This is a genomic window from Paractinoplanes deccanensis, assembly GCF_016862115.1.
Classification (GTDB): Bacteria; Actinomycetota; Actinomycetes; order Mycobacteriales; family Micromonosporaceae; genus Actinoplanes; species Actinoplanes deccanensis.
Window position 1 is genome coordinate 1 of sequence record NZ_BOMI01000059.1, and the last position, 54,648, is coordinate 54,648.

Annotated in this window: 52 protein-coding genes and 4 pseudogenes (1 of these 56 only partly in view); 22 read left to right on the plus strand and 34 right to left on the minus strand. The window is 72.7% G+C overall.

The annotated features are described in order from the left end of the window. Both Ade02nite_RS15205 and Ade02nite_RS15210 read right to left on the minus strand, forming a co-directional pair. The coding region (locus tag Ade02nite_RS15205; protein WP_203762629.1) for a GAF domain-containing protein at positions 1 to 1,241 on the minus strand (1,241 nt) is incomplete at its 3' end. A gap of 2 nt (positions 1,242 to 1,243) precedes the next feature. Beyond that, positions 1,244 to 2,011, minus strand: coding sequence for a 3-hydroxybutyrate dehydrogenase (locus Ade02nite_RS15210; protein ID WP_203762632.1), 768 nt, complete (start codon positions 2,009 to 2,011; stop codon positions 1,244 to 1,246). Between the two features lie 169 nt (positions 2,012 to 2,180). Here Ade02nite_RS15210 and Ade02nite_RS15215 point away from each other — a divergent pair, with 169 nt between their 5' ends. After that, on the plus strand, positions 2,181 to 2,597 hold the full coding sequence (locus Ade02nite_RS15215) for a PRC-barrel domain-containing protein (protein WP_203762635.1): 417 nt from the start codon (positions 2,181 to 2,183) through the stop codon (positions 2,595 to 2,597). 36 nt (positions 2,598 to 2,633) lie between these two features. Here Ade02nite_RS15215 and Ade02nite_RS15220 read toward each other — a convergent pair whose 3' ends face one another. Genes Ade02nite_RS15220 through Ade02nite_RS15255 form a run of 8 tightly spaced genes read right to left on the minus strand, consistent with a single transcriptional unit; the run spans position 2,634 to position 9,318 of the window. Next, positions 2,634 to 4,784, minus strand: a complete 2,151-nt coding sequence (locus Ade02nite_RS15220) for a chemotaxis protein CheA (RefSeq protein WP_203762638.1) — start codon at positions 4,782 to 4,784, stop codon at positions 2,634 to 2,636. Next, positions 4,784 to 5,044 (minus strand): STAS domain-containing protein, encoded by a 261-nt coding sequence (locus Ade02nite_RS15225; protein ID WP_203762641.1) that lies wholly within the window; start codon positions 5,042 to 5,044, stop codon positions 4,784 to 4,786. The genes Ade02nite_RS15220 and Ade02nite_RS15225 overlap by 1 nt, the downstream gene beginning before the upstream one ends. Continuing rightward, positions 5,041 to 5,409: a response regulator gene (locus Ade02nite_RS15230; protein ID WP_203762644.1), complete on the minus strand. Its 369-nt coding sequence runs from the start codon at positions 5,407 to 5,409 to the stop codon at positions 5,041 to 5,043. Before Ade02nite_RS15230 ends, Ade02nite_RS15225 begins: the two co-directional genes overlap by 4 nt. A 9-nt stretch (positions 5,410 to 5,418) precedes the next feature. Next, positions 5,419 to 6,432, minus strand: a complete 1,014-nt coding sequence (locus Ade02nite_RS15235) for a methyl-accepting chemotaxis protein (protein ID WP_203762647.1) — start codon at positions 6,430 to 6,432, stop codon at positions 5,419 to 5,421. Continuing rightward, positions 6,425 to 7,471 (minus strand): protein-glutamate methylesterase/protein-glutamine glutaminase, encoded by a 1,047-nt coding sequence (locus Ade02nite_RS15240; RefSeq protein WP_203762650.1) that lies wholly within the window; start codon positions 7,469 to 7,471, stop codon positions 6,425 to 6,427. Before Ade02nite_RS15240 ends, Ade02nite_RS15235 begins: the two co-directional genes overlap by 8 nt. Continuing rightward, the gene (locus Ade02nite_RS15245; protein ID WP_203762653.1) at positions 7,468 to 7,950 is read right to left on the minus strand and encodes a chemotaxis protein CheD; all 483 of its coding nucleotides are present in this window, start codon (positions 7,948 to 7,950) and stop codon (positions 7,468 to 7,470) included. Before Ade02nite_RS15245 ends, Ade02nite_RS15240 begins: the two co-directional genes overlap by 4 nt. Next, the gene (locus Ade02nite_RS15250) at positions 7,943 to 8,776 is read right to left on the minus strand and encodes a CheR family methyltransferase (protein WP_203762655.1); all 834 of its coding nucleotides are present in this window, start codon (positions 8,774 to 8,776) and stop codon (positions 7,943 to 7,945) included. The genes Ade02nite_RS15245 and Ade02nite_RS15250 overlap by 8 nt, the downstream gene beginning before the upstream one ends. Further along, positions 8,773 to 9,318: a chemotaxis protein CheW gene (locus Ade02nite_RS15255; protein WP_203762658.1), complete on the minus strand. Its 546-nt coding sequence runs from the start codon at positions 9,316 to 9,318 to the stop codon at positions 8,773 to 8,775. The genes Ade02nite_RS15250 and Ade02nite_RS15255 overlap by 4 nt, the downstream gene beginning before the upstream one ends. A 144-nt stretch (positions 9,319 to 9,462) precedes the next feature. On the opposite strand from Ade02nite_RS15255, the gene Ade02nite_RS15260 reads away from it, so the two are divergent. Next, positions 9,463 to 11,136 carry a methyl-accepting chemotaxis protein gene (locus Ade02nite_RS15260; RefSeq protein WP_203762661.1) on the plus strand — a complete coding sequence of 558 codons (1,674 nt, stop codon included), beginning with the start codon at positions 9,463 to 9,465 and terminating at the stop codon, positions 11,134 to 11,136. Here the strand turns inward: Ade02nite_RS15260 and Ade02nite_RS15265 are convergent. Beyond that, positions 11,133 to 12,629, minus strand: coding sequence for a beta-N-acetylhexosaminidase (locus Ade02nite_RS15265; RefSeq protein ID WP_203762664.1), 1,497 nt, complete (start codon positions 12,627 to 12,629; stop codon positions 11,133 to 11,135). The genes Ade02nite_RS15260 and Ade02nite_RS15265 overlap by 4 nt on opposite strands. A gap of 92 nt (positions 12,630 to 12,721) precedes the next feature. Between Ade02nite_RS15265 and Ade02nite_RS15270 the strand changes: the two genes are divergently transcribed. After that, positions 12,722 to 14,164, plus strand: a complete 1,443-nt coding sequence (locus Ade02nite_RS15270; protein ID WP_203762667.1) for an MFS transporter — start codon at positions 12,722 to 12,724, stop codon at positions 14,162 to 14,164. A 199-nt stretch (positions 14,165 to 14,363) separates the two neighbouring features. After that, positions 14,364 to 15,023, plus strand: coding sequence for a Pr6Pr family membrane protein (locus Ade02nite_RS15275; protein ID WP_239168770.1), 660 nt, complete (start codon positions 14,364 to 14,366; stop codon positions 15,021 to 15,023). 26 nt (positions 15,024 to 15,049) lie between these two features. Here Ade02nite_RS15275 and Ade02nite_RS15280 read toward each other — a convergent pair whose 3' ends face one another. Genes Ade02nite_RS15280 through Ade02nite_RS15295 form a run of 4 tightly spaced genes read right to left on the minus strand, consistent with a single transcriptional unit; the run spans position 15,050 to position 19,571 of the window. Then, positions 15,050 to 15,841: an SAM-dependent methyltransferase gene (locus Ade02nite_RS15280; RefSeq protein WP_239168771.1), complete on the minus strand. Its 792-nt coding sequence runs from the start codon at positions 15,839 to 15,841 to the stop codon at positions 15,050 to 15,052. A 45-nt stretch (positions 15,842 to 15,886) separates the two neighbouring features. Next, positions 15,887 to 17,722 (minus strand): maleylacetate reductase and hydroxyquinol 1,2-dioxygenase domain-containing protein, encoded by a 1,836-nt coding sequence (locus Ade02nite_RS15285; protein ID WP_203762673.1) that lies wholly within the window; start codon positions 17,720 to 17,722, stop codon positions 15,887 to 15,889. Positions 17,723 to 17,750: 28 nt separating this feature from the next. After that, positions 17,751 to 18,704 (minus strand): D-2-hydroxyacid dehydrogenase family protein, encoded by a 954-nt coding sequence (locus Ade02nite_RS15290; RefSeq protein WP_203762676.1) that lies wholly within the window; start codon positions 18,702 to 18,704, stop codon positions 17,751 to 17,753. An 18-nt stretch (positions 18,705 to 18,722) separates the two neighbouring features. Next, on the minus strand, positions 18,723 to 19,571 hold the full coding sequence (locus tag Ade02nite_RS15295) for a LysR family transcriptional regulator (protein WP_203762679.1): 849 nt from the start codon (positions 19,569 to 19,571) through the stop codon (positions 18,723 to 18,725). Between the two features lie 69 nt (positions 19,572 to 19,640). Here Ade02nite_RS15295 and Ade02nite_RS15300 point away from each other — a divergent pair, with 69 nt between their 5' ends. Further along, positions 19,641 to 20,468 (plus strand): EamA family transporter, encoded by an 828-nt coding sequence (locus Ade02nite_RS15300; RefSeq protein WP_203762682.1) that lies wholly within the window; start codon positions 19,641 to 19,643, stop codon positions 20,466 to 20,468. Positions 20,469 to 20,559: 91 nt separating this feature from the next. Then, the gene (locus Ade02nite_RS15305) at positions 20,560 to 21,561 is read left to right on the plus strand and encodes a redoxin domain-containing protein (RefSeq protein WP_203762685.1); all 1,002 of its coding nucleotides are present in this window, start codon (positions 20,560 to 20,562) and stop codon (positions 21,559 to 21,561) included. A 146-nt stretch (positions 21,562 to 21,707) separates the two neighbouring features. Here Ade02nite_RS15305 and Ade02nite_RS15310 read toward each other — a convergent pair. After that, a pseudogene (locus Ade02nite_RS15310) lies at positions 21,708 to 21,919 on the minus strand (IS5/IS1182 family transposase); the annotation flags it as partial. A gap of 185 nt (positions 21,920 to 22,104) precedes the next feature. Between Ade02nite_RS15310 and Ade02nite_RS15315 the strand changes: the two are divergent. Beyond that, on the plus strand, positions 22,105 to 23,058 hold the full coding sequence (locus tag Ade02nite_RS15315; RefSeq protein ID WP_203762688.1) for a hypothetical protein: 954 nt from the start codon (positions 22,105 to 22,107) through the stop codon (positions 23,056 to 23,058). 136 nt (positions 23,059 to 23,194) lie between these two features. On the opposite strand, the gene Ade02nite_RS15320 is transcribed toward Ade02nite_RS15315, so the two are convergent. The 4 genes from Ade02nite_RS15320 to Ade02nite_RS15335 all read right to left on the minus strand — a co-directional run bounded on the left by Ade02nite_RS15320 (position 23,195) and on the right by Ade02nite_RS15335 (position 26,873). After that, on the minus strand, positions 23,195 to 23,989 hold the full coding sequence (locus Ade02nite_RS15320; RefSeq protein ID WP_203762691.1) for a GNAT family N-acetyltransferase: 795 nt from the start codon (positions 23,987 to 23,989) through the stop codon (positions 23,195 to 23,197). Positions 23,990 to 24,107: 118 nt separating this feature from the next. Then, positions 24,108 to 24,983, minus strand: coding sequence for an SDR family oxidoreductase (locus tag Ade02nite_RS15325; RefSeq protein WP_203762694.1), 876 nt, complete (start codon positions 24,981 to 24,983; stop codon positions 24,108 to 24,110). A gap of 76 nt (positions 24,984 to 25,059) precedes the next feature. Then, positions 25,060 to 26,040, minus strand: coding sequence for a VanZ family protein (locus Ade02nite_RS15330; RefSeq protein ID WP_203762697.1), 981 nt, complete (start codon positions 26,038 to 26,040; stop codon positions 25,060 to 25,062). Between the two features lie 17 nt (positions 26,041 to 26,057). After that, complete coding sequence (locus Ade02nite_RS15335; RefSeq protein ID WP_203762700.1) at positions 26,058 to 26,873, minus strand: hypothetical protein; 816 nt, start codon at positions 26,871 to 26,873, stop codon at positions 26,058 to 26,060. Positions 26,874 to 26,985: 112 nt separating this feature from the next. Here Ade02nite_RS15335 and Ade02nite_RS15340 point away from each other — a divergent pair, with 112 nt between their 5' ends. Next, positions 26,986 to 27,840 carry a GNAT family N-acetyltransferase gene (locus Ade02nite_RS15340; protein WP_203762703.1) on the plus strand — a complete coding sequence of 285 codons (855 nt, stop codon included), beginning with the start codon at positions 26,986 to 26,988 and terminating at the stop codon, positions 27,838 to 27,840. Here the strand turns inward: Ade02nite_RS15340 and Ade02nite_RS15345 are convergent. After that, complete coding sequence (locus Ade02nite_RS15345; RefSeq protein ID WP_203762706.1) at positions 27,777 to 28,214, minus strand: sigma factor-like helix-turn-helix DNA-binding protein; 438 nt, start codon at positions 28,212 to 28,214, stop codon at positions 27,777 to 27,779. The genes Ade02nite_RS15340 and Ade02nite_RS15345 overlap by 64 nt on opposite strands. A gap of 144 nt (positions 28,215 to 28,358) precedes the next feature. Here Ade02nite_RS15345 and Ade02nite_RS15350 point away from each other — a divergent pair, with 144 nt between their 5' ends. Further along, the gene (locus Ade02nite_RS15350) at positions 28,359 to 29,126 is read left to right on the plus strand and encodes an alpha/beta fold hydrolase (protein ID WP_203762709.1); all 768 of its coding nucleotides are present in this window, start codon (positions 28,359 to 28,361) and stop codon (positions 29,124 to 29,126) included. A gap of 21 nt (positions 29,127 to 29,147) precedes the next feature. Here Ade02nite_RS15350 and Ade02nite_RS15355 read toward each other — a convergent pair. The 3 genes and pseudogenes from Ade02nite_RS15355 to Ade02nite_RS15365 all read right to left on the minus strand — a co-directional run. Beyond that, a pseudogene (locus Ade02nite_RS15355) lies at positions 29,148 to 29,339 on the minus strand (peptide deformylase); the annotation flags it as partial. A 31-nt stretch (positions 29,340 to 29,370) separates the two neighbouring features. Then, positions 29,371 to 29,907, minus strand: coding sequence for a peptide deformylase (gene def / locus Ade02nite_RS15360; protein ID WP_203762712.1), 537 nt, complete (start codon positions 29,905 to 29,907; stop codon positions 29,371 to 29,373). A 40-nt stretch (positions 29,908 to 29,947) separates the two neighbouring features. Further along, a complete protein-coding gene (locus tag Ade02nite_RS15365; protein WP_239168772.1) occupies positions 29,948 to 32,632 on the minus strand; it encodes a helix-turn-helix transcriptional regulator in 2,685 nt (894 codons plus the stop codon). A 150-nt stretch (positions 32,633 to 32,782) separates the two neighbouring features. On the opposite strand from Ade02nite_RS15365, the gene Ade02nite_RS15370 reads away from it, so the two are divergent. Further along, a complete protein-coding gene (locus Ade02nite_RS15370) occupies positions 32,783 to 35,275 on the plus strand; it encodes an ATP-binding protein (RefSeq protein WP_239168773.1) in 2,493 nt (830 codons plus the stop codon). On the opposite strand, the gene Ade02nite_RS15375 is transcribed toward Ade02nite_RS15370, so the two are convergent. After that, complete coding sequence (locus tag Ade02nite_RS15375; protein ID WP_239168782.1) at positions 35,249 to 35,683, minus strand: helix-turn-helix domain-containing protein; 435 nt, start codon at positions 35,681 to 35,683, stop codon at positions 35,249 to 35,251. The two genes, Ade02nite_RS15370 and Ade02nite_RS15375, sit on opposite strands and share 27 nt — an antisense overlap. A 76-nt stretch (positions 35,684 to 35,759) precedes the next feature. Then, positions 35,760 to 36,641: pseudogene (locus Ade02nite_RS50720) on the minus strand (RsbRD N-terminal domain-containing protein); the annotation flags it as partial. 111 nt (positions 36,642 to 36,752) lie between these two features. Here Ade02nite_RS50720 and Ade02nite_RS15385 point away from each other — a divergent pair. Genes Ade02nite_RS15385 through Ade02nite_RS15400 form a run of 4 tightly spaced genes read left to right on the plus strand, consistent with a single transcriptional unit; the run spans position 36,753 to position 39,908 of the window. Next, positions 36,753 to 37,292 carry a sigma-70 family RNA polymerase sigma factor gene (locus tag Ade02nite_RS15385; RefSeq protein ID WP_239168775.1) on the plus strand — a complete coding sequence of 180 codons (540 nt, stop codon included), beginning with the start codon at positions 36,753 to 36,755 and terminating at the stop codon, positions 37,290 to 37,292. Between the two features lie 31 nt (positions 37,293 to 37,323). Then, a complete protein-coding gene (locus Ade02nite_RS15390) occupies positions 37,324 to 37,635 on the plus strand; it encodes a DUF3311 domain-containing protein (RefSeq protein WP_239168776.1) in 312 nt (103 codons plus the stop codon). A gap of 7 nt (positions 37,636 to 37,642) precedes the next feature. Next, complete coding sequence (gene mctP, locus Ade02nite_RS15395) at positions 37,643 to 39,274, plus strand: monocarboxylate uptake permease MctP (RefSeq protein WP_203762721.1); 1,632 nt, start codon at positions 37,643 to 37,645, stop codon at positions 39,272 to 39,274. A gap of 1 nt (position 39,275) precedes the next feature. Continuing rightward, the gene (locus Ade02nite_RS15400; protein WP_203762724.1) at positions 39,276 to 39,908 is read left to right on the plus strand and encodes a LysE family translocator; all 633 of its coding nucleotides are present in this window, start codon (positions 39,276 to 39,278) and stop codon (positions 39,906 to 39,908) included. Positions 39,909 to 39,916: 8 nt separating this feature from the next. Here Ade02nite_RS15400 and Ade02nite_RS15405 read toward each other — a convergent pair whose 3' ends face one another. After that, the gene (locus Ade02nite_RS15405) at positions 39,917 to 41,047 is read right to left on the minus strand and encodes an LCP family protein (protein ID WP_203762727.1); all 1,131 of its coding nucleotides are present in this window, start codon (positions 41,045 to 41,047) and stop codon (positions 39,917 to 39,919) included. 174 nt (positions 41,048 to 41,221) lie between these two features. On the opposite strand from Ade02nite_RS15405, the gene Ade02nite_RS15410 reads away from it, so the two are divergent. Further along, on the plus strand, positions 41,222 to 42,601 hold the full coding sequence (locus Ade02nite_RS15410) for an FAD-binding oxidoreductase (RefSeq protein WP_203762730.1): 1,380 nt from the start codon (positions 41,222 to 41,224) through the stop codon (positions 42,599 to 42,601). Here the strand turns inward: Ade02nite_RS15410 and Ade02nite_RS15415 are convergent. Beyond that, a complete protein-coding gene (locus Ade02nite_RS15415; protein WP_203762733.1) occupies positions 42,546 to 43,715 on the minus strand; it encodes an APC family permease in 1,170 nt (389 codons plus the stop codon). The genes Ade02nite_RS15410 and Ade02nite_RS15415 overlap by 56 nt on opposite strands. A 284-nt stretch (positions 43,716 to 43,999) precedes the next feature. On the opposite strand from Ade02nite_RS15415, the gene Ade02nite_RS15420 reads away from it, so the two are divergent. The 6 genes and pseudogenes from Ade02nite_RS15420 to Ade02nite_RS15445 all read left to right on the plus strand — a co-directional run bounded on the left by Ade02nite_RS15420 (position 44,000) and on the right by Ade02nite_RS15445 (position 48,020). Continuing rightward, positions 44,000 to 44,140, plus strand: coding sequence for a hypothetical protein (locus Ade02nite_RS15420; RefSeq protein WP_203762736.1), 141 nt, complete (start codon positions 44,000 to 44,002; stop codon positions 44,138 to 44,140). 172 nt (positions 44,141 to 44,312) lie between these two features. After that, on the plus strand, positions 44,313 to 44,690 hold the full coding sequence (locus tag Ade02nite_RS15425) for a nuclear transport factor 2 family protein (RefSeq protein ID WP_203762739.1): 378 nt from the start codon (positions 44,313 to 44,315) through the stop codon (positions 44,688 to 44,690). Then, positions 44,687 to 44,926: a hypothetical protein gene (locus Ade02nite_RS15430; RefSeq protein ID WP_203762742.1), complete on the plus strand. Its 240-nt coding sequence runs from the start codon at positions 44,687 to 44,689 to the stop codon at positions 44,924 to 44,926. Before Ade02nite_RS15425 ends, Ade02nite_RS15430 begins: the two co-directional genes overlap by 4 nt. Before the next feature lie 13 nt (positions 44,927 to 44,939). Beyond that, a pseudogene (locus Ade02nite_RS15435) lies at positions 44,940 to 45,206 on the plus strand (SDR family oxidoreductase); the annotation flags it as partial. Between the two features lie 157 nt (positions 45,207 to 45,363). After that, on the plus strand, positions 45,364 to 46,590 hold the full coding sequence (locus Ade02nite_RS15440; protein WP_203762745.1) for an epoxide hydrolase family protein: 1,227 nt from the start codon (positions 45,364 to 45,366) through the stop codon (positions 46,588 to 46,590). After that, complete coding sequence (locus tag Ade02nite_RS15445) at positions 46,587 to 48,020, plus strand: MFS transporter (RefSeq protein WP_203762748.1); 1,434 nt, start codon at positions 46,587 to 46,589, stop codon at positions 48,018 to 48,020. The genes Ade02nite_RS15440 and Ade02nite_RS15445 overlap by 4 nt, the downstream gene beginning before the upstream one ends. A gap of 302 nt (positions 48,021 to 48,322) precedes the next feature. Here Ade02nite_RS15445 and Ade02nite_RS15450 read toward each other — a convergent pair whose 3' ends face one another. Genes Ade02nite_RS15450 through Ade02nite_RS15470 form a run of 5 tightly spaced genes read right to left on the minus strand, consistent with a single transcriptional unit; the run spans position 48,323 to position 52,780 of the window. Then, a complete protein-coding gene (locus Ade02nite_RS15450) occupies positions 48,323 to 48,976 on the minus strand; it encodes a response regulator (protein WP_203762751.1) in 654 nt (217 codons plus the stop codon). Beyond that, positions 48,973 to 50,139, minus strand: a complete 1,167-nt coding sequence (locus Ade02nite_RS15455) for a sensor histidine kinase (protein WP_203762754.1) — start codon at positions 50,137 to 50,139, stop codon at positions 48,973 to 48,975. Before Ade02nite_RS15455 ends, Ade02nite_RS15450 begins: the two co-directional genes overlap by 4 nt. Positions 50,140 to 50,149: 10 nt before the next feature. Continuing rightward, positions 50,150 to 51,076, minus strand: coding sequence for a D-alanine--D-alanine ligase family protein (locus Ade02nite_RS15460; RefSeq protein ID WP_203762757.1), 927 nt, complete (start codon positions 51,074 to 51,076; stop codon positions 50,150 to 50,152). Position 51,077: 1 nt separating this feature from the next. Beyond that, positions 51,078 to 52,163, minus strand: coding sequence for an alanine racemase (gene alr / locus Ade02nite_RS15465; protein WP_203762760.1), 1,086 nt, complete (start codon positions 52,161 to 52,163; stop codon positions 51,078 to 51,080). After that, a complete protein-coding gene (locus Ade02nite_RS15470) occupies positions 52,160 to 52,780 on the minus strand; it encodes a M15 family metallopeptidase (protein WP_239168777.1) in 621 nt (206 codons plus the stop codon). The genes alr and Ade02nite_RS15470 overlap by 4 nt, the downstream gene beginning before the upstream one ends. 231 nt (positions 52,781 to 53,011) lie before the next feature. Between Ade02nite_RS15470 and Ade02nite_RS15475 the strand changes: the two genes are divergently transcribed. Next, on the plus strand, positions 53,012 to 53,761 hold the full coding sequence (locus tag Ade02nite_RS15475) for a GNAT family N-acetyltransferase (RefSeq protein ID WP_203762764.1): 750 nt from the start codon (positions 53,012 to 53,014) through the stop codon (positions 53,759 to 53,761). Here Ade02nite_RS15475 and Ade02nite_RS15480 read toward each other — a convergent pair. Further along, on the minus strand, positions 53,758 to 54,648 hold the 3' portion of the coding sequence (locus Ade02nite_RS15480; RefSeq protein ID WP_203762768.1) for a 2-dehydropantoate 2-reductase. Its footprint extends 18 nt past the window's final position; the window shows 891 of its 909 coding nt (coding positions 19-909); its start codon lies off the right edge, out of view — the gene reads right to left on this strand; its stop codon occupies positions 53,758 to 53,760. The two genes, Ade02nite_RS15475 and Ade02nite_RS15480, sit on opposite strands and share 4 nt — an antisense overlap.

Below are 54,648 nucleotides of genomic sequence, written 5' to 3' on the forward strand. Positions count from 1 at the left end.
GCTGCTGGATCGGGCGACGCCGGCACTGCGGGATTACGCGATGCCAGAGCGGCCGGATCAGGCAACGGCGGCCCAGGAGACGGCGAGCCAAGGGGAGGGGAAGACGACGACAGCCGCGACGGTGGCGCGAGGGAGGACGAGGGCGGCGGCGGAGAGGAAGTCAGCGGCCCAACGGCGGAGGGCGGTGCAAGGGAAGAGGGCGGCTGCGCGAATGAAGACGGCGGCAGCGTAGGGACGGACGGCGATGAGGGAGGCGCGGGAGGTGGTGTGGAAGGAGACGCCGAGGCCTGAGGTGGCTTGATGGGCTGTGATGGGAGGGAGCCGGCGGCGGCCAGGCGGCGGCCCTGGGCGTCGAAGACCAGGAGGGCGCCGTCGAGGACTTCGGCCAGGTCGCGGGCCACGTCTTCTACGCCGCCGCCTCGGAGGACCACGGTGGTCAGGCGGTCGTGGGCTGCGGCGGCTCGTTCCACGGCCTCGTTGGCGGTGGAGAGCTCGGCCAGGGCTGCCCGGGTTTCCGTCAGGAGGCGGGCCGCGTCGATGGCCACGGCGGCGTGGGCGGCCAGGGAGACGAGCAGGGCCACTTCCTCGCGGGCGAAAGGGCGCTCCGTGCGGTTGGCGGCGAAGAGGACGCCGATGACTTCGGCGCCGAGCTTCAGGGGTACGCCGAGGATGGCCACCAGGCCCTCGTCGGCCACGCCCCTGTCGATGTCGGTCCTGTGCTCGAAGCGGGGGTCGCCGGCGTAGTTGGCCGTCGCGTAGGGGGTGCCGGTCAGGGCTACCAGGCCGCCCAGGCCCGCGCCCGGTGCTAGGCGGAGGCCCTGGAAGCTGGCCGCTACCGAGCCGTCGGTGATGCGCATGTACGTGTCGCCGCGGATGGCGTCGTTCAGCGTCATGTAGGACACGTCGGCGTTGAGCAGCGTGCGGGCGCGGTGCACGATCGCGCGCAGCACGGCGTCGAGGTCGCGGAGGCCGGCCAGGTCGCCGGCCGTGTCGTACAGGGCGGACAGTTCCTCCTCGCGCCGGCGGCGGCGTTCGAGCATCGCGCGGACCTGGAGGGCGCGCAGCTTCACCCGCTCCAGCTCGGCGACCTCCGCAGCGGACGCGCCCGCCGCCCGCGCCGCGGCGACGGGCTGCTCGAAGTCGGCGGGCGGTGCCTCGCGCGCGAGGAGGTCGAAGAACGCGAGAAGGTCGAAGGACGCGATGAGGTCGGTGGGCGCCGAAGGGCGGGAAGGAGGTGGCATGTTCAATGCGCGGTCCAGCCGCCGTCCAGGGGGATCGACGCGCCGGTGATCATGCTGGCCGCGGGGGTGCACAGGAAGGCCACCGTCTCGGCCACCTCCTCGGGTTCGATGAGGCGCTTGATCGCCGCGCGGGAGAGCATCACCTTTTCGATCACCTCGTTCTCCGAGATGCCGTGGTGGCGGGCCTGGTCCTCGATCTGCTTGTCGACCAGGGGCGTGCGGACGAAGGCCGGGTTCACGCAGTTCGACGTGACCCCGTGCTCGGCGCCCTCCAGGGCCACCGTCTTCGACAGGCCTTCCAGGGCGTGCTTCGCCGTCACGTACGCGGCCTTGAACGGCGACGCGATCAGCCCGTGCACCGACGAGATGTTGACGACGCGGCCCCAACTTCGCCCGTACATGTGCGGCAGGACCCGGCGGACCAGCCGGAACGGCGCCTCCACCATGACCGTCTGCAGATAGGCGAACCGCTCCGGCGGGAACTCGGGCAGCGGGGCCACGTGCTGGAGCCCGGCGTTGTTGACCAGCACGTCCACCTCCGCCGGGAGCCCGTCGACCGCGCCGTCCTCGGCGAGATCGGCGACCGCGGCCGTGCCGTTGATCTCGCTCGCCACCTTTTCCGCGGCCGTCGCGTCCACGTCGACGACCACGACGTGCGCGCCGGCGGCCGCGAGTCGCACCGCGCAGGCACGGCCGATGCCGCTTCCGCCGCCGGTCACCATCGCGGTACGCCCCTGAAGGTCGAGCCCGACCACCTCTGCCGTCGTCATGATGACGAACTTACGACGTGCGCACACCACACCACATGTTCGACGCCGACATAACCGAGCCCGCCACTATGGCTCGACCACACAAGGATGGAGTGGAGGGGAGACAGAAAGGGAACGCACGTGTAGCGCCCCGAAGGGAGTGGGTAACCCGCTCCCAGGGAGGTGTGTCATGGAAGAACCAGCCGGCACACTGACGCCGCTCAGCGAGAGTGGTCAGACCATCGCCGACCCCGCGCAGGACGTCCGGGGCCGGGACGTCGTCGACAGCGACGGGGAGAGTGTGGGCACCGTCGCCGATCTGCTGGTGGATCCCGATCAGGGCACGGTGCGCTTCCTGCGGGTGGAGCACGGCGGCCTGCTCGGTTTCGGGGCCTCCTCGTCCTTCGTGCCGGTCGAGGCCGTCACCCGGGTGACCGATGAGCAGGTGGTCGTCGGGTCGGGGCGGGACCGGATCGCGGGCGCGCCCCGATACGATCCGGACCTCGCCGACCAGCACGACTACTACGAGCAGGTGTACGGGCACTACGGCTACCCGCCGTTCTGGGCGCCCGGCTACATCTACCCTGGATTCCCGATCGGGCGATAGATCGGTCGGCGACGGGTCGGCCGGTGGACCGCTCGGTCAGGCCGCCGGCGCGGCGTGGCGGGTGTGCTCGCGGTCCGAATGGTCGGCGATCAGCGGCCCCACGTCCAGGATCAGGGCGATCTCCCCGTTGCCCAGGATGGTCGAGCCGCTGATGCAGCGGACCCGGCTGAACAGGACGCCCAGCGGCTTGATCACCGTTTGGAGCTCGCCCAGCAGGCTGTCCACCACCAGGCCCGTGCGCTGGCCGGACTGCTCGACGATCACCACGTTCTGGCGGCGGGCCGGTGGGCCGGGCAGCTGGAAGAGCTGCTTGAGCCGGATGAACGGCAGCACCTCGCCGCGCAGGTTCATGCAGTCGCGGCTCAGCGGGCCCGGCGGCAGCTCCACGCACTCGGTGACCCGGTCGAGCGGGACGATGAACGACGACGAGCCCACGCCGACCAGGAAGCCGTCGATGATCGCCAGGGTCAGCGGCAGGCGGATGCGGATGGTCGTGCCGATGCCGCGCGTCGAATCCATCTCGATGGTGCCGCGCAGCGCCGTCACGTTGCGTTTCACCACGTCCATGCCGACGCCCCGGCCGGACAGGTTCGAGACCGTCTCCGCCGTCGAGAAGCCGGGCTCGAAGATGAGGTTGAAGACCTCCGAGTCGGTCAGCGGCGTCCCGGGCGCCACCAGCCCTCGTTCGATCGCCTTGGCCAGGATGCGGTCGCGGTCGAGGCCCCGGCCGTCGTCCACCACCTCGATCACGATGTTGCCCGCGTCGTGGTAGGCGTTCAGCCGCAGCGTGCCCTGCTGGGCCTTGCCGTGCTTGCGGCGTTCCGCGGCCTGCTCGATGCCGTGGTCCAGGGAGTTGCGCACCAGGTGCAGCAGCGGGTCGCTGATCCGCTCGACCAGCGCCTTGTCCATCTCGGTGTCCGCGCCCGTGATGACCAGCGACACCTCCTTGCCGAGCTCCATGCACACGTCGCGCACCACGCGCTCGAAGCGCCGCAGGGTCGTGCCGATCGGCACCATGCGCAGCGAGAGCGCGCTGTGCCGCACCTCGTCGACCAGCCGCATCACCTCGGCCTGGGCCTCGGACGGCGGGGCCGCGCCGGTGATCCCGATGCTCGACTGGGCGATCACCAGCTCGCCGACCAGGTCGATCAGCTTGTCGAGGCGGCCCGCGTCCACCCGGATCGTGCGGGTGTCGTGCGAGCGGGTCTCGGACGTGCGCCGCTGGCGGGCCAGGGCCGCGTCGACGATGTCGCGCTGCACGATGCCCATCTCGACGAGGATCTCGCCGATCGGCCCGGGCTGCGCGTTGTGGCGTACCGCCCGTTCCTGCTGGATCCGCAGCGCCTCGGCCATCTCCAGCTCGGTGACCGCGCCGCTGGTCACCAGCACGTCGCCGATGCGGTCGTTCTCCGGCATGGCGCGGATGGCGCGCAGATAGACGTCGAGCTCGCTGTCGTCCGGCACGATGCGGATGTCGCTGTCCTCGCGCACGAAGTCGAAGACCGTCTCGATCTCGCTCTTCGGCGCCGCGGTCACCAGCGTGACGTCGAAGCTCAGGTAGCACGACTCCGGGTCCATCTCGGCGGCCGCCGGCAGCCGGTCGGTGCCGGTCACCACGTCGGTCACCTCGCCCAGCGTGGCGAGGTAGCGCAGGAACGACAGCGGATCCATGCCGTTGCGCAGGCAGTCCGGCCCGAAGTTCAGCGCGAGCTGCCACGTCCTCTCCCGCTGCGCGGGCTCGGCCACCTCGGCGGTCCGGTCACCCACCGCCGGGGCCGTTCCCTCCTGCAGGTACGGGGTGAGCGCCTCCAGCAGCCGCATGCCCTCGGCCGCCTCGGCCGCGTCCGGCTCCAGTTGCCCCGCCGACAGGTTCTCGATCTGCGCGGAGATGTGGTCGGCGCACGGCAGCAGCGCGCTGACCAGCCCCGGCGACACGTCCAGCGTGCCGTCGCGCACCGATCCGAGCACGGTCTCGACGACGTGGGTGAACTCGACGAGGTGCCGCAGCCCGAACAGGCCGGACGAGCCCTTGAGGGTGTGCGCCGCCCGGAAGATCGCGTTGACCGTCTCGCCGCCGCCGGGCTGGTCCTCCAGCTCCAGCAGGCCCTCCTCGAGTCCCTGCACGAGGTCGCGCGCCTCGGTCACGAACATGTCGAGGGCTTCGCGCATGTCGTCGTCGAGCGCCATCACAGCTCCAGGCGGGTCAGCGCCAGCACGTCGGTGACGGCCGGGCTCGGGTCGGCGAACTCGACCGGCACGTGCAGCCGTTCGCCCTCGTTGCGGGCCAGCAGCAGCACCTGGAGGCCGGCGGTGTCGATCTCGCCGACCGCGGACAGGTCGACGCGGACGCCGTCGCCCTCGGCCAGCGCGGCGAGGAGGCGCTCGCGGTGCTCGGCCGCGGTCACGATGGTCAGCTCGTCGTCGGCGACGATGCGGCGTACGGTCACGGCTGCACCAGCTTGGCCACCGCGCTGAGCATCTGCTCCGGCTGGAAGGGCTTGGTCACCCACGCCTTCGCGCCGGCCGCCTGCGCCTGCTTCTTCTTGTCCTCCTGCGACTCCGTGGTCAGCATGATGATCGGCGTGAACTTGCAGGCGGGCAGCTTCTTCGCCTCGGCCACAAAGGTGATGCCGTCCATGTTCGGCATGTTCACATCCGAGATGATCAGGTGTACGCGCTGACCGTTCAGCTTGCTCAGCGCGTCCTTGCCGTCGTTCGCGGTGATCACCTCGTACCCCGCGCCCTTGAGGGCGATGCTGACGACCTGCCGCACCGACGCGGAATCGTCCACGATGAGAATGGTCTTGGCCATGGCCGTCTCCTAGAAGAACGTGATTTCGGATTCGCTTACCTTGGCGGCCTTCTGCGAGCTGTGCGCCTGGTGCTCCTCGGCCATCGTGTACTTGGACGACAGGTCGTCGAGCAGCACGCGGGAGTCGAGCGACGCCGCCACCTCGGGGAGGCGGCTGATGTTGTCGCGCAGGTGCTCCAGCATCTGGTTGACCCGGTCCTGGAACTGGAGGCTGACCAGCGAGTCGCTGATCTCGCCGCGGATGCCGATGGCCGCCTGCTCCAGCTCCTGCGACGACTCCTGCATCTGGGTCATCGCGCTGCGCAGGTCGTCGAGGACTCCCTGCACCTCCCCGTTCGCGTGGGCCACCGCGGTCCCCTCGCGCTCGGCGCTCGTCTCGGCCGCGGCCAGCACCGAGTTGATGGCCTCGGCGACCCGGTCGACGTTCTCGACCATGCGGGCACTGGTGTTCTGCGACCGGTCGGCGAGCTGGCGCACCTCCATGGCGACCACGCCGAACGAGGCGCCGACCGCGCCGGCCCGCTGCGCCTCGATGGCCGCGTTGAGGGCGAGCAGGTTGGTCTGCGCGGCGATCCGCGTCACCTCGCCGGACATGCTGCGCAGCTCCTCGTTGAGCCCGAGCAGCGAGTGCAGCTCGTTGAGCGACTCGCGACTGGCGGTCAGCGCCTGGTCGAGCGTGCCGACCACGTCGCCGAGCCGCTCGCGGCTGCGGTCGAACGCGCCGTGCTGGCTCTGGTCCAGCGCGCCGGACGACGAGGCGATCACCGAGTCGAGGTGCTCGACGATGCCGGCGAACGTCTCGGTGAGCTGGCTGATGGCCGTCTCCATCTGGGTGCGCGACGAGTCGATCTGCGCGGACCAGACGGGCGCGACGGTGCCGGCGAACTCGGTGACCTTCTCGGCGTACGCGTCCGGCGGCGCGGGCGCGGCACCCGGTCGTGCGGCCGCCCGGCGGTCCCGGACGAGATATCCGGCCCCGAATCCGGCGGCCAGGGCGATGGCCCCGATGAGTATCTCAGCCATATTGGTGGATCACCTCCGCGATCTGGAGAAGCGGCGACTCGCGGTCCACGGCCCCGAGTTCCACCGCCTCCCGCGGCATTCCGTACACCACGCAGGTCGCCTCGTCCTGCGCCACCGTGAACGCGCCGGCCCGCTTCATCTCCAGCAGCCCGCGCGCGCCGTCGTCGCCCATGCCCGTCATGATCACGCCGAGCGCGTCCGGGCCGGCCGCCTTCGCCACCGAGCGGAAGAGCACGTCCACCGACGGCCGGTGCCGGTTGACCGGCGGCCCGTCGAAGACCCGCACGCGAAACCGGGTGTCCGCGCGCAGCACCTCCAGGTGCCGTCCGCCCGGCGCGACGAGCACGTGCCCGGGCAGCACGGGCTCGCCGTCGGTGGCCTCGCGCACGTGCACACGGCAGGTGGCGTCGAGCCGGGCGGCGAACGCGGCGGTGAACTTCTCGGGCATGTGCTGCACGACCACGACGCCGGGACCGGCGGGGGAGAGCGCGGGCAGCACCTTCTCGAGGGCCTGGGTGCCGCCGGTCGACGTGCCGATCGCCACGATCCGCTCCTCGACGGCCGCCCGTGGGCGCATCCGGGACGGCGGGGCGCCGCCGACCGTGGCGGGGGCCCGCGCGGGAACGGCCCGGGCTCGCCGTACGCCCGCCGCTGCCGCCGCCCGGACCGCCGCGACGATGTCGTCCGCCTCGTCCTCGAGGAACTTCTTGAGCCCCGACTGCGGCTTGGCGATCACCGAGACCGCGCCCGCGGCGAGCGCCTCCATCGAGACCTGGGTGCCGTGCCGGGTCAGCGTCGAGCAGATGACGACCGGCGTCGGCCGTACGTCCATGATCTTGCGAAGGAACGTGAGCCCGTCCATCCGGGGCGTCTCGAGGTCGAGCACCACGACGTCCGGCCAGGACTTGTTCATGTGCTCCATGGCGAAGATCGGGTCGGGCACGGCGCCGGTGACCTCGATGCCGGCGTTCTCCCGCAGGCGCGCGGAGAGCATCTGGCGGACCACCGCCGAGTCGTCGACGATCAGCACCCGGATCATGCCCGCGTCCCGTTCCGGGCGATCGGCTCGAGCGCGCGCATCCAGACGGCGCCGGTCGCGATGTCGAAGATCAGCCGGCGGGCGCCCGTACCGCCGAGGTCGCGGACGCTGAGCCGGAAGCCGTACTTCTCCAGCAGCGAGATGCCGGCCTGGATGTTGTTGCCGGCGACGTCGAGCGGGGCGGGCACGCGCAGGTGCGGGAACTGCTCGCCGCCACCGAACATCTTCACCTCGTACTGCTGCGGGGTGGTGTGGTGGTGACGCACGTCGTGCAGGAACCGGCAGATGGCGCCGTCGGCGTAGCGGGCGTCGGGCGGGCCGGCCTCGCGCCGGATCGGCAGCATGTAGTGGCACATGCCGCCGACGCGCAGCTCCGGATGCCACAGCGTGATCGACACGCACGAGCCGAGCACGGTGTGCACGCGGGTGTCGGGCCCACCGAAGTGGTAGTCGCCGGGGTGCAGGAAGACCTCAGGCACGGCCGTCGTCCAGCCGGTAGATCGACGGCTCGACCATGCGCAGCCGCGACGGGATCGCGCTGAGCGACTCGGAGCTGCCGATGATGAGATGGCCGCCCGGGACGAGCTGCTCCTGCAGGCGCGGCACCAGGGTGCGTTTGGTGTCGAGGTCGAAGTAGATCATCACGTTGCGCAGAAAGATGACGTCGAACTTGCCCAGCTCGCGGAAGTCGTGGTTGAGGTTGCGGCAGTGGAACCGCACCTTGGCGCGCAGCTCGCGGGTGACCGTCATCAGGCCCTGGTACTCGTCGCGGCCCTTGAGGCAGTACTGGCGCAGCAGCGGCCGGGGGATCTTCTCGGCCGCGGCGATCGGGTAGAGCGCGGCGCGGGCGGTCTCGACGATCCGGCTGGAGATGTCGGTGCCCACGATCTCCCACGAGTGCGCGGGCAGCGCGTCGGCGAGGACCATCGCCGCGGTGTACGCCTCCTCGCCGGACGAGCTGGCGGCGCTCCACAGCCGGAACGTGCGCCCGGTCTGCCGGTGCGGCAGCACGTGTTTGCGCAGGTACTCGAAGTGCTGCGCCTCGCGGAAGAAGAACGTCTCGTTCGTGGTGAGCAGGTCGATCAGGTGGCGCAGCTCGCCCGGGTCGAGGCGCTGGCGCAGCAGGCGTACGTAGTCGGAGTAGCCGGACAGCCCCAGCGCGCGGATGCGCTTGTCCAGCCGGCTCGAGACCAGCGCCTCCTTGCCCGGGGCGAGCCGGATGCCGCTGTGGTCGTAGAGCAGGCCGGTGATGTACTCGAAGTCGGCCCGGCCGATGGTGCGCGCGTACGCGAGCGGCGCCGTCACGACTCTTCCGCCGGGTGCTGCTGGGCCATCTCGCTCAGCCGGACCATGTCGCTGATCGACAACACGTGGCTGATGTCCAGCAGGATGAGGAAGTCGTCGTCGCGGCGGGCCATCGCGCTGATGTAGTCGGCCCGGATCCCGGCACCGAACGACGGCGCCGGCTCCAGGTCGCCGGCGGAGAGCGTCACGACCTTGCTCGCCGAGTCGACCAGCACGCCGATGTCCTGCCCGCCGGTGACGCCCTTGTCGTCGGGGTCGAGCTCCGCCATCTCGGCGAGCGCCGGATCGTCGACGTGCACGATGATGATGCTGGTGCGGCGCCCGATCTCGGTGCGGCCGCGGCCGAAGCGGATCGCCAGGTCGATGACCGGGACGGCCCGCCCGCGCAGGTTGATGACGCCGCGGATGAACTCCGGCATCATCGGCACCACGGTGAGGGTGCGGTATTCGAGAATCTCCGTCACGTGGAAGATGTCGAGCGCGTACGCCTCGCCGTTGAGCGTGAACGTCAGGTACCGCCCGGCGTCGGTAACCGTGTTCATGCCGCAATTCGATCAGATTGTTTCGGCGCCGCGCGGACGATTGACGACTTAGCACCGAATGCGGCTCGGCGTCCGGTATCCACCCTCGATAGCGGTTCCCTTTTCACCTGATATGGGGACTGTTCCGTCGTTACGATCGCTCCCATGGCCGAGATGTCCCACCGTTCCCGGGGAGGCTTTCGCGACCTCCCGATCGCCTGGAAGCTGCGCGGCCTGGCCGGCGTGGTGTGCGTCCTGCTGGTCGTCATCGGCGCGGTGGGCCTCTATCAGCTGAGCCGCACCCAGGACCGGCTCGCCGATCTCTACAACAGCAACCTGCACGACGTGCGGCTGCTCGGCGAGATCGCCACCGACTACACGGACGTGCGCCTGAAGCTGCGCAACCTGGCCATGGCGAGCGGCGACGCGGCCACCGAGACCGCCCTCGGCAACCTGGACACGTCGATCAACAACCTGGACACGGTGTGGGCGGAGTTCGCCACGTCCGCGCAGGGCGACCCCGACGCGGAGACCTTCGCCACCAACTGGGCCGCGTGGAAGAAGATCGCCGAGGAGCGGCTCCGGCCGCTCGCCACCGCGAGCCGCATCGCCGAGTTCAACTCGGTGATCAGCTCGCAGGTCACGCCGATCTCCACCGCCATCGAGACGGCCGTGAACAACCTCGTCACCAAGGACGACACCGCCGCGAAGCGGTCGCTGGACGACTCGGCCGACGCCTACTCCACCGCGCGCCTCGTGCTGATCATCCTCAGCGTCCTCGCGCTCATCCTCACCTTCACCGTGGTGCAGCTCATCACCAGGGCCGTCGCTCACCCGCTGAAGGAGACCGTCGACGTGCTGACCGCGCTCGCGCAGGGCCGGCTCGACCAGCGCGTCGCGGTCGCCGGGCGGGACGAGGTCGGCCGGATGGGCACGGCGCTCAACAGCGCGCTCGGGCGCCTCGGCGACACCGTCAGCACGGTGGTCGAGTCGGCGAACCAGCTCAACAGCGCGTCGCTCCAGATCAGCGGCGCGTCGCAGAGCCTGTCGCAGGCGGCCACGCAGCAGGCCGCCAGCGTCGAGCAGACCACGGCGAGCATCGAGCAGATGACCGCGGGCATCGCCCAGAACAGCGAGAACGCGGCGGCCACCGAGGGCATCGCCACGACGACGGCGGCCGAGGCTCAGGAGGGCGGCGAGGCGGTGCAGCGCACGGTCGCGGCCATGAAGGAGATCACCAGCAAGATCGGCATCATCGACGACATCGCGTTCCAGACCAACATGCTGGCCCTGAACGCCACGATCGAGGCGGCCCGCGCGGGCGAGCACGGCAAGGGCTTCGCGGTGGTGGCCAGCGAGGTCGGCAAGCTGGCGGAGCGCAGTCAGGTGGCGGCCCAGGAGATCAGCGAGCTCGCCGCGGGCAGCGTGCAGACCGCCGAGCGCGCCGGCGACCTGCTCTCCACGATGATCCCGAACATCATCCGCACGTCCGACCTGGTGCAGGAGATCGCGGCGGCGAGCGGCGAGCAGTCCACCGGCGTACGCCAGATCAACATCGCGATGGGCCAGATCGGCAAGGTCACCGAGCAGACCGCCTCGTCCAGCGAGGAGCTGGCGGCCACCGCCGAGGAGATGTCGGCGCAGACCGCCCAGCTCACCGCCCTGATGGACTTCTTCCACACCGGCGCGGCCCACCATCGGCCCGGCCCCGTTGCCGGCTTCGCCGGTCACGCCGAGCCGCGCGCCTACCAGTCCGGCGGCTGGGAGGCCCCGGCCCCCGCCCTGAGCGGCGCGGCGACCGCCCCGGCCGACCTGGAGTCCAAGTTCGACCGCTTCTAGCCGATCTGCGGCGAGCGGTAGAAGTCGACGCCGCGCGTCTCCCAGCGCGGGTAGTAGGCCCGGATCCGCTCGCGGAACGACTCCCAGTCACGGTGCGGCGACCAGCCCAGCTCGGCGATCGCGGCCAGCCGCGGGAAGGCCATGAACTCGATGTCGTCCAGGTCGCGCAGCGTCTCGGACCACAGCGGCGCCTCGACCCCGAGGATGGCCCGCTCGGCGACGTACGAGGTGGGGTCCCAGTCGTACGCGGTGCGCACCTCGATGTAGCCCGCCCAGCTCAGCCCGAGCGGCGTCGACGGGGTGTACTTCATGTCGAGGTACGCGCGGTTCGCCGGCGAGAGGACCACCTTGGACGCGTGCCGCAGCGTGACCGTCGGCTCGAGGTTCCAGTATTGGAGCACCGCGTCCGCGGCGGCCGGCGCCTGGTCGATCTCGTTCCAGCCGTACGCGGTCTTGCCGTACTTGGCCACCAGCGGCAGCACCCGCTGCTGGAACGCCACGTAGTCGGCCTCGCTGGTCGCGTGCGCCTCGTCGCCGCCGATGTGCAGGTACGGGCCCGGCGTCAGCGCGGCCAGCTCGCGGATCACGTCCTCGGCGAAACGGTACGTGACCTCCTTGCCGATGCAGAGCGAGCTGTACCCCACGGCCGTGTCGGTGCGCGGCGGCGGCGCGACCCCGTCGCAGGTCAGCTCCGGGTACGCGACCTGTGCCGCGTTGACGTGCCCGGGCATGTCGATCTCGGGCACGATCGTCACGTACCGCTCGGCGGCGTAGCGGACCAGGTCGCGGTAGCCGGCCTTGGTCAGGTAGCCGCCGCCCACCCCGTCGACGCCGGTGCCCGGCGCGCCGCCGACCGCCGTCAGCCGCGGCCACGAGTCGATCTGGATGCGCCAGCCCTGGTCGTCCGAGAGGTGCAGGTGCAGGTGGTTGACCTTGAACCGGCTGATCTCGTCGATGTACCGCTTCACCTCGGCCGGCGTGTGGAAGTGCCGCGCCAGGTCGAGCATCGCCCCGCGATAGGCGAACCGCGGCCGGTCGACGATCTCGCCGCCGGCGACGAGCCACCGCGCCCGCTGCGGGGTCGCCGCGTCGATCGCGGGCGGCAGCAGCTGCCGCAGCGTCTGCACCCCGGCGAAGAGCCCGGCGTTGTCGCCGGCGCTGATGGCGATCTCGTCCCGGCCGACCGTGAGGCGGTACCCGTCCCGGTGGCCGGTGCGCAGCGAGATCTTCCGCGACGAGGAGCGCTCCACGATGGGCAGCCGATAGCCCGTCGCGGGCCGCAGCGCCTCGGCGAGCCGCTCGGCGACGTTGCGCGATCCGCGCGGCGCCTCGATGACCGTGCGATCGGTGAGCCGGAACGCCGTCCCGCCCGGCCGCACCTCCGACGGCGCCGGGATGACACTGCCCAGCGCGACCGCCGCCTTCTCGGCGGGCGCCTGGGCGGTGGTCAGCGGCAGGGCGAGCGCGAGCAGGGCGGTGGCAACGATGCGCATTCCTCGACCATAGATGGACTGACGTCGATCTGTGAAGACAGTTTGCTGTTGCCGATGTCTAAACCGGTTCACCCCGGGGTACGGCTGCGATCATGTCCTCCGGAACCATTCGCACCGATGTCCCGGCCCGGCTCGACCGGCTGCCGTGGGCGCGCTGGCACTGGATGATCGTCATCGGTCTCGGCACGGTCTGGGTGCTCGACGGCCTCGAGGTGACGATCGTCGGCAACCTCTCCGGGCGCCTGTCCGAGCCGGGCAGCGGCCTCGACATCACGCAGAGCCAGGTCACCGGCCTCGGCGCGGCGATCTACGTGCTCGGCGCCTGTTGCGGGGCGCTGTTCTTCGGGTGGCTGACCGACCGGTTCGGCCGCAAGAAGCTCTTCATGGTCACCCTGGCCGTCTACCTCTTCGGCACGGCGATGACCGCGCTCTCGTTCGACCCGTGGTGGTTCTTCCTGTTCCGCTTCGTCACCGGCGCCGGCATCGGCGGCGAGTACGCGGCGATCAACTCGGCGATCGACGAGCTGATCCCGGCGAAGTACCGCGGCCGCATCGACCTGGTCATCAACGGCACCTACTGGGCCGGCGCGGCGTTCGGCGCGCTGCTCACCGTGCCGATCCTCACCCAGCTGCCGGTGAGCTGGGGCTGGCGGGTGGCGTTCGGGCTGGGCGTCGTGCTCGGCCTGGTCATCCTCCTCGTCCGCCGGCACGTGCCGGAGAGCCCGCGCTGGCTGTTCATCCACGGCCGCGGCGAGGAGGCCGAGGCGCTGGTCGCCGACGTCGAGAGGACGGTCGAGCGCGAGGACCACGTCGAGCTGCCCCCGGTGGACCGCTCCATCGAGATCCACACGCGGCGGACGATCGGCTTCGGCACCATCGCGAAGACCCTGATCACCCAGTACCCGAAGCGCGCCGGCCTGGGCCTCGCCCTCTTCGTCGGCCAGGCGTTCCTCTACAACGCCATCACCTTCGGCTACGCGCAGATCCTCCAGACGTTCTTCGACGTGCCCTCGGGCAGCACGGGCTACTACTTCGCCGTGATCGCCGTCGGCAACCTGCTCGGCCCGCTGCTGCTCGCGCCGCTCTTCGACTCGGTCGGCCGCAAAATCATGATCACCGGTACGTACGTCCTCTCCGGAGTCCTGCTGCTCGGCACGGCCTGGCTCTTCAGCACCGGCGCCCTCAACGCCGTCACGATGACCGCCTGCTGGTGCGTGGTGCTGTTCTTCGCCTCGGCCGGCGCGTCCTCGGCCTACCTGACGGTCAGCGAGATCTTCCCGATGGAGACCCGCGCCATGGCGATCGCCTTCTTCTACGCGATCGGCACCGCCGTCGGCGGCATCACCGGCCCCCTGCTCTTCGCCGACCTGGTCGGCACCGGCAAGGTCGGCGACACCGTCCTGGCCTTCGCCATCGGCGCCGCCGTGATGATCGCCGGCGGCCTGGTCGAGGCCGTCCTCGGCGTCAAGGCCGAGCGCCGCAGCCTGGAGGACATCGCCACCCCGCTCACCGCGGCGCCCAGCACCTCGTCATGACCGGGGTGGCGCCGTACGGCACGGTCGGCATGCGGCTGATGGGCGCCTGCTGGTCCGTGCCGCGCGGCGTGGGCGACCCACGATCTTCACGTAGCGCAGAATCAGGGCTATGATGCCGTCGCCCGTTTCCGGTGCAGCCGTATCGAGACCTTCCGGCCTCACCGCGGCTCGCTGCTGCTACGCCACCATCGCAGTGGTCGTGCTCGCCGCCTTCGTCATCCAGCAAGCTCTCCTGTTCACCGGCGGCGCCGACGCCAATTCGGGAGACACCCAAGCGTCGCTGTCCCTCGGGACACGGCTGGTGCGCATGTTCAGCTACTTCACCATCGACAGCAACCTCATCGTGCTGGTCGTCAGCATTGCGCTGCTGATCGATCCCCGGCGAGACTCGGTCCGCTGGCGGGTTGCCCATCTCGACGCGTTGCTCAGCATCGTCATCACCGGCCTCGTGTTCGCCGTCGTCCTGGCACCGCATGTGCATCTCACCGGTCCCGCCCTCGCCGCCACCATCGGCTTCCACTACATCAGCCCATGGGCGACGCTGCTCACCTGGCTCGTCTTCGGGCCCCGCCCGGCGTTCACCTGGTCCACCGTCGGATGGGCATTCGTCTGGCCCGTCGTCTGGATCGCCTACACCTTCGCCCACGGCGCCGCCACCGGCTGGTACCCGTACCCGTTTCTCGACGCCGCGGCCAAGGGCTACCCCCGAGCACTCACCGGCACCGCCGTCGTGCTCGCCGTCGCCGTAGCCCTCGCCGCGGCCTTCAAGCTGCTCAACCGGCTGCCGGCGCGCTTGCAGCCCGCGACCGGTGACGCACGTGATTCCCGAGATCCGATCGCCGTCACCGGCCACGGCTGAAGCCCGCGAAACCGGTCGCCAGACGATTACCGAGCGGGCTTGCGGCCCACGCCGCCGAACGCGTCGATGTCCAGCGGCGTGTCGACCCGGTCGTCCGGGTGCCAGCGCGGGCACGGCACCACGCCCGGCTCGACCAGCTCGAGGCCGTCGAAGAAGGACGCTATCTCCGCGGGGCTGCGCAGCTTGTACGGCATCGCGCCGGTTTCGTTGTACTCGTCCTGGGCCTCGCGGATCTCGGCGCTGACGACGCTGGTGCCGTCGTTCAGGGACAGGTAGCTGCCGGGCGGCAGCGGGTCGAGCAGCTCGCGCAGGATGGCCCGGGCCTGGGCGGTGTCCTCGATGTGCCCGAGCACGCCGCTCAGGATCAGGGCGATCGGCCGGCCGAAGTCGAGGATCGTCCGGGCGGCCGCGAAGATGGCCGCCGGCTCCCGCAGGTCGGCGTCGAGGTACTGGGTGACGCCCTCCGGCGTGCCGGTGAGCAGGGCTCGCGCGTGCACCAGCACCATCGGATCGTTGTCGACGTAGACGACGCGCGCGTCGGGGGCGATGCGCTGCGCCACCTGGTGGGTGTTGTCGGCGGTGGGCAGCCCGGTGCCGACGTCGAGGAACTGGCGGATGCCGGCCTCGCCCGCGAGGTATTCGATGGTGCGGGTGAGGAACTGCCGCGATGCCCGCGCCACGTCGACGACACCGGGGAAGGCCTGGCGGTACTGGTCGCCCGCGGCCCGGTCGACGGCGAAGTTGTCCTTGCCGCCGAGCCAGTAGTTCCAGATCCGGGCCGAATGCGGCACCGATGTGTCGATGTTCGTCTCGTCCACGACGACACAGTCTTTTCGCATCGGGTGCCCGGCGCAAGGGCCCGGTCAGTGATCGGGTTCGATGCGGAAGGTGAACGCGACGCTGCGGGAGCCGTCCTCGTGGGCGGGGAAGTCGACGATGAGCTCGTCCTTGACGCCGAACACCGCGTCGGAGCCGAGGTAGGGGCCGCCGGCGACGAAGAGCTGGGTGATCAGCCGGCGGTGGCCCGGAGCGCTGATCATGAAGTGCAGGTGGGGTGCGCGGTACGGGTGCCGTCCGGTCGCGCGCAGCATCCGGCCGACCGGGCCGTCGGCGGGGATCGGGTATTCCGACGGCAGGATCGAGCGGAACCACAGCCGCCCGTGCTCGTCGCTGCGCAGCCGGGCCCGCAGCACCGGGCCCTCCAGGTCGGGCAGCTGCACGTCGTAGAAGCCGTCCTGGTTGGACTGCCAGACGTCGACCACCGCGTCCGGCACCGGCCGCCCGTCCGGGTCGGTGACGGTCACCTCGGCCCGCAGCGGCACCCCGGGCAGGCCCTCGGCAAGATCGGCCCCATGCGGTACGTCGGGAGGGCCGTCCACGTAGAAGGGCCCGAGCACCGCCGACGGGGTCGTGCCGGGCGAGCGCGAGTGGGTGAGCAGGTCCACCGCGCTGGAGACGCCGAGCGTGTCGCTGAGCAGCACGAACTCCTGCCGGGTCGGCGAGCAGAGCTGCCCCGTCTCGGTGAGGAAGCCGATGGCGGCCTGCCACTCGGCCTCGGTGACGTCGTTGTCGGCGACGAAGCCGTGCAGCCGCCGGGCGAGATCGCCGAGCAGGGCGGCGAGGCGCTTGTCGGGGGCGCCGGCGAAGCTCGCCACCACCTCGCCGGTGAGCCGGGTCAGGTCGGGCCGCCCGCCGGTCACCGCGGGCCGGTTGCCGAGCCACGCCTCCCGCAGCAGGGGGCCGGCGCCGGGCTGGGCGCCGGCGACTTCCGCCAGGCCCTGCTCCGTCAGGCCGAGCTCGGCCAGCGAGCGCGGCGCCGCCAGCCGCGCCGCCAGGTCGAAGACGCCGGTCGGCGCGTCGCTCACGCCGAGCGCGGCGGCGATCCTGCGCATCGCGCCGGGTGCGGCCGCGGCGTGCTGCGCCATCGTGTGCGGCAGCAGCACCGCGTGCGTCTCGGCGTGCGGCAGCCCGTACGAGCCGCCCAGCACGTGGCAGAGCTTGTGGTGCGGGCCCGTGCCCACCGCGCCCAGGCACATCCCGGCCAGCCACGCTCCGGTGAGCGCGTCCGCGCGGGCGTCGAGGTCTTCCGGCCGTTCCACGACGCGGGGCAGCGCCCGCCCGAGCCGGGTGATCGCGTCCACGGCGAAGCCGTCCACGACCGGGTTGGCCCGCGGCGAGCGGAGCGCCTCGACGGCGTGCGCCATCGCGTTCAGGCCGCTGGTCACCGAGACGCCGGCGGGCAGGCTCGTGGTCAGCGCCACGTCGTAGATCACGGTCCGGGGCACGAGGGCCGGGTCGCTGCGCGTGGTCTTCGCCCCGTTCTCGGTCTCGCCGAGCACGGGCGTCATCTCCGATCCGGCGTACGTGGTGGGCACCGCGATCAGGGGCAGGCCCGTGCGCGCCACGAGCGCCTTGCCCAGGCCCGTGCTCGACCCGCCGCCGAGCGACACGAGACAGTCCACGCCGTTCGAGCGGGCGACCTCGAGCGCCCGGGCGGTCACCTCCACCGGCGTGTGCGCCGCCACCCCGTCGAAGCGGGCGGCGGCCCGCACCCCGGCCGCGACGGCCCGCCGCGACGGCGTGGTGAGCAGCAGCGGCCGGGCGGCGCCGAGCCGCGCGACCTCGTCGGGCAGCCGGCTCAGCGTCCCCGCCCCGAAGATCACCCGAGCGGCGTGCGCCGTGTACTCGAAGGACTCCACGCAACGCAGTCTGGCAGCTTCCGCCGGGTCAGGTCAGCAGCCGTACGGGCCGGCCGTCGCGCCACGCCGCGATGTCCTCGACGGCCTGCTCGTACATGCTCCGCAGGCCCGCCTCGGTCACGTAGCCGAGATGCGGCAACAGCACCGTGTTGGGCGCGCCCCGCAGCGGATGGCCCATCGGCAGCGGCTCCTCGTCGTACACGTCGAGTCCCGCCCCCGCGATCGTCCGGGCCGTGAGCGCCGCCACCAGCGCCCCCTGGTCGACGATCGGCCCGCGTGACGTGTTGACGAGCACCGACGTGGGTTTCATCGCGGCGAGCTCGGCCGGGCCGACCAGCCCCGCCGTCCGGTCGCTGAGCCTGAGGTGGATCGTCACCACGTCGCTGATCGCGAAGAGCTCCTCCTTGCTCACGGACGCGACGCCGGCCGCGGCCGCGCGTTCCGCCGTCAGGTTGCGGCTCCACGCGACCACTCGCATGTCGAACGCCTGCCCGATCCGCGCGACCTGCGTGCCCAGCCGCCCGAGCCCCAGCACACCGAGCGTGCTCCCAGCCAGGTCGGTGCCCACTGTCGTCTGCCACCGCCCGTCGCGCAGCGCCCGGTCCTCGGCCACCACATGCCGCCGCACCGCCAGGATCAGCGCCCACGTCAGCTCCGCCGTGTTCGAGCTCTTGGCCGACCCGGACGCCTGGGTCCCGCAGACCGCGACCCCGTGAGCGGCGGCGGCCGCGAGGTCGATGGCGGCGTTGGCCATGCCCGTGGTGACCAGCAACCGCAGGTCCGGCAGCTTGCCGAACAGCTCGGCCGGGAACGCCGTCCGCTCCCGCATGGCCACCACGACGGCCGCCCCGCGCAGCGCCCCGGCCAGCTCGTCCTGATCGCCGACGTGCTCGTGCAGCACGACGACCTCGGCCCCCAGCGTCTCGAACGGCCCGTACTGCCGGGCCACCCGCTGATAGTCGTCCAGCACGACAATCCTCATGGTGATCACCGTACGTCGCTAAGTGCCCTGGTAGGCGGCGCGGGCCAGCGCGACCAGCTCGGTCAGCCCGAACGGCGGGTCGTCGCGCCACCAGGCGAGCCGCACCGGGATGCGCGGGGCGTCGCGCACCGCGCGGTAGGCGACGCCCGGCCGCGGGTTCTGGTTGGCGGTCGCCTCCGACGTGACGCCGACCGCCTGGCCCGCCGCGATCAGCGTGAGCCACTCGTCGACACCGTGCGTCTCGCGCGTCGAGGCCGGCGCCGACCCGGCCGGCCACAGCGACCGCGTGGTGGTGCCGGTGCGGCTGTCCAGCGCCACGGTGTAGCGCGCCAGGTCGGCCATCCGGACGGCGCGGCGGCGGGCCAGGGCGTTGTCGGTGGCCACGGCCGCGTAGCGCGACTCCGTACCGATGAGGGCCGTCTCGAAACGGCTGTCGTCCAGCGGGCGGCGCAGCACGGACACGTCGGCGAGTCCCTCGCCCAGGCCCGCGGTCGCCGTGCCGGACTGCACGAACATCAGCGGGACGTCGGGGTGTGCGGCGGCCCACGCCTTCTGCAGGCGCCGGGTGTGCTTGCCGAGCGCCGCCCAGGCGTACCCGATCCGCAGCTCCGGCAGGGACACGACCGCCTGCCGCAGCACCGTGGCCTCGGCGAGCACCCGCCGGGCGATCGGCAGCACCCGGGCGCCCGTCGCGGTCAGCGACACCTGCCGGGTGGTCCGCAGCAGCAGCCGCGCCCCGAGCGAGGACTCCAGCGCGGCGATCGCGCGCGACACCGAGGCCTGCGACATGCCGAGCGCGAGCGCCGCGTCGGTGAACGTGCCCGCGTCCACCACCGCTACCAGCGCTTCCAGCTGCCGCAGATTCATACGCTCAGCGTAGAGAAGGGCGCTCGGACGCATTTCTCCACGCGCTTCGCGGCGCCGACGCTGGCAGGTATGAACGCCAGAGGCACCGCGGGCATCGCCACCATGCTCACCAGCGCCGCCAGCAATCAGGCCGGCGCCGCCCTCGGGGCGCACGCCTTCGCGACGATCGGGCCGGCCGGTGTCGTGGCGGTGCGCCAGGTCGTGGCCGCGGCCGTGCTGCTGCCCGTGGCCCGGCCCGACGTGCGCCGCTTCCGCTGGGCGCAGTGGTGGCCCGTGCTGCTGCTGGGCCTGGTCTTCGCCACCATGAACCTCAGCCTCTACACCGCCGTCGACCGCATCGGCCTCGGGCTCGCGGTGACGCTGGAGTTTCTCGGCCCGCTCGCGGTCGCGCTCGCCGGCTCGCGCACCCGCCGCGACCTGTTCTGCGCGGCGGTCGCCTGCCTCGGCGTCTACGTCCTGGTGCTGCCGGGCCGGTCCAGTGACTTCGCCGGCGTCGGGCTGGGGCTGCTGGCGGCCGCGTGCTGGGCCGCGTACATCCTGCTCAACCGGCTCGCCGGGAGTCGCCTGACGGGCCTTGCGGCCCCCGCGGTCGCGTCGGCGGTCGCGGCGGTCGCCTACCTTCCGGTCCTGCTCACGATCAAGATCCAGGGCCTCGGGTACGCCGTCACGGCCGGCCTGCTGAGCTCGGCCGTCCCGTACGCGGCCGACCTGATCGTGCTCCGCTACGTGCCCGCCCGCCTGTTCGGCGTGGTCATGAGCGTCCACCCGGTGATGGCCGCGCTCGCCGGGCTGGTGCTGCTCGGCCAGGCCCTCGACGGACACCAGGGGGCGGGCATCGCGCTGGTCGTGGCCGCGAACGCCGTGGCGCTGTGGCGGCCGGTCCCGCGGCGCTTGTGACGACCCGTACACCGGCCAGGGCAACTCCCTGGTGTGCGACGGGGTAGGAGAGCGCCATCGTGGGAGGACCACGAGACAGGGGGAAACAGCCATGACGCCACACTGGCCCGCGGGCCTGCACTCGGCGACCCATCATCTGCCGGTCGAGGGGCGGCTGCCGCTGCTGGACGGCGCGACCGGCTGGCTCGGCACCGAGCCGCTCACCCCGGAGGGCCTGCGCGGCCGGGTGGTGCTGGTCAACTTCTGGACCTTCACCTGCGTCAACTGGCTGCGCCAGCTTCCCTACGTCCGTGCCTGGCATCACAAGTACGCCTCGCAGGGCCTGGTCGTGCTCGGCGTGCACACGCCGGAGTTCCGCTTCGAGCACAACCTCGACGACGTACGCCGGCAGGCGCGCGCCGACCGCATCGACTACCCGGTGGCGCTCGACAACGAGTACGGCGTCTGGCGCGCCTTCGGCAACCACTACTGGCCCGCGCTCTACCTGGCCGACGCCGACGGCAACATCCGCTACCACCACTTCGGCGAGGGCGAGTACGAACGCACGGAGATGGCGATCCAGCGCCTGCTCACCGAGAACGGCGCGAGCCCCGGCCGCGACCTGGTCGTCGTCGAGCCCCGCCCGGTCGAGGAGGCGGCCGACTGGTCGACGCTGCTCTCGCCGGAGAACTACACCGGCTACGACCGCACCGAGCACTTCGCCTCGCCCGACGGCCTGATCCTCGGCAAGCCGCACCGCTACGAGATCCCGGACACGCTCGGCCTCAACGAATGGTCGCTCGGCGGCGACTGGACGATGAACGAGCAGGCCACGACCGCCGACGCCGCGGGCGCCCGCATCCTCTACCGCTTCCACGCCCGCGACCTGAACATGGTGATGGGCGCGCCCACCCCCGTACGCTTCCAGATCCTCATCGACGGCGAGCCCCCCGCGGCAGCCGCCGGCGAGGACATCGACGCCGACGGCTACGGCGAGATCAGCGACCGCCGCCTCTACCAGCTGCTGCGCCAGCCCGACCCGATCACCGACCACACCGCCGAGATCACCTTCCTCGACCCCGGCGCCGAGACGTACAGCTTCACCTTCGGCTAGGAGGGCTGTGTCATGGTCCCCGTCCCGCGCGGTGAAGGCGTTGCGGGAAGTGGGTTCGGCAGGTGGGGCAGGCGTCGGAGTGCGGCGTGGAGAGTCACGCGGTAGTCGTGTTCGATGCGCCAGCGCAGCTTGGCCAGCCGGATCAGGGTGCGTTCGGGGATGGTGTGGCAGGTACCCCCGACGGCGTGGTTCGCGGCGGGTCGGATAGTGGGCGTAGGCCTTGTCCTCGATCAGCATGTTCGGCTTCTAACGCGGCCGTCCCGGCCCGCCGTCATGCACCCGGATCGCGTCCAGCAACGCGAACAAACTACGGGTTGTCGCCCGCCTGCCCGGCGGTGAGCAACACCGACAACGGCCGTGGGTTCCGGCAGATCACGGCCGCCGATCCATTGTGGTGCCGAACGCGATGAACCGGTCATCGCGCAGTGGCGGCGGTATCAGTGGCCCCCGCTGAAAGAGTCGCCGCCCGCAGGGGTGCGTGGAGGTTAGTGCGGTGCTCCGGGCGGGTGCGTGTTCGGGTGAGTCGCACTATGCTGCGGGCCCATGTTCGGGTCGCAGGCGCTGGAGACGGCGGTCGGGTTGGCGCTCGTGTTCTTCGTGCTGGCGTCGCTGGCGTCGGCGATCGTGGAGGGGATCTCGCGGCTGCTGCGCAAGCGGGCCAAGGATCTCGAGGAGACCATCGGCCAGATGCTCAGTGGCAGCTCCACTTTCGACGCTTCCGCGCAGCGGGCCCTCGACCTCTTTCGCGGCACCGCCGTCTATCAGGCGGCGAACGTCGCCGCGGGGCGTGGCCGGCACTGGTTCCGCACGGAGCTGGGGCCGGCCTACCTGTCGGCCCGGTCGTTCGCCAACGCGGTGGACGAGCTCACCGGCAACGAGCCGCTCAACTCCTGGCTGGCGGGGCTCAAGGCCGAGGGCCGTGAGCTCACCCTCGATGCCAAGGCGGCCGTCGAGGGCTGGTACGACGAGACGATGGGCCGGCTCAGCGGCGCCTACAAGCGGTGGGCGACCGCCGTGCTCTTCGTCGCCGGCCTCGTCATCGCCGTCGCCGGTAACGTCTCCGCCTTCCACACCGCGCAGGCGCTGTGGCAGCAGCCGGCGGTGCGCGAGGCCGCCCTGAGCGCCGCCGAGCAGGCCGCCGCCAAGGCGCCCTCCGGCGACGGGCTGGTCGGCGCCAACGTGCGGACGGTGCAGGATCTCGCCGGGGTCGGCCTGCCGTTCGGCTGGGAGCACGCCGCCCACTGGAGCAGTGTGGGCTGGACCGCCTCGCACGTCGCCGGCTGGCTGGTGACCGCGCTGCTGCTGATGCTCGGCGCCCCGTTCTGGTTCGACCTGCTCTCCCGCCTGGTCTCGCTGCGGTCGACGGGGGCGAAGCCGCCGCCCGCGAGCCAGGACCCGGCCGCCGCCACGTCTCTGCGCACCGCCGTCGCCGGCGCGCCGACCGCGGTTCTCGCTCCTCCGGCGGCGGATCCCGCTTCGAAGGGCGCCGGCGGTTGAGCCGGGTGCCTACCGGTCGTAGGAGCCGCCGTCGATCGGGGCGAAGAAGCCCCGCCGCGTGGACTTCCCGCAGCGCGCCCGGACCGGCGATCCCCGCAAGTGGGGCAACGGCACCAGGCCCGCCGCGGCCGGGGTCTCAGGCGGCCGCGAGCTGGACGAAGTGGATCGGCGTGTTGGCCCGGCAGCCGAGACGCTCGTAGACCGGGCGGCCCGCCGGGGTCGCGTGCAGCACCACGTGGCCGGTGCCGGTCGCCGCGATGCCCTCGTGGATCGCCTTGCGGGTGACCGCCTCGCCGTAGCCGCGGCGCTCCTCGCCGGGCAGCGTGGCGACCAGCGCCAGGAAGAGCGCGCCCGGGCCGGCGACCGTCGCGGCGGCGGTCACCGGGACGCCGTCGCGGTAGCCGAGGTACGCGTACGCCTCGCCGGCCCAGAGCTTCGAGCCGGTCAGCGCGTCGCGGGCCGCGTCGTCGCCCATGCCGTACGCGCGGGCGTTCACCGTCCCGTAGTCCAGCAACTCCTGCTCGGTGCGCACCCGCCGGAACTCCAGCTCGGCGTGGCGCGGCTCGGGAACGGTCAGGTCGCCCGCCATGCCGTGGCCGGTGAACGCCACCTCGAGGCCCGCCGCGGCGAGCCGGCCGGCGAGCCCGTCGCGCGCCGGCGGGTCGATCAGGTCCTCGAAGAGCCACAGGAATCCGGGCTGCGCCTGAGCGCGCATGAAGGCGGCGGCCCGGGCCAGCTGGTCGCCGAGCTCGCCCGCCGTGATGCGCTCGCCCGTGAGGGTGACGGTGTTCCAGAACCCGAACGTGCTGTCGGCCCAGAGGCGGCAGACGTCGTCCTGAGTGGACACTCGCCCGCCGCGGTCCTCGACGAGCCGGGTCCACACCTCGATCAGCTGGTTCTTCGATTCGACTGCTTCCGCGTGCGCCGTCATCAGAATGATTCCCCTCTCGATTGCCTGTCGCCCGGAAAACGATAGAGCGAAAGGGGTGGCGCATGCCTCGAAAGAGTGGATCCCCACAATTGCCGGCGTCGATGAACCGCAATTCCGATCAGGCTTCGACGGCCCACTCCGCGGCGGTGTCGTGCACGTAATCGGCGTAGGGGCGGGGCGGGTGTCCCAGCAGCCGAGTGATCATTTCGACGTCCCGGGGCTTGGTGGGCACCGGGACGCGCGACAGCAGCCGGTAGGTCTTGCGGAAATCCTGGAGCTTCTGGCCGGAGAGGCCGCGGGCCAGCGCCGCGAACCAGGTGCTCTCCGCGTCCTGGTACTCGACCGGGCGACCCAGCTCCGCCGCCCACGTCTCCGCGGCCTCGCGCCCGCTGATCGAGGCCGGGCCGGCCAGGGTGCCGGTCACCGCCGGGAACGTGGGGTCGGTGAGCGCGCGGGCCAGCACCTCGCCGACGTCGCGCAGGTCGACGCGGTTGACGCCGCGGGGGTGCGCCGGCAGCGGGTAGCGGCCGCCGAGGATGTCGGACTTGACGATCTCGTCGTTCTGGTAGAAGTTCGTCGGCGCGAGCACCACGTCGCAGACCGGCGAGCGGCGCATGCGCGCGCCGATGCGGACCTTGCCCCGGTAGTGCGGCAGGAACATCTCGTAGATCACCCGGAGCAGGCCGCCCGCGTACACCCCGCAGAAGACCAGGCGCACGCCGAGCCGCTCGCAGGCGCTCGCGAAGATCTCGGCGAGGCGTTCCTCGTCCGGGTCGTGCGGTGTGGTGTAGAGCGCCGCCGTCACGCCGGTCAGCGCGGCCGTCACCGCCGCCTCGTCGCGCAGGTCGCCCAGCACGGGGGTCACCCCGTCGGGCAGCGCCGCCGCACGGTCCGCGCCGCGGACCAGGGCCCGTACGTCGGCGCCGCGGGCCAGCAGGGCCGAGGTCGTGTGGGCGCCCACGCTTCCCGTGGCGCCGACCACCAGAACAGTCATGCCGAAGATCATGGCAGCGCGGCGGGGTGCGTATGCACCGGGGTGAATGTCCTTGTCCGGGCAACCATCGAGGCGCTCACCGCACGAGCGCGGCCCTTCTGGTGATCGTGGTGGTGCCGCTGACCAGCTCCAGCACGCTGCGCCGATCGGCGCGCAGGCGAGCGAGGACACCGATCACCAGCGCCGCCCAGAAGATCACGTACAGGAGCTCGGCCCCCTGGAGCAGGCCGGCGGGGAGCCACCAGAGCAGGAACCGCGGCCACACCGCGGCTCGCGAGCCGGGCGCCAGGAAGAACGTGGCCTGTCCGAGCGTCGCGTGGTCACGCCGGCGCAGCGGCACCACGAGGGTGCTGATGACGTACGTGGTGAGGTAGCAACCCGCGAGGACGGGCCGGCCGGCGTCCGGCACGCCGGCCACGGTCAGGGCGAGCACCACGGCCTCCGTCGCGAACAGGCCGATGAGCAGGTCGGCCGCGACGGACAGGCCCCGGCGGACCAGCCCCGGCCGCTCGAGATCGGGTGACGGCACCGGCTCCGCGGGCGGCAGGAGCCGCCCGATCGCCCCGGCCAGCCACCAGCCGGCGAGCGTGCCGGCGGTGTTCGTGATCAGGTCACCGGTGTCGGCGACGCGGTAGGGGCAGGCCACGAGGCCGAACACCGCCGTGCCCTGGGTGACCTCGACCAGCAGCGAGACGGCGAACCCGATCGCGGTGGCGGCCACCGCCCGGCGCCCGAACCGGTAGCGCAGCAGGAAGCCCAACGGGACGAACAGCGCCACGTTGAGCAGGATCTGAGCGACCGCGGCGGGCGTCGCGGCGACGTCGTCGAGCGGGTTGACGTTGAGAAAGTCGGCAGTGGTCCGCGCGGCGCAGAACGCGGCCGTCTCATTCGGCAGCGGAAAGAGCGTGAACGCCACGAGGCCGCAGAGATAAAGCACCTCGCTCGCGGCCACAACGGCCGTCCACCCGCGCAGCCGCCCGTACCGCGAATATTGCAGGTGAATCCACGGCAGCGTGACGAGCGGGGCGAGCAGAGCGAAGAGAACAATCGCGACCAACGGATTGACGATACCGATCACGAATCGATCGTCCCCGCCGCCCGGCGCCGACGGACAAATCGCGTCCCCGGTTCACCGGGCGCCGGTGAGCGCCGCCACGACACCGGGAACGGCGGCCGCGGCGGCCAGCACGAGCAGCGGGTTGACCGCGAAGCCACGGCCGGGCGGCCGGCGGTGCGGCGGCTGATCCACGCGGTGAGGAGCCAGCCCGCCGCGGCGCCGAGTAAGGCTCCGGCCACGGTCACCGGCCACAGCCATCGCGGGGCGGCCCGGGCGATGGTGAAGCGGGCGGCCGGGGCGGCGCCGAAGAACTCCAGTACGACATCGCCGCGGCTCGCCAGGAACGTGGCTTCCCGCACGCCGGTGACCTCTCCGGTCGTCTCCGGTGTGCCGGTGCCGTCGAGCACGCTGGTGTCCCCGTTGTCGACACCGGCGTGCTCGCGGATCGCGGTGTCGAGGTGCCAGCCGGCGGCCGCCAGCCGGTCACGCACGCCGGCCGTGAACGCCCGGTAGTCGCGCGTGGCGGGAGTCGGAGCCGCCGTGTACTCGCGGATGCCGTACCGCACGCCCTCGCCGTCCGGGTTGGGAATGAAGGCCGGCATGCCGGCGCAGGGCAGCCCCAGCGTCGCTTCCCAGCCGGCACAGTCGCCGACGGTCAGGCCGGGAAAGACCGTCCGGTCGAGGCCCTGCGCCGCGACGACGCCGTCCAGCGACGGGGCGAACCGCCATCCCAGCAGCGAGGCCGCAGCGGCGCCGAACGACCCGGCCGCCACTGCCACCAGCACGGCGAGCACCACGGCACCGCGCGAAGCGGGCCGGACCAGGCGAAACATGATCGGCAAGCTACCGATCGCACGATGGCCCGGCAACGCCCCCGAAAGGTGACGCGGTGACTGTCGCGCCACGTCCGCTGAACGCCGGGGGATCCGGCACGTCGGAGCGGGCATGAGATCCCTCTCCGCTGCTCGTGCCGAGGCCGTCGAGGCCGAGTTCATGCTCCGGTCGCTGACCGGCTCGCCGGCCGCCGACCGGGAGCTTCTCGGGCTGGCGGCGCGCCGGATCGGCGGTGGCGTCGTGCTGTCCGCGAGCCGCGACCCGATCGGCTTCCTGAGCCGGGCGCTGGCCTTCACCGAGCCGGTCACCGGCGAGCTCGTCGACCAGGTCCTGGCGTTCTTCCGTACGGAGGACACGCGCGCCGCCACGTTGCAGATCGCGCCCGGCTCGCTGCCCGCCGACTGGGCGGAGATCTGCCGGGCGCGTGGCATCGAGAGCCATGGCCGGGGGCTGATCAAACTCGGCGCGCCGATCGAGCGGGTCGCCGCATCCGCGCGGTCCGGCCCGCGGGTCACGCCCGTGTCCGAAGCGGACGCCGCGCGGTGGGCGGCCGTTCTCGTCGAGGCCTTCGAGTTTCCGCGCGAGGGCTATCCCGGCCTGATGGCGGCGCCGGTCGGCCTTGCCGGCTTCCATCCGTACGCGCTGTGGGACGGCGACACCATCGTCGGCGGCGCGAACCTCTTCGTGGACGGCGACGTCGCCTCGTTCAACACCGGAGCCGTCCTGCCCGCCTACCGCAACCGGGGTGGCCAGACGGCGTTGCTGGCCGCACGGGCCGCGAAGGCACGCGAGCTCGGCTGCCGGTGGGTGGTCGCCGAGACCGGTGTGCCCGTCGAGGGCACGTCGAACCCGTCGCTCAACAACATGCTCCGCGCGGGCCTCGAGACGTGGTACGTGCGCCCTCAGTTCCGGTGGGCCGAGACGCGGGGCTCGAAACCGAGCGTGCGCAACGCCTTCGACGCCTGATCGCGCACCTTGGCGACGGGCCACCCCATCCAGTCGGCGATGTGGTCGTCGTCGAGGTCCTCCCAGTAGCGCAGCACGAGCACGGCCCGCTGCCGGCGCCCGAGCGCGGCCAGCCGGTCCCCGAGGCTTCCGGCGGCGTCTCCCCGTATCCGGCGGGCCGCGCGGCGGCGGCGCCAGGAAAGGTACTCGCCGAGGATCGCGCGGCGCACGTACGTCTCGGGGTCGTTCGAGCGGACCACGCGCCGCCAGCGGGCCTGCGCGCGGCCCAGGACGTCCTGCACGATCTCCTGCGCGAGCTCGCGGTCGCCGGTGAGCACGACGGCGTACCGCAGGAGACTCGGCAGCCGAGCCGCCATGAACAACTCGAAGGTCACACCCGCTACTACGGGCCGGCGTGGCGGGCGTTCACCGTGCCGGATCGGTGATCCCGGGCACGCGCCGGTCGGTGAACCGGGCCCGGGCGCCGGCGTCGTGCTGGTGAAGGCCCCGCATCGACGGCGGGGCCGGGAGGGAACACCATGAGCGACAAGCTTTCCTACGAGGTCCGGGGCGGCTCGGGACCCGGCCTCGTCCTGGTGCACGGCACGAGCAGCACCGGCCTCGGCACGTGGGGCACCGTGGTCGACGGGCTCGCCGCCGGCCATCGCGTCGTCCTGCCCGACCTGCCGGGCTCCGGCTCGAGTCCGCTGCCGGCCGGGCCGCTCGACCTGGACGCCGTCGCCGACCAGGTGGTCGCGGCCGCGGACGACGCGGGCCTGGGCACGTTCCGGGTCGCCGGCGCGTCGCTGGGCGCCCCGGTGGCCGTCCGGATCGCCGCGCGCCACCCCGAGCGGGTGGAGAAGCTGGTCTCGGTCGTCGGCTTCGCGCACGCGCGCCCGACGTTGCGGCTCAACCTGGAGCTGTGGGCGGCCATGTACGCCCGGCGCGAGCCGGAGCTCGGCAAGCTCGTCGTCATGCTGTCGTTCGCCGAGGAGTTCCTCGCCGCGCTCTCCGAGGAGCAGATCGCGCAGTACACCGCGATGATGTCGGCGCACCCCGCACCCGGCACGAGCGCTCAGATCGAGCTGGGGCTGCGCCTCGACGTCCGCGGCGACCTCGCCGAGGTGCGGACGCCCGCGCTGGTCGTGGCCGCGGCCGGCGACCGGTTCGTGCCGCCGGCCCATTCCCGCGAGCTGGCCGCCGGCATCCCCGGCGCGCGCCTCGCCGAGGTGCCGGGCGGTCACGCCGCCCTCTTCGAGGACCCGCGGCCCACGCTCGCCGCGCTGCTCGACTTCCTCGGGGACTGAGTTCCTCGGGGACCGGGCCGTTCAGCCCTCGAACCAGGCGGTGTCGCGCAGGGTGGCCATCAGGCGTTCGTGCTCTGCATCGTCCTGCCGGTCGATGCAGAGGATGCCGTCGAGGTGGTCGGCCTCGTGCTGAAGGCAGCGGGCGAGCAAGCCGGTGCCGGTCACCCGTACCGGCTCGCCGTGCTGTGTGTATCCCGTGACGGTGACCTTCCCGCGGCGCCGACGGTGCGGACGGGCGCGATCGTCACGAGTGCGGGCTGACCTTCACCTGGGCGTCGAACCACGCGGCCTGGCGCAGCGTGGCCATCAGCCGCTCCCGGCCGGCCTCGTCCTGCCGGTCGATGAACAGGACGCCGTCGAGGTGGTCGGTCTCGTGCTGGATGCAGCGCGCCAGCAGCCCCGCGCCGACCACCTGCACCGGGTCGCCGTGTTTGGTGTAGCCCTTGGCCGCGACGTTCAGGCGGCGCTTGGTGTCGAGGAAGATGCCCGGGATCGACAGGCAGCCCTCGGGGCCGTCCTGCTCTTGTTCGTCGGGGAACTCCAGGACCGGGTTGACCAGGTGGTCGAGCTTCGTCTCGTTGCCGGGCAGGTCCGGGTTGATCGCGAAGACGCGCAGCCCCACGCCGATCTGCGGGGCCGCCAGGCCGGCGCCCCGGGACTTCGCCAGGGTCTGCTTGAGGTCGCGCACGAGCTTGCCGAGCTCGGCGTCGAAGGTGGTCACGGGGTCGGCGACGCGGCGCAGCACCGGGTCGCCGACGGTACGGATCGACAGAACAGTCATGTCTGCTTCGACGGCGGCGGGCCCGCCGGGTTCAACGGGGTCACCGCGCCAGGGCGGAGACCAGCTCCCGGCGCGAGGTGATGCCGAGCTTCAAAAAGATCTTGTGGAGATGCCACTCGACGGTGCGCGGGCTGAGGAACATCAGCTCGGCGATCTCCGCGTTGGTGTGTCCCGCGACGGCCAGCCGGGCGATGTGGGCCTCCTGCCCGGTCAGCGCCCGCTCCGGCGACACGGACTGCTGGGCGGGCCGGGCGCCGGTCGCGGCGAGCTCACGGCCCGCGCGGGCCGCGAAGGCGTCCGCGCCGATCGCCACGAACGCGTCGTAGGCGAGCTGGAGCTGTTCGCGCGCGTCCAGGCGCCGCCGCTCCCGGCGCAGCCACTCGCCGTACAGCAGCCGGACGCGGGCCACCAGGAGGCCGAGACCGTCGGCGGAGAGCCGGGCGACCGCCTCCAGGTAGCGGTCCTCCGCCGCGGCCGGCGGCCCGGCGAGCGCCTCGGCCAGCGCGTGGGCGCCGTGAGCCCACTCCGTCCCGGCGGCCGCGGCCCGTTCGGCCAGCCGGTCCCTCGCCTCCTGGGCCGCCTCCGCGTCACCGGCGCGGGCGGCCGCCTCGGCGAGCTCGGTCAGCGTCCAGCCGAACAGGGCCATGTCGCGGTACTCGGTGGCGGCGCGGGCCGCCTCCAGGGCGATGGTGTGCTCGCCGAAGCCGTTGTAGAGGACCGCCCTGGCGTAGTGGGTGAGCCCGATCAACCGGCCCTCGCCGCGCTGCCGGGCCCGCTCCGCCATGACCTCGATCAGCTCCAGCGCCCGGTCCTTGCGGCCCTGGAAGGCGATCAGGGCGAGCGAGGCGAACTGCGGGAACGGCATCCCGGTGGCCTCGGCCATGGCCGCGCCCTCGTCGAGCAGATCGGTCGCGTCCGCGAACCGGCCCATGAACAGCAGGGTCCCGGCCCGGTACGACAGCGCCGTCGGCAGCAGCGACTGCGCCCCGGTGGCGCGGGCGTAGCGCACGGCGAGACCGGTGAGCCGGTAGGCGGTGCTCACCTGGAACAGCTCGTGCGCGGCGGGCGCGACGACCGACATGAGCGCGAGGTCCTCGTCGGAGGTCAGCGCCGCGAGCGCCCGGTCCAGCGCCGGCTGGGCGGTGGCGTAGTCGTCGAGGACCCACGAGGTCAGGCCGCGCAGCAGCAGGCCGGAGAAGTCGTCGCCGGCCGGCGCCCGCCGGGCGGCCGTCGCGGCCTGCCGCAGGTCGTCGTCGCCGAGCCGGCCCGCGTGCAGGGCGGCGCCGACGGCGAGCAGGTAGGCGCGGCGGGCGGCCGGCGGGTCGAGGGACTCCAGCCGCTGGGCGGAGACCAGCATCGGCTCGGTGGCCGCCCGGCCCGGGTTGAGGACGAAGGCCAGCTGGGTCCGGGTGCGCTCGATCCGGGCCTGGAACAGCGGGTCGTCGGACGTCGCACGGGCCACCCGCAGCAGCTCCGGGACCCGGCCGGGCGCGCCCGCGTCCAGCCAGGCCTGCGCGGCCGTCAGCAGCCGCGCCGCCCGCCGGCCCGGATCGCGGGTGAGCTCGGCGGCACGCTCCAGGAAGGACGCGGCGGCGGCCCGGCCGCCCCGCGCCAGCGCGCGGTCCGCCGACTCCGCCAGCTCGGTCGCGATCTCCTCGTCCGGGCCGAGCGCGGCGTGGGCCCGATGCCAGGCACGCCGGTCCGGGTTGAGCTCCGGGTCGGTGACGGCGGCCAGCGCCCGGTGGACCACGCGCAGCTGCGCCGGGTCGGCCGCCTGCCACACCGCCGAGCGCACCAGCGGGTGCCGGAACCGGACCCCCGTGCCGAGCACGAGCAGGCCGGCCGACTCCGCCTCCATCGCGGCCTCGGCACTGACGCCGAGCAGCTTCAGCGCCCGCCACAGCAGCGGGACGTCGCCGACCGGCTCGACAGCGGCGACGAGCAGCACCTGCCGCGCCGGCTCCGACAGGGCGGCCATGCGCCGCTGGAAGCCCTGCTCGACGCGGCCGGCGACCGGGGTGCGGCTCTGCCCGCCGAAGCCGAACGCCAGCTCCGCGGGGGACAGCCCACGAGGCAGCTCCAGCAGCGCCAGCGGGTTGCCGCCGGTCTCGGCGATGATCCGGTCGCGCACGCGCGGGTCGATCGGCCCGGGCAGGGCGGATGTCAGCAGGTCGCGCGCCTCGGCCTCGGGCAGGCCGGGGACGACCAGCTCGGGCAGGCCCTCGAGGAGCCCGCGGCCGGCGAAGACCATGGCCACCGGCTCGGCGTCCAGCCGCCGGGCCACGAAGGTGAGGATCGTCTCGGACATCTTGTCGAGCCACTGCACGTCGTCGACGAGGCAGACGACGGGCCGTTCGGCGGCCGCCTCGGCGAGCAGCGCCAGCACCGACAGGCCGAGGATCAGGACCCCCGGCGGCTGTCCCGCGCTGAGGCCGAACGCCGTCGCCAGGGCGTCGCGCTGTGGTGCGGGCAGGCGGTCGAGGTGACCCATCACCGGGGAGCAGAGCTGCTGGAGCGCGGCGTAGGCGATGCCGGTCTCGGGCTCGATGCCGGCGGTGCGCAGCACGCGGCAGCCCTCGGCGCTCGCCGCGAGGTGGTCGAGCAGGGCGGTCTTGCCGATGCCGGCGTCGCCGCGCAGCACGAGCACCCGGCTGCGGCCGGACCTGACGTCGCGCAGCACACGGTTGAGCGCGTCACGCTCGTGGAGCCGTCCCCGCAACTCCACGCCTGAGCTCTGCCCCGCCACATTCCACCTCCCCCGAACGGGAACGCTACACGGCCCGTCCCGTGGGCCCACCAGGGTTCTCCACGGGTGCGCCGCACCGCTGCCGGCCGGAACGCTGTGCCGGAGGGGGACGAGCGAAAGGGGAAGCGCGTGCCGCAGCCGCGACTGCTGGGCCGGCGCAGGGAACGGGAGGCGCTCGACCGGCTCGTGGGCGGGCTCCGGGCCGGCCGCGGCGGTGTGCTGGTGCTGCGCGGCGAGGCGGGGGTGGGCAAGACGGCACTGCTCGACCACGTCGCCGCGCGCGGCGGGGCCTGCCAGGTCGTCCGGACCGCCGGGGTCGAGCCCGAGACCGAGATGACGTACGCCGGGTTGCAGCAGCTGTGCGAGCCGCTGATGGGCCACGTCGCCCGGCTGCCCGGCCCGCAGCGGGCGGCCCTGCTCACCTGCTTCGGCCTGAGCAAGGGCACGCCGCCGAACGCCCTGCTCGCCGGGCTCGCGACCCTCGGTCTGCTCACCCACGCGGCCGCCGGGAGACCGCTGGTCTGCCTGATCGACGACGTCCAGTGGCTGGACCGGATGTCCCTGGTCATCCTCACCTTCGTGGCGCGGCGGCTGACCGGGGAGCCGGTGGCCCTGGTCTTCGCCGGCCGTGACCCCGGAGTCCTCGACGGCCTGCCCGAGCTGCGGGTCGGCGGCCTGCCGGACGCGGCGGCGCGGGCCCTGCTCGACTCCGTCCTCACCGGTCCGATCGACCCCCAGGTGCGCGACCGCATCGTCCTCGAGACGCACGGCAACCCGCTGGCGCTGCTCGAGTTGTCGCGCGACCGCACGCCGGCCGAGCTGGCCTTCGGCTTCGGCGGACAGGGCACGGCCTCGCTCACGGGGCTTGTGGAGGACGGTTTCCGGCGGCGCGTGGCGGCGCTGCCGGAGCGGACCCGGCTGCTGTTGCTGACCGCCGCCGTCGAGCCGATCGGCGACGTACCCCTGCTTCGGCGGGCGCTGGACCGGCTCGGCGTCGGCGCGGAGGCGGCGATGGAGGCCGAGTCGGGGGGCCTGCTCCGGCTCGGCGCCCGGGCGCGGTTCCGCCATCCGCTGGTGCGCTCGGCGGTGTGGCGTTCGGCGGACGCGGAGACCCTGCGTGCCGTGCACCGGGCACTGGCCGACGCGACCGATCCGCACCAGGACCCGGACCGGAGAGCCTGGCACCGGGGCTACGCGACCCTCGCCCCGGACGAGGAGGTCGCCGCCCAGCTCGAGGAGTCGGCCGAGCGGGCCGTGCGGCGCGGCGGCTGGTCCGCGGCGGCCACCTTCCTGGAGCGGGCCGCCGAGTTGACGCCGGCGCCGGACCCCCGCGCCGCGCGGATCCTGGCGGCCGCGAGAGCACACACCGAGGCGGGCGCACCGGCCCGGGTTCCCGGGTTGCTCGCCGCGCTGAAGGCCGAGTCGCTCACCCCGCGGCACCGGGCCGAGGCCGAGCGCCTCAGCGCGTGGGCCGCCTTCGCGCTCGACTCCGGCCGGGCCGCAGGTGCGCCGCTGCTCGCCGCCGCGCGCCGCCTCGAGGAGCTCGATCTCATGGCGGCGCGCGAGACGTACCTGACCGCCCTCGGCGCGACCGTGCACGCCGGGCGGCTCGGCGGCGACGACCGCTCGCGGGTGGCGCTGGCCGCCCGGGCGGTGCCGGCAGGGGAGGAGGCCGCGGGACTGCTGCTGACCGCCCTGTCCACGTGGTGCCTGGACGGATACGCGGTCGCCGTGCCGCACCTGCGCAGGGCGCTCGAGGCCGCCGGCGACGAGGCTCTGGGCCTGCTCTGGCTCACCGTGCCGGTGGCGCACGAGATATTCGACGACCAGGCCTGGTACGGGCTGAGCGAGCGCGCGGTGGCCGTCGCCCGCTCGACGGGAGCCCTGTCGGCGCTGCCGACCGCCCTGTCCTTCCAGGCCGGCACCCTGCTGCACGCCGGCCGGTTCGCCGAGGCCACCGGGCTGATCGAGGAGATGGAGGCGCTCGCGGAGGCGACCGGCCTGCGGCCCGACCCGTCCGGGCCGCTGAACCTGCACGCCCTGCACGGCCGGGAACCGGAGACGCTGGCGCTGGCCGCGACCATGACCGCCGACGCGGCGGAACGCGGGGAGGCGCGGACGGCCGCCATGGTCGACCACGTCCGGGCGGTGCTGTTCAACGGGCTGGGCCGGCACGCCGAGGCGCTCGCGTGCGCTCGCCGCGCGGCGGAGTTCCCGGAGCTCGGCTTCCATCACTGGGTGCTCGGCGAGCTCGTGGAGGCGGCGGCCGCGTGCGGCGACCGGGCGACGGCCACCGGCGCGCGGGACCGCCTGGCCGCGCGCACCGGCCCGGCCGGCACCGCCTGGGCGCGCGGGGTGCAGGCGCTGGCTGACGCCCTGGCCGGGGCGGGAGGCGAGGACCGTTTCCGGGCGGCGATCGCGCTGCTGCCCCGCCGGCTCACGCTGCAGAGGGCACGGGCCCGGCTGCTGTACGGGGAGTGGCTGCACCGCGCGGGACGGCCCGCCGACGCCCGCACCCAGCTGCGGGTCGCGCACGCGACGTTCCGCGCGATGGGCGCCGGCGGCCTGGCGGACCGAGCCGGGCGCGCGCTCGGCTCACCCTCCGCCCGGCACCCCGGGTGAGGAGCGCTGACCGCCGCTCGCCAGCACCAGCAGCGAGCGGGCCAGGCCGTCGAGGGTGTGCGGGTCCCAGCCGGTGAGCTCCCGCCATCGCGACAGCCGGTATTTCACCGTGTTGCCGTGGACCTCGAGGGCCTCGGCCGCACCGGGGACGGACAGGCCGTGCTCGACGAAGGCCAGGACGGCCGCCGCCAGATGCGGCTGATCGACGTGGAGCCCGGGCGCGAGCAGGGGCCGGAGCCGGGCCGCGTGGGTCACGAGCGTGGCGGTCAGCCACTCGTCCTCGAACCGGACCGTGCGCCCCTGCCGCACCGCCAGGTCGAGGGCGCGTTCCGCGTCGGCCAGGCTCTCCGCCGCGCCGCCCAGTCCGGAGCGGCGCAGGCCGATGCCGGCCACCCGGGGCTCCGCCATCACCTCCGTCACCCGTTCGGGCGGGGATCCCCTGCACCACGATCGTCACGGTGGTGCCCTGGTCCACCGCCACCGCGGTGATCGCTTGCCGAGCGAGCGCGCTGCGCAGCTCCTGGAGCCGTTCGGGCGACGGCGCGGCGACCGGGCAGCACATCACCTGGAACGATCCGGCCGGGTTGAACCCGAGGCCGCGGGCGGCGGACTGCACCGCCGGCGTGTCCACCCGGCCGTCGGTGAGCGCGGTGACCAGGGTCTGGGCGAGCGCGGTGCGCGTCTGCTCCCGTGCCGCGCTCGCCTCGGTGTATCCGTCGGCCACGGCGCTGGTGATGTGCCGCAGCCAGGACCAGAGCGAGTCGACCATCACCATCAGCTCGTTGACGCGGGCCGGGTCCTTGCGGATCACGAGCCGGCGCAGCTCGCGCCAGGCCAGATGATGCCCGATGTGGTAGGCGCCGAGCACCGCCTCCAGCGGAAAGCCCAGCTCCGCGCGTTGCCGGCCGGACTGCCGGCTGTGCTCGGCCTCGGCCGGCTCCGGGCGGCGCCGGGCGGACAGCCCCGCGAGCAGGTTGCGCACCTCGACGGCGACCGTGCGCACGAGCACGTCCTCGTCCAGGAGGGCGTACTGCGGTATCTCGGCCCGGATGGCCCGGACCTGCTGGGCCGCGATGCGCTCGGTGTCCGCGGCGGCCTCGCGGCAGATGGTCGAGATGAACTCCCAGTCAGGCATTCGCTTCCCATCGGGCGAGGCGGCTCGCGCCAAAAACATCGGCCGCGGACTTGTCGTTTCCGACAATATCTCGGTGGTGCTTTGCGCCACGTGGTCCACCGGCCCGATCGGCCCCTGACGGCGGTGATGCGGCCCACGGCCAGGGCCTTTTGCGGAAATGGTGGGGTGCGCCGGCGGGCCCTCCGCCGCCATGCCCACTGGAAAACAAGTGAGGATCCAGTAGGAATCCATTGATCGCTTCCTAATGTCGCTGCGCGGCTCCCGAGCATTTCGTGAGCGGGCATTCGGCAATTTTCGTTCGCGCGGCTTCCCAGGACCCGGCGAACGGGGGAGGAAGTCGTCGTGGCCACCGAGCAGATCACCGCCGCCGGCCCGTGCGGGACGTCCGGGCGCGAGGCCAGGGTCCGCGCCCTGTACGAACAGAACTCATCAGCCCTGCTGAACTTCCTGACCGGGCTCGCCGGCGAGCGGCACGCCGCCGAGGACCTGCTCCAGGAGACGATGCTGCGGGTCTGGCGCAACCTGGACACCGTGCCCACGGAGCCGGAGAGCACTCGCCGCTGGCTGTTCACCGTCGCCCGCCGGGTCGCCATCGACGCCGTGCGCAGCCGCAAGGCGCGGCCGGCCGAGGTCGGCTTCCCGGACCTGTCCGCCCTGGGCGCCGTGGACGACTCCGCCGACACGGTGATCGCCGCGGACAGCCTCCGCAAGGCGGTCTCCGGCCTGAGCGACGCCCATCGTGACGTGCTCTCGGAGCTGTACGTCCACGGCCGCTCGACCGGCGAGACCGCGCGCCGGCTCGGCGTGCCGGTCGGCACCGTCAAATCGCGGGCGCACTACGCGATGCGCATTCTGCGCGACGCGCTCGCCTTCGGGCGATGAGCGCTGACAAAGCCGTGTCGCCTGCGACACAATGTCCGTCACGCGTGAACGGCGGTCGATCACCGGCGTCGTTGGTGTCGTCAAGACATCGACCATTGGGGAGATCGGCATGGCGGATATCGAGGCGCCGGGAAATCGCACCCGGGCGGGGGTGAGGCGGTGGATCGGGTGGCTTCTCGCCGTGCCGATCATTGTGCCTCTGGTGACACCACTTTTCAATGTCAGCACCCCTCGCCTGTGGGGCTTCCCGGCCTTTTATTGGCTCCAGATCGCGTTCATCGTGGTGGGTTCGGCCGTGACGATCGTCGTCTACCGCACCGCCGTCGTGCGGGAAGGGGAGTAGCGGTCCGATGTGGCGCGATCATGTCACCGAGATTGTCGTCTTCCTCGTGCTCTTCGCCGTCGTCAGCGTCGCCGGGTTCGCCTCGTCGCGGTGGCGGTCGCGGGGCCGGATGGCCGACCTGGACGAGTGGGGCCTGGGCGGCCGCCGGTTCGGGTCCTGGGTCACCTGGTTCCTCATCGGCGGTGACCTTTACACCGCCTACACGTTCGTGGCGATCCCGGCGCTGCTGTACGGTGCCGGCGCGGCCGGGTTCTTCGCGATCCCGTACAGCGTCATCACCTATCCCATCGTCTTCTTCGTGCTGGCCCGGTTCTGGGACGTCTCGCGCCGCAACGGCTTCGTGACCCCCGCCGACCTCGCCCGCGCGCGCTTCGGCTCGCCGACGCTGGCGCTGCTCGTCGCGCTGACCGGCATCGTCGCGACCATGCCGTACATCGCTCTCCAGCTCGTCGGGCTGGAGGCGACGCTGCGCACGATGGGGCTGACCGGCCAGAGCGGCTGGGCGAAGAACCTGCCGATCATCATCGCCTTCGCGATCCTGGCCGCGTACACGTACAAGGCCGGCCTGCGCGCCTCGGCGCTGACGGCGTTCGTCAAGGACGGCCTCATCTACGTGGTGATCATCGCGGCCGTCGTCTATCTGCCGGGCAAGCTCGGCGGCTGGTCGGGCATCTTCGACGCCGCGCAGACCAAGTTCGCCGCGACCCCGTCGCCCAGCGACGGCATCACCCTCCCGTCACACGGCCAGCTGCAATACATCACGCTGGCGCTCGGGTCGGCCCTCGCGCTGTTCCTCTACCCGCACTCGGCCACCGGTGTGCTGGCGGCTCGCAGCAAGCGCGTCGTGATGCGCAACATGGCGGCCCTGCCCGCGTACAGCGTGCTGCTCGGCTTCGTCGCGCTGCTGGGATACATGGCGATCGCGGCCGGGGTGAAGCCGCTGCCCGGCTCGTCGCCCGGCACCGTCGACGGCAACACGGTCGTCCCGCAGCTGTTCGACCACCAGTTCCCCGCCTGGCTGGCCGGCCTGGCCTTCGCGGCCATCGGCATCGGCGCCCTCATCCCGGCCGGGATCATGTCGATCGCCGCGGCCAACCTGTTCACCCGCAACATCTACCGCGAGTTCTTCGACCGCGACGCCGGGCCGGCCCGCGAGGCGTCGGTCGCGAAACTCGCGTCGCTGGTGGTGAAGGTCGGCGCGCTGCTGTGCATCGTGCTGATCAACCCGCAGTTCTCGGTGGACCTTCAGCTCATCGGCGGCGTCATCATCCTGCAGACGCTGCCGGCGGTGGCGCTCGGGCTCTACGTCCGCTGGCTGCACCGCGGCGCGCTGATCGCCGGATGGGCGGCGGGCATGGTGACCGGCATGTGGATGCTCTACCGCATCCCCAACCCCGCCACCCACCATCACCACTTCGGCGGATCGGCGTTCCCGCTGTCGGATCTCGGGTTCCACACCACCAACACGATCTACGTCGGCATCGTGGCGGTGCTGGTCAACCTCGTCGTCAGCGTCGCCGGTTCGCTCCTGCTCAACGCGAGCAAGGTGTCCTCCGGCGTCTCCGGCGAGGCCGTGGCCGAGCTGCTGTCCGGCACGCCGGCGACCGCCTCGCCGGCCGAGCCGGCACCGGCGCGCTGACGTGATCAACTGGCCGGGGTTCGCCGTCGCCGCGGTGCTGGCCTCGCTGATCCCCGGGGCGAACCAGCTGCTCGGCCTGCGGCACGCGGTCCGGTTCGGTGCGCCGCGGGCCGTGATCGGCCTGGGTGGCCGGCTGACGGCCCTGCTGGTGATGAGCGGCGTCGTGGTGGCGGGCCTCGGCGCGGTGGTGGCCGCGTCGAGCCGCGCGCTGCTCGTCATCAAGCTCGTCGGTGTCGTCTACCTGGCATGGCTGGGCGTCGCGACCATCCGCGGGGCGCGGGCGGTGCCGGACCAGGCCGAGTCGCGCGCGCTCCCTCGCGAGGGCGGGGGAGCGTGGCGGCTGGCCCGCACCGAGTTCGCGGTCACGATCAGCAACCCCAAGGCGTTCCTGCTGTTCGCCGCCCTGTTCCCCCAGTTCACCACGAGCACCGGCGCCGCGCTCAGCCGCGACGTCGGCCTGCTCGGCCTCGCCTACATGGCGGTGGAGCTGGTGTGCGGCTCCGGCTACATCCTGGTGGGAGCCGGCATCGGGGCCTTCGGCATGGCGGGCCGCACCCGCCTGTGGGTCGACCGGGTGACGGGCGTGGTGCTTCTCGCGCTGGCCATGGCGCTCTCCTTCCAGCACCTCAGGTAGCGACGGCCTCAGGAGGCGGGTGACCCGTCGCTGATCACCAGCTCCGGGTGGCGGATCAGATACTGGGGCAGGCGGTCGGCCTTGGCCGCCTCGAACAGCTTCGCGGTGGCGGCGTTGATGCCCTCGCCGCCGTCGACGGACGCGAACGAGCCGCCGTTGGTCTTGACCGGGATCAGGTCACCGGCGGCCAGCCCCTTGAGCCCGAAGATGAACTCCTCGACCGGTACGCCGTGGGTGTCGAGCTTGAGCGACTGCCCGGCGGCGGCCAGGATCTTCGACACCTTCGCCGGGTTGCCGACGACGCCGGCGCTGCCCGCCTTCTTCGCCATCGCCCGGAGCAATTGCTGCTGGTGGCGCTGACGGTCGTAGTCGCCGTTCGACGAGTGCCGCAGGCGGGAGAACTCGAGCGCCTCCCACGGCTGCATGTCACGGCATCCCTTTTCGAACCAGAGAGCGTTCCGCGGCGGCGACTGCGGGTCGCCCTTGGCGTAGACAGCCTTGCCGTTGTCGACGACGTAATGGCTCGACCACATTCGTTTGTCGACGCACAGATGCACGCCGCCCATCGCCTCGAGGATGCCCTTGAAACCGTTGAAGTCGATGACCAGGACGCCGTCGAACGTGATGCCGGTCAGGTCGTGCACGGCCTCGGTGGCGAGCCGCGCGCCGCCCTGCCAGCCACGGTTGTGCTCCGCCCCGTACATGTAAGCGGCGTTGATCTTTTGATGGGCCGCGCCGTGGAAGCCCATCGACTCGTCGGCCGGGATGTCCGTGATCGTGTCCCGGGGGATCGAGATCATGAACGCCTGCCTGCGCGTGGCCGCGATGTGGATGATCAGGATCGTGTCGGATCGGGACGCCTGACCCGACTCCGCCCAGCCGGCCCGCGTGTCGAGCCCCAGCATGAGCAGGTTGATCGCGCCCTTGGGCAGCGACCTGGCCTCGGTCGTGGCGCCGCCCAGGCCGGGGGCGTCCAGCACCGAGGAGGTCGTCTGCACGTTGGAGGTCAACTGGTTGAGGAAGTATCGCACCGCGACGACTCCACCGGCTCCCGCGAGAACGAGAACCATGCCGACGCCGATCACCGCCTTGGCCCAGCGCGGCGCTCGACGTTTTTTGCTGGCGGCACGAGACCGCATAGGACCGGACTCCTTTATTGCGCGGGTATTCATCGAACCCGCCGGAATGGTAATAGTAATGTCTTTCCTTCAATGTGGCACCTGTCAAGACATTGCTCGGGCAAGCATCATTTCCACGCCATTGCGCTCGTCACGATCCATGAACCATGGGGTGCGGATCGCGTCGGCACCAGCATGAGTAGTCACATCGAATTCCGGAAGCTGGCCGCCGAGCTCGACGGCCCGGCCTTCCTGCCGGGCGAGCCCGGGTACGACGCGGAATGCGCCACCTACAACCTGCTCACCCCGCTGCGGCCGGCGATCGCCGTGGGCGCCGCCACGGTCGGCGACGTGCGGGCCGCGGTCCGGTTCGCCGGCGACCACAAGCTGGCCGTCGCGGTGCGCGGGGGCGGGCACATGCAGCCGTACACCGCCGAGGGGGCGGTCCTGATCACCCTCGACCGGCTGGCCGATGTCACGGTCGACGGGGGCCGGCGAACCGCCCGGGTCACCGGCGGAGCGCGCTGGGAGGAGGTGATCGACGCGGCGAGCAAGGAGGGGCTGGCCCCGATGAGCGGCTCCTCGACCACCGTCGGCGCGATCGGCTACGTGCTCGGCGGCGGGCAGAGCCCGATCTTCGGGCGGCCGTACGGGTACGCCTCCGACCATGTGACGTCGTTCGACATCGTGACCGCGGACGGTGTGCTGCGCACGGTCAGCGCCGGCGCGGAGCCGGAGCTGTTCGCGGCCCTGCGCGGCGGCAAGGGCAACTTCGGTGTCGTGACCGCCATGGAGATCGAACTGTTCCCGGTGACCTCGGTGCTCGCCGGCGGCATCTACTTCCCGGGCAGCGCGACCGGCGAGGTGCTGCGCGCGTGGCGCGACTGGGCGGCGACCCTGCCCGAGCAGGCCACGACCTCGGTGGCGGTCCAGCGGCTGCCCCCGGTCGAGGAGCTGCCGGAGCCGCTGCGCGGCGCGCACGTCGTGCACCTGCGGTACGCGTACCTGGGACCGGCCGAGACCGGCCTCGAACTGCTCGCGCCGATGCGGGCGGCCGCGCCGGCGCTGATCGACACGATCGCCGAGGCGCCCTACAAGACCGCCGCGGTGCTGCACAACGACCCGGTCGGCGCGATGCCGTACCAGGACCGCAGCCTCGGCCTGGCCGGGCTGCCCGACAAGGCCCTCGACAAGCTCGCCGAGCTGCTCGGCCCCGGCACGCCGATCCCGCTGACGAGCGTGGAACTGCGGGCCCTGGGCGGGGCCCTCGACCGGCCGCCGGCCACGCCGGACTCGGTGCCGAGCCGCGGTCTGCCGTTCCAGTTCTTCGGCTTCGCGGTCGGCGGGGACGACCTCGACGAGCTGGGCCGGCGCCTGGACCGGCTGTTCACCGCGATGCGCCCGTGGGCCGACCCGAAGCACCGCCGGATGCTCAACTTCCTCTCGCCGGAGGAGGCGCTCGACCCGCAGTCGCTGCGCGAGGTCTACGGCGCCGAGAACTACGACCGGCTCCTCGCGGTCAAGCGGCGGTTCGACCCGAACACCATGTTCCGGATGAACCACACGCTGCGCTGAAGTGACCGGGCGCGAGCCGGGCCGCCCGCGCGTGCCCGGCTCGTGCCGTGCCCCGGTCACGGCTCGGCGGTCCGGTCCGCTCCGATCGCCTCGTACGCCCGCGGCCTGCGCACGCGCAGGACGGCGGCCCAGGCCACGCCGGCCACGAAGACCACCGCGAACGAGGACGGGTAGATCCAGCGCAGCGGGTCGTCCGGTGCGACCCCGAGCAGGATCGCGATCTGCTGCAACGTCTTGGCCAGCAGCGCCCCGAGGGCGAGCACCGACAGCACCGGTGCATCAGGATGCCGAGGCCGCCGACCACGACCAGCTGGAAGAACAGCTTGGTGAGCGGATCCCAGCCGTTCGCGGCGTAGAGGACGACGATGACCAGAGCGATGACCGTCTGCGCCAGCGAGGCGGCGGCCGGCGCGTGGTTGCGGCTGCCGGTGCGCGACAGCCTGGCCGGCAGGACACCGTCGCGTCCCAGCGTGTAGAGGTAGCGGGCGGCGACGTTGTGGAAGCCGAGGGTCGCGGCGAACAGGCTGGTCAGGAAGAGGACGTGGCCGCAGGTGACGAACCAGCCGGGAACGTACGGCGCGGCCAGGTTGAACATGGTGTCGGTGCCCTCCGCCGTGGCGCGGCCGACGAGGACGATGTTGAGCACGCTGAGCACCGCGACGACCGCCCAGGCGGCGAGCGCCCACGCCCACCACGGTGCCGAGAGGCCCAGGAGGTCCCGCATCAGCGGCCGCGCGACGGCGCCGAATCCGCCGAGCAGCCCCGCGGGCAGGATGTTGTAGGCCAGCACCGTGACGGCGCCCGCGCCCACGCCGACGTGGCGGCCCAGGCCCCTGACGGGGATCGTGTAGAGCGGCCCGGCCGAGATCAGATGGCGTGTCATCGCCGTGTAGCCGCTGCTGAACAGCATCAGCAGGACCGCGGCCACGAGGTAGGCGAGCGGGACGGCGACGACGCCGGTGACCGCCCAGCCCGTGGTCGTCGCGCCGGCGACCGTGGTGAGCGGGGCTATCGCGCCGCCGACGATGGCCACGACCGGCCAGACGCCGAGCCGTTGTTTCGCGAGCATGCGGCCGGCACGGCCGGGCCGGCGGCGCTCCTGCACAATTGTCATTGCGTTCCCTTTCCTCGCCGATGCGCTCGAGGGGCCGGTGCACGGCCGTTGCGCGAAAAGGTGAGATCGCCAGAGAGAAGGTCAGCGCAGAATGGCTGACCGGGGCGATGGTAACCATCGGTCAATGTGGACTGCAAATTACCGTCGCGCAAGCATTTTCCGGTACCGTCCGATTCCCAACAGCGATGAACCGTTGTCCCTTCCGGGCATCTGCGGGAAGCTGGTGACGCGCCGATCGGCGTGTCCTTTCCGAAGCTCACGAAGCTGAAGGGAAACAGAATTTCATGAGAATTCGCGACCGTATTCGACGCCGTGCCCGGGCGTACCCGGAACTGCCGGCCTGGGAGCAGGCCTGGCGAGCTCCGGCCACCTGCGAGCGGCGGCTGCACACCGACGTGGTCTTCCTGCGTCAGCGCACCTTCTGACACCGCGCCGCGGCCCCGGTGTGTGCGCCGGGACCGCGGTCCCGGCGTCGGGTCGATGCGGTCGCAGGCAAGGAGCCGGCGCGGTTCACGTCTGCTGAATCACATTCTTTGGACTTGATGGTCCAGTCAGGCCGCGCCATAGTGGAGCCACTACCGAAAAAGGAGTGGATCAATGGCGACCGACAACGACACACTGGCCCGGGAATTCGTCGAGGCGTTCAATTCCAAGGACGCGGGCAAGGTCGGGGAGTTTCTGCACCCCGACGTGGTGTTCCAAAATTACGGTGACCCCGAGGTCAAGGGCCGCGACGCGGTGGTGAGCCTGTGGCGCGGCGTGTTCCGCAACTTCTCACAGGTGCAGTTCGAGGTCGTGCACCAGGCCGTCAACGGCGACGTCGTGCTCGCCGAGCAGGTGCACGGCCTGGCGCTGCCGGGCGGGCGCCTCGCTCCGATCATGAACCTCGCGGTCTACGAGATCCGCGATGGCAAGATCGCCGCCTGGCGGGACTACACCAACCCGCAGCAGGCGGCGAAGCTGCTGCGCTCGTGAGCTCGTTCACGGGAAAGATCGCCCTTGTCACCGGGGCGGCCGCCGGCATGAGCCGCGCGACCGCCCTGCTGCTGGCGCGCCGGGGTGCCGCGGTGACCGCCGTGCGGACCGGCTGGCGGAGGTGGTCGCGCAGATCGAGGCCGGGGGCGGCCGGGCGCTGGCCGTTCCGGCCGACGTCGGCGTCGCGGGGGACGTCGAGGGTCTTCGCCGACCGGGGCGGCCCGACCGTCGAGTAGCTCGTCGGCCAAGCGCGCCATCCGGGGCCTCACGCAGACCGCGGCGAAGGAGTACGGCCCTCGCGGCATCCGCGTCAACGAGCTGCAACCCGGGGTGATCGCCACGGAGATGACCGCCGCCGAGCCGGAGCGCGCCCAGGAGATCGCCGATCGCGGCATCCCGCTGCGCCGGGTCGGCCGCGGCGAGGAGATCGCCTCCGTCGTGGCCTTCCTGCTCTCCGACGAGGCCTCGTACATCACCGGGGCCCACCTGCCGGTGGACGGCGGCTTCCTCACCTGAGTTCCACCCGCGCTTCTCCACGTTCGGGGCCGGCATCCGCGGGCCCCGAACTGCTGTCCGTGACCATCGGTGATCACCGTCACCAGAGGCTGGACTTGACGGTCCAATTCTGCCGCCGCACGATTGGACCACAGAGTCCAGAGCGAAGGGGAAGCCGATGACCACCAAGCCGTTCCCGCTCACCCCCACCGAGATCCACATCTCCGACGAGGTGCTGGCCGACCTCCGGGCGCGGCTCGCGAACACGCGCTGGGCCGACGATCTCGGCAACGAGGACTGGTTCTACGGCGTGCCCCGCACCTACCTCCAGGAGCTCGTCGACTACTGGCGCGACGAGTACGACTGGCGGGCGGCCGAGAAGCGCCTCAACGAGTACGAGAACTACTTCGCCGAGGTCGACGGCGTGAAGATCCACTTGCTGCGCAAGCCGGGCACCGGCCCGGATCCGAAACCCCTGATCCTCACCGGCGGCTGGCCATGGGTGGTGACACATCTGCTGCCGGTGGTCGACCGGCTGGCCGATCCCGCCGCGTTCGGCGCCGACCCGGCCGAGTCCTTCGACGTGATCGTGGCGACCATGCCCGGCAGCGGCTTCTCCACCCCCGTGAGCCGCCCGGACCTCAACGTCTGGAAGATCGCCGACCTCTGGCACAAGCTGATGACCGAGACGCTCGGCTACGAGAAGTACGCCGCGGCCGGCAGCGACATGGGCGCGCTGGTCACCGAGCAGCTCGGCCACAAGTACCCGGACGAGCTGTACGCGATCCACCTCGGCTCCTCCATCCCGCTCACCATGTTCAACGGCGACCGGCCGTGGGACCTCACCGGCGGCGCGCCGATCCCCGAGGGGACGCCCGGCGAGCTGCGCGAGCAGATCCTGACTTGGCAGAAGCGGTTCGTCGCGCACGTCGCGGTGCACGTGCTCGACTCCAGCACGATCGGCCACGGCCTGACCGACTCGCCCGCCGGCATGCTGGCCTGGGTGCTCGAGCGCTGGACCAACTGGTCCGACAACGACGGCAGCGTGGAGAACGTCTGGACCAAGGACGAGATCCTCACCAACGCCACGATCTTCTGGGTCACCAACTCGATCAGCACGTCGATGCGGCTGTACGCCAACGCCGCCCGGTACCCCTGGCAGCCCTTGCACGACCTGGCCCCCGCCGTCCAGGCGCCGACCGGGATCACCTTCGTCGGCTTCGAGAACCCGCCCGGTGTCACCACCAAGAACCGGGTCAAGGACTTCCTTCACGGCCCCAAGGCGAAGTGGTTCAACCACGTCAATCCCCAAGCCCATCCTCGCGGCGGGCACTTCGGCACCTGGGAAGTCCCGGACGAGTGGGCCGACGACGCACGCCGCACCTTCCGCGGGAGGACCAAGTGACCGCCACCACCACCCAGACCCCGGCGCCGGCCGTCGCCGACGCCCGCCACAGCAGAGCCACCCTGGTTCTCGTCCTGCTCTCGGTCGCCGCCGTCTCGTACGCGCTGGTGCTGTCGCTGGTCAACCCGGCCCTCGAGGCGCTGCGCGGCTACCTGCACACCGACCAGGTCGGCGTGACCTGGGTGCTGACCGCCTTCCTGCTGTCCAGCGCCGTCTTCACGCCGGTGCTCGGCCGCCTCGGCGACCACCTCGGCAAGCGCCGCGTCCTGCTGGTCATCATGGTGCTGCTGACCGTCGGCAGCATCATCGCCGCCCTCGCGCACTCCTTGCCCCTGCTGCTGGTCGGCCGGGTGATCCAGGGCGCCGGCGGGGCCACCCTGCCGCTCGCCTTCGGCATCGTGCGCGACCTGCTGCCCCGGCAGCGGGTCGGCTCGGCCGTCGGCACGATCGCCGCGGTCAGCGCGGTCGGCGGCGCCCTCGGCGTCCTGATCACCGGCCCGATCATCGACCACCTGGGCATCCCGTGGCTGTTCTGGCTGCCGGCGATCGCCAACGGCCTGGTCGCGCTGGTCATGCTGCGCTTCATCCCGCACTCGCCGCGCGGCAACACCGGCCCCGGTGACCTGCTCGCCGGTGCCTCGCTGGCCGTCACGCTGGTGCTGCTGCTCCTGCCGCTGAGCCTCGGCGGCGACTGGGGATGGGGCTCACCCCGCACCATCGGGTCCTTCGTCCTCGCCGTGATCTTCGGAGCGGTGTGGGTGTGGGTCGAGTCGCGGTCCCAGTCGCCCCTGATCGACATGCGGGTGTTCCGCCTGCGCCCGGTCTGGACCGCCAACCTGGCGTCGCTGCTGTTCGGCATCACGCTCTACTCGGCCTTCGGCTTCATCCCGGCGTTCCTCCAGACGCCCACCAGCACCGGCTACGGCCTCGGCGAGTCCATCACGGTCTCCGGCCTGCTCTTCGTGCCGGTCACGGTCGCGCAGTTCGTCTTCGGCGTCGTCGCCGGCCCGCTCGCCAACCGCATCCCGGCCAAGGCCGTGCTGGTGATCGGGGCGATCCCGGTCATCGTGGCCTTCGGCCTGCTCACCTTCGCGCACGACGAGGTCTGGCAGATCATCCTGGCCACGGTCCTCGCCGGCATCGGGTTCGGGCTGGGCCTGTCCGCCCTCTCGGCGCTGGTCGTGCACGCGGTCCCGGCCACCCACACCGGCGCGGCCACCGGCATGAACGCCAACATCCGCACCATCGGCGGCGCGATCGGCGCGGCCGTCGTCTCCGCCATCCTGTCGGCGAACACCGTGCCGGGCGGCATCCCGAGCGAGACGGGCTGGGCCCTCGCGTTCGGCGCTCTCGCCGTCGCCGCCCTCCTCGGCGCCGCCGCCTCGCTGCTGATCCCCGAGGTCGCCGCCCACCACGACGACAAGCCCTGACCCACCCCGGCGCTCCGCCCGGCTCCGCCGGGTGATCCGGTCGGCCCCGCCCCGATGATCCGGATGGCCCTGCCCCGGGTGATCCGGCCGACTCCGCCCGGGTGATCCGGCCGACTCCGCCCGGGTGATCCGGCCGGCCCCGCACGACGACCGTGCGGGGCCGGCCCACATCCGGCTCTGCCCAGCAGGCCACGTCCGGCTCTGCCCAGCAGGCCACGTCCGGCTCAGCCCGGCAGGCCGCGCGCGGCTCTCAGCCGAGTAGGCCGCCGGCGGCTCTCACCCGGGCAGCCGCGCGCCGGCCCTCAGCCGAGCAGGCCGTGCTCGTGGGCGAAGACCACGATCTGGACCCGGTCGCGCAGGCCCAGCTTGCGCAGGATCGCGCCGACGTGGGTCTTCACCGTGGACTCGCCGGCGAAGATCTCGGCGGCGATCTCCGCGTTCGACAGGCCGCGGGCCACGGCGCGGAAGACGGCGCGCTCCTTGTCGGTCAGCGACAGGTAGGCGTCGGGCACGGGGGAGCGCGCCGGGAACTGCCCGGCCAGCAGGGCGGCGAGGTCGGCCGGGGCGAGCACGGCGTTGCCCGCGTGGACGCTGCGGATCGCGTCGGCCAGCCGGGCCGGGGTGGTGTCCTTCAGCAGGAAGCCGCTCGCCCCGTGCCGGATGGCCGTGGCCGCCCGGTCGTCCAGGTTGAACGTCGTGAGCACCAGCACCCTGACGGGCCGGGGCCGCGGCGCCGCGAAGATGAGCCGCGTGGCCTCGACGCCGTCCAGCCCGGGCATGCGCAGGTCCATCAGCACGACGTCCGGCTGGAGCTCGTCCACCAGCCGCACCGCGTCGCGGCCGTCGCCGGCCTCGCCGACCACCCGGATGCCGTCCTGCGCGTTGAGGATGACCACGACCCCGGCCCGGAACAGCTCCTGGTCGTCGACGACCAGCACGTCGATGTCGTCGCTCACGGCGCCGGGATCCGCGCCACGGCCACGAAGACCTCGTCACGGCGGCCGGCCTCGAGGCTGCCGCCGACCGCGGCGAGCCGCTCGCGCATGCCGTCCAGCCCGGAACCGGAGCCGGCGGCCGCGTCCGCGGCGACGGCGTTGCGCACCTCGACGATCAGGTGGTCCGGCGTCCACGACCGCTGCACGATGACGGCGCCGTCGAGCCGCCCGTGCCGGATTGCGTTGGTGAGCATTTCCTGGAGCACGCGGTAGGCCGTCACCTGCTGCTCCTCGCCCAGCGGCCGGGGCGTGCCGTCCTGGCCGGAGACCACCTCGCGCCCGCCGGCCCGCAGGTTCGCGATCAGCTTGTCGAGGTCGTCGGGGGTGTCCCGGGTCGTCGACAGCACCTGCTGCACGTCCCGCAGCGACGACCGGGCCGACGTCGCTATCCCGGCCAGCAGGCCCTTGAGCGCGGCCGGCTCCGAGTCGGGCAGGTACTGCGCGGACTCGGCCTGCGCCAGGATCACCGCGAGGGAGTGGCCGACGACGTCGTGCACGTCGCGGGCCAGCCGCGCCTGCGCGTCGCGGATGCGGGCGGTCTCCTCGGCCTTCGCCTGCTCCTGGGCGGCCCGGGCCAGGTCCGCGCGGGCCTGCTCGGCGATGCGCAGCGCCAGGCCGGCCAGCCACGGCACGCCGAGCAGGGCGGCCATCACCACGGCGGTGCCGATGCGCCAGCCGATGCCGAGCTGATCGACGGTCGCGGTGATCAGCTCGTACGAGGGAACGGGGAAGTTGATCCGCACCGCGCCGCCCTCGACCAGCAGCACCACGGCCACCGCCGCCGCCGGGATCGACAGGGCACTCGCGCGCACCGTCACCGGGCCGCCCCACCGGGCCGTGCCGAACGCGACGGCCAGCACGGCGATCTGGGTGAGCACGTACGGCGACTCGGTGGCTGCCTGGCACAGCGGGATCACCCACACCAGCAGCAGCGCGGCGCCGGGCGCGCGGCGCACCAGCCCGACGGCCAGCGCGGTCCCGGCGACCACGAGCACGAACAGCAGCTCGCGGACGGGGCCGTAGTAGGCCAGCCAGTCGTTCGCCGTGTATTCGAGCGCGCCCAGCATCAGCACGGCCACCGCGGCCCCGGCGTCCGGCCACCACCGAAGCGTGCGATCCAGCATGTCCCCCACGTTAGGCGAGCGCGTCGCGGATCAGCCGGTCGAGCAGCTCGGGGTAACCCCATCCGGCGGCCGCGAACATCCGGGGCACCTGCGAGTGCTCGGTGAAGCCGGGCATCGTGTTCACCTCGTTGAGCACCGGCCCGGCCTCGGTGAGGAAAAAGTCGAGCCGGGCCACGCCGCGGCAGCCGAGCGCGCCGTACAGGCGGACCGCCGCGTCCTCGAGGGCCTTGAGCGCGCCGGGCCCGATCGGCGCGGGCACCCGGAACTCCGTACCGCCGCCGTATTTGGCCTCGTAGTCGAAGAAGCCGTCGGCGACGATCTCCAGCGGGGGTGTGACGAGCTCGCCGAGCACGGCGATGTCCACCTCGCGGCCCTCGACGACCTCCTCGGCCAGGATCCGGTCGTCGTGCCGCAGCGCCTCGTCCAGCGCGCCGGCCAGCTCGCTCTCGTCGCGGACCAGGGTGACGCCGAGACTCGACCCGGCCGCCACCGGTTTGACGACGACCGGCCCGGTCCAGGCGTATCCGCGTGCGGTGGCCGCGGTGAGCAGGACGCCACGCGCGGTGGCGAGGCCCAGGGCCCCGGCGATCAGTTTGGTCACCCATTTGTCCATCGCGAGCGCTCCCGGGCGGACCCCCGAGCCCACGTACGGGACTCCGCACAGCTCCAGCAGCGCCGCGAGCGTGCCGTCCTCGCCGCGCGGCCCGTGCACGATGGGCAGGGCCACGTCGCAGCCCTGGAGAACGGTGACGGCGCCGGCCAGCCCGATCGGCGCGCCGGCGTCGTCGCGCCACGTGCCGTCGGGCGCGATGGTCAGCCGGGCCACCTGGTAGCGGGCCGGATCGAGCGCCCCGGCGACGGCGGCGGCCGACGCGAGCGACACCTGATGTTCGCCGTTGGTGCCGCCGCCGATGACGGCGGCGCGGATGCGGGACATGTCAAAGACCTCCGATGACGTGGCGGTACGGGCGGCGCCCCAGCCCGGTGACGATCTCGTGCGGCAGCGTGCCGGCCCAGGCGGCCCAGTCGCCGACGGCCGGCTCACCGTCGTCGCCCGGCCCGAAGACGATGGCGGTGTCGCCGATCCGCACACCCGGGCCGGCCTCGACGACGATCTGGTCCATGGAGATGCGCCCGGCGACCCGGCACCGCCGCCCGCCCAGCAGCACCTCGGCCCACGGCCCCGCGGCGCGCGGCAGCCCGTCGGCGTAACCGACCGGCAGCAGCGCGAGACAGGTGTCGCGCGCCGCCCGCCACGTGTGGTCGTAGCCCACGGGGGTGCCGGCGGGCACCCGGCGCACCTCGACGACGGGCGCGGTCAACGTCATCGCGCCCCGCAGCGCCGTGTCGCCGCCCGACGGGTCGATGCCGACCAGGCCGGCGCCGGTGCGGACCAGGTCGAAGTGGGTCTCCGGCCGGGTCAGCGTGGCGGCGGTGGCGGCCAGGTGGCACACGCGCGGGCGCAGCCCCGCCGCGAACGCGGCCGCGATCCCGTCCCGGAACGACCGGACGGCGCGCGCGGTCTCCGGCCCGGCCAGGTGGCTCATCACCCCGGTGACCACGATCCGGCCGGACGCCTCGGCCTCGCGCGCCGCCTCGAACAGGGCGCCCCACTCGCCGGGCGCGGCGCCGTCGCGCGCCATCCCGGTGTCGAGCTGGAGGTGCACGCGCGCGCCCGGCGGCATGGCCGCCAGGTGCGCGAGGCTCGGCACGGCGAGATCGACCTGCTGGCGTACGGCCGCCGCGAAGTCCTCCCCGAGCGGGTTGAGCCAGCTCAGCAGCGGGGCGGTGAGCCCGGCCGCGCGCAGGGCGAGCGCCTCACCGAGGCCGGTCACCCCGAGCCACGTCGCGCCGGCGCCGAGCGCCGTCCGGGCCACGTCGGCGGCGCCGTGCCCGAAGCCGTCCGCCTTCACCACGGCCATCAGCTCGCCCCGGGCGCGCGCGGCGAGCGTGCGGGTGTTGTGCGCGACGGCGCCGAGGTCCACGGTGACCCGGGCGCCCGCGCCGAGCGTGGCGACGCTCACGCGAGGACCCGCTCGGTGACCGGGCCGTGCAGCGCGGCCGGCGCCCCGGTCATCAGGGCCCAGTAGCGGTCGCCGTAGCTCCAGTGCCACCACTCGGTCGGGTAGTTCACCAGCCCGGCGCCGCCGAGCACCCGCGCGAGCAGCATCCGGTTGGCCCGCGCCCGCGCGCCGATCCCGGCGGCCGCGAAGTAGCAGGCGCCGCCGGACTCCTCGGGCGTCGCGTCGATCGGCGTACCCATGTCGAGGTCGCCGTCCGGCCCGGCCAGCGTCAGGTCGACGGCGGCGCCGGCCACGTGCGGGGCCACCTCGACCGGCGCCACGAAGCGGCTCACCAGGTGGTGCAGCGCGGCGTCGTCGATGCCGGGACGCGCCGCGCGCACCTGCCCGGCGTACGACTCGATGATCTGCTCCTGCCGCGCGACGGCGCGGTGGCCCTCGACGACGCGCAACCCGATCCCGGGCGGCAGGGCGGCGCGCGCCCAGCCGAGCCGTTCGGCGAGACCGGCGCGCACGTGGGCCCGCGCCGGCCCGAACTCTTCGCCGAGCCGCACCAGCGGTGCGCCGGTCTCGCGCAGCGGCACGGCCAGCACGCGGGGGTCACTGAGAAGGATCACCATGCCGCAAAAGATCGCTCCCGCCGGGCAGGCACCACATCATCCTGAGGTACCGGCGGCCTGGCCTCAGGTGCCGGGCGCTGTCTCCCCGGGGTCGTACCGGCGTCCGCTCTCGCGGTGCCCCGGGTCGAGGCCGCGCCGGAGACGACCGCGCTTTTCGATCGGCCGATGCCGAACTTCGCCGCGCCGCCCGCGTCGTACGGGATGAGGGTTCCCTAGTGATGGAGCAGCACCATGGCCGAGTTCGACATCGATTCCTTCGCCGCCAACCTGCGCGATTTCTGGCTCGCCTGGGGCAACCAGGAGCCGGCGGACGACGATCCGGCGCTCCTGCGCACCGGCGTGCCCCATCCGTTCCTGAACGGTGTGCTGCGCCTGGAGTCCGGGCGGGTGGCCGACGTGCTGCCCGGCGTCCGCCGCCGGTTCGACGGGCTGCCGTGGCTGTGGCACGTCGGGCCGGACAGCGACAGCCGCATCGGCGAGGAGCTGGTGGCGCTGGCCGCCGCCGAGCCGATCGTGGCCCCCGTGATGGCCATCGGGCTGGACGACGTGGCGCCGTCCGCGGACCCCGCGGGGCTCAAGATCGAAGGGGTGGCCGCGGACGCGGACCTCGCCGCCTGGGCCGGGCTGTACAGCCGCGAGTTCGGCTTCCCGGAGGAGCAGGTGCCGGACGCGATCCGGCTGGAGTTCGAGCGCCAGGATCCGCCGGGAACGCTGCGCCGCTACGCGGGCCGGGTCGACGGTGTCCTGGTCGCCACCGCGTCGGTTCTCGACCTGCACGGCGTGGCGGGCGTCTACTGCGTGGCCACGCACCACGACTGGCAGCGCCAGGGCATCGGCGCGCGCATGATGACCCATGTGCTGTCCGCGGCGCGGGACCGCGGCCTCACGACCGCGGTCCTGGAGTCCAGCCCCGACGGGCTGCCGCTCTACCGCAAGCTCGGCTTCACCCAGGTCGCCGAGTCGCGCTGGTACCCGTTCTAGGCGGCGGGCACCTTCTCGGGGAGGGCGTGCAGCAGGGCGAGCAGGGCGTGTATGGCGGGCGCCGGAACACCGTTGGCGTCGGCGGTGCGCGCCACCGCCCCGAGGATCAGCTGATGCTCCGTCGGCCGCCCGGCGAGCCGGTCGTACAACATGGACGTTCCGGTGTCCGGCGCCAGGCCGCAGATGACGTCCCGGGCCTGGTTGACGTGCTCCTCGGTCAGCCCCACCCCGGCGGCGCGGGCCGCGGCGATCGCCTCCTCCATCAGCGTGTGCGCCAGGACGTCGATCTCGCCGTCCCGGAAGACCTCCATCCGGCGGCCGGTGAGCGCGGTGATCGGGTTGGTCACCACGTTGACGAGGATCTTCTGCCAGGCGACCGCGTCAAAGTCTTTTCGTTGCACGACGTGCAGCTCCCCGCCGGCGAACAGCTGCGCGAACTCCGCGGCCGGGTCGTCGCCGGGCACGACGATGTCCGTACCCCAGCTCCAGCGGGTGTGCCCCGGACCGACGAGCTCGACGGCGAAGTAGAGAAGCGCCGGCACGATCCGGATCCCGAGGGGCAGCAACGGCCGTACGCGCTCGACGTGGTCGATGCCGTTCTGCAGGACGGCGACCCTCGTGCGCGGGCCGACCAGGTGCTCCAGCCACGGCGTCGCGCTCGCGGTGTCGTACGCCTTGGTCGCCAGCAGCACCCAGTCGACGGCCTCGGCCTGGCCGGGGCCGGTGAGGGTGGGAACCGCCGCGGTGAGGGCGCCGGACGCCCGGTCGACCGTGACCGCCGGCCCGGCGGGGGAGTGGCGGCTGCACAGCACCACCCGGTGGCCGTGTGCGGCGAGGACCGCGGCGACCGTCGTGCCGACGGCACCGGCACCGATCACCGCGATCCT

What these genes read in the sequence shown, in the direction of transcription:
- Ade02nite_RS15210 (WP_203762632.1), bottom strand. Translation starts at nt 2,011, where the DNA reads ATGACGACGGCAGAGGTGGTCGGGCTCGACCTTCAGGGGCGTACCGCG.
- Ade02nite_RS15215 (WP_203762635.1), top strand. Translation starts at nt 2,181, where the DNA reads ATGGAAGAACCAGCCGGCACACTGACGCCGCTCAGCGAGAGTGGTCAG.
- Ade02nite_RS15220 (WP_203762638.1), bottom strand. Translation starts at nt 4,784, where the DNA reads ATGGCGCTCGACGACGACATGCGCGAAGCCCTCGACATGTTCGTGACC.
- Ade02nite_RS15230 (WP_203762644.1), bottom strand. Translation starts at nt 5,409, where the DNA reads ATGGCCAAGACCATTCTCATCGTGGACGATTCCGCGTCGGTGCGGCAG.
- Ade02nite_RS15235 (WP_203762647.1), bottom strand. Translation starts at nt 6,432, where the DNA reads ATGGCTGAGATACTCATCGGGGCCATCGCCCTGGCCGCCGGATTCGGG.
- Ade02nite_RS15240 (WP_203762650.1), bottom strand. Translation starts at nt 7,471, where the DNA reads ATGATCCGGGTGCTGATCGTCGACGACTCGGCGGTGGTCCGCCAGATG.
- Ade02nite_RS15255 (WP_203762658.1), bottom strand. Translation starts at nt 9,318, where the DNA reads ATGAACACGGTTACCGACGCCGGGCGGTACCTGACGTTCACGCTCAAC.
- Ade02nite_RS15260 (WP_203762661.1), top strand. Translation starts at nt 9,463, where the DNA reads ATGGCCGAGATGTCCCACCGTTCCCGGGGAGGCTTTCGCGACCTCCCG.
- Ade02nite_RS15265 (WP_203762664.1), bottom strand. Translation starts at nt 12,629, where the DNA reads ATGCGCATCGTTGCCACCGCCCTGCTCGCGCTCGCCCTGCCGCTGACC.
- Ade02nite_RS15270 (WP_203762667.1), top strand. Translation starts at nt 12,722, where the DNA reads ATGTCCTCCGGAACCATTCGCACCGATGTCCCGGCCCGGCTCGACCGG.
- Ade02nite_RS15290 (WP_203762676.1), bottom strand. Translation starts at nt 18,704, where the DNA reads ATGAGGATTGTCGTGCTGGACGACTATCAGCGGGTGGCCCGGCAGTAC.
- Ade02nite_RS15295 (WP_203762679.1), bottom strand. Translation starts at nt 19,571, where the DNA reads ATGAATCTGCGGCAGCTGGAAGCGCTGGTAGCGGTGGTGGACGCGGGC.
- Ade02nite_RS15300 (WP_203762682.1), top strand. Translation starts at nt 19,641, where the DNA reads ATGAACGCCAGAGGCACCGCGGGCATCGCCACCATGCTCACCAGCGCC.
- Ade02nite_RS15305 (WP_203762685.1), top strand. Translation starts at nt 20,560, where the DNA reads ATGACGCCACACTGGCCCGCGGGCCTGCACTCGGCGACCCATCATCTG.
- Ade02nite_RS15315 (WP_203762688.1), top strand. Translation starts at nt 22,105, where the DNA reads ATGTTCGGGTCGCAGGCGCTGGAGACGGCGGTCGGGTTGGCGCTCGTG.
- Ade02nite_RS15320 (WP_203762691.1), bottom strand. Translation starts at nt 23,989, where the DNA reads ATGACGGCGCACGCGGAAGCAGTCGAATCGAAGAACCAGCTGATCGAG.
- Ade02nite_RS15325 (WP_203762694.1), bottom strand. Translation starts at nt 24,983, where the DNA reads ATGACTGTTCTGGTGGTCGGCGCCACGGGAAGCGTGGGCGCCCACACG.
- Ade02nite_RS15335 (WP_203762700.1), bottom strand. Translation starts at nt 26,873, where the DNA reads ATGTTTCGCCTGGTCCGGCCCGCTTCGCGCGGTGCCGTGGTGCTCGCC.
- Ade02nite_RS15340 (WP_203762703.1), top strand. Translation starts at nt 26,986, where the DNA reads ATGAGATCCCTCTCCGCTGCTCGTGCCGAGGCCGTCGAGGCCGAGTTC.
- Ade02nite_RS15350 (WP_203762709.1), top strand. Translation starts at nt 28,359, where the DNA reads ATGAGCGACAAGCTTTCCTACGAGGTCCGGGGCGGCTCGGGACCCGGC.
- def (WP_203762712.1), bottom strand. Translation starts at nt 29,907, where the DNA reads ATGACTGTTCTGTCGATCCGTACCGTCGGCGACCCGGTGCTGCGCCGC.
- Ade02nite_RS15375 (WP_239168782.1), bottom strand. Translation starts at nt 35,683, where the DNA reads ATGGCGGAGCCCCGGGTGGCCGGCATCGGCCTGCGCCGCTCCGGACTG.
- Ade02nite_RS15390 (WP_239168776.1), top strand. Translation starts at nt 37,324, where the DNA reads ATGTCCGTCACGCGTGAACGGCGGTCGATCACCGGCGTCGTTGGTGTC.
- mctP (WP_203762721.1), top strand. Translation starts at nt 37,643, where the DNA reads ATGTGGCGCGATCATGTCACCGAGATTGTCGTCTTCCTCGTGCTCTTC.
- Ade02nite_RS15405 (WP_203762727.1), bottom strand. Translation starts at nt 41,047, where the DNA reads ATGCGGTCTCGTGCCGCCAGCAAAAAACGTCGAGCGCCGCGCTGGGCC.
- Ade02nite_RS15410 (WP_203762730.1), top strand. Translation starts at nt 41,222, where the DNA reads ATGAGTAGTCACATCGAATTCCGGAAGCTGGCCGCCGAGCTCGACGGC.
- Ade02nite_RS15415 (WP_203762733.1), bottom strand. Translation starts at nt 43,715, where the DNA reads ATGACAATTGTGCAGGAGCGCCGCCGGCCCGGCCGTGCCGGCCGCATG.
- Ade02nite_RS15420 (WP_203762736.1), top strand. Translation starts at nt 44,000, where the DNA reads ATGAGAATTCGCGACCGTATTCGACGCCGTGCCCGGGCGTACCCGGAA.
- Ade02nite_RS15425 (WP_203762739.1), top strand. Translation starts at nt 44,313, where the DNA reads ATGGCGACCGACAACGACACACTGGCCCGGGAATTCGTCGAGGCGTTC.
- Ade02nite_RS15440 (WP_203762745.1), top strand. Translation starts at nt 45,364, where the DNA reads ATGACCACCAAGCCGTTCCCGCTCACCCCCACCGAGATCCACATCTCC.
- Ade02nite_RS15455 (WP_203762754.1), bottom strand. Translation starts at nt 50,139, where the DNA reads ATGCTGGATCGCACGCTTCGGTGGTGGCCGGACGCCGGGGCCGCGGTG.
- Ade02nite_RS15460 (WP_203762757.1), bottom strand. Translation starts at nt 51,076, where the DNA reads ATGTCCCGCATCCGCGCCGCCGTCATCGGCGGCGGCACCAACGGCGAA.
- Ade02nite_RS15470 (WP_239168777.1), bottom strand. Translation starts at nt 52,780, where the DNA reads ATGGTGATCCTTCTCAGTGACCCCCGCGTGCTGGCCGTGCCGCTGCGC.
- Ade02nite_RS15475 (WP_203762764.1), top strand. Translation starts at nt 53,012, where the DNA reads ATGGCCGAGTTCGACATCGATTCCTTCGCCGCCAACCTGCGCGATTTC.